A 57671-nucleotide genomic window follows, 5' to 3' on the forward strand; every position below is an offset into this window, starting at 1 on the left:
TACTCCTATGAGGAGCAATCAATTGAATTACAAAATGCAACCATATATCTTTAGAAAATCAAGAAAAAGAATAGAAATATTATTTTCTCAACTCTGTTATTAGTTTGATTTTCAAGGGTTTAAGACGAGAATACTATTTAAAATAGCTGCCTTAACAATAATTCAATACATCAATAAATTTGTTTTTGATAGAAATATTAACAGTATTAAAATTAGCATTATTTAAAATGCACAACGGGTAAATTTATTTTTTTTATAACATAAGCATTCACTTTATCATTTTTATAAATAAATAGTCTTTTCCTTTAAACTTAGGTACTCTATTAGTAATTTTATAAATAGGTTTTAAGAAGGAGACATATGAACATAAATCACATTCAATCCTATTTAACATAATATTAATTATAGTACAAATTAATTATCGTAAATTGGATAGCTATAATTCTCTATTATGTAAAATATCCCAGAAAGTCTTGAAAGCTCAATAAACATTAGTTTGGGGGTGTTTTAACATTCGTCAACAAGTGTTAATTATAATTCCATAAAATCTCGTATTTGGTATTATTCAATAATATTTTTTAAATACGTTATTCTAATAAACATTTGAACTATAATAATTTGTAGCTATAATTCGACATTATGTTAAATTGCCTCTTGCAAAAAACGCTCGATTGTTTTTTAAAAATAATTATGCTGTCGCAGTAATTTTTTTAAACACAATTTTCCAACGCTTACAGCCGCACAAAAGCTAATTTTTGGAATTCTTCAAAATTTGTAATATCAATTAAAATTGTGCTGTAATTTTTTTCCAATAACATTTTCGTCAACTTTCCACAAGAGCATAAATTTTATGAAATCGAGTTTTTACGAGATTCACGAACTCCTTTAAAATTTTAAAAATTAATTAAAAAAGTGAATAAAAATAAAATTCTATGCACTTGTTCTATCAAGAACTATTATTAAACTTCTTTTATTTTGTACTTCAAATATTATGTTAAATAGGCAACCACATTGTTACTATTAATCTTTCTTATTTTCTTTTTTTCCTTGATGAAAAAAGAAACAAAAAAATCAAGACTTACACATAATTTTGGAAACAATTACGGTTCGTTTCTCTATATTTTAGGATAGATTTGAACTTAAAAATATTATTTTTAGAAGTGTTTTATAATTGAGAAACTTAATAATAAGTATTGTTAGCTCCCTAAAATATTACGTTCCTCTCTCCTATTGTTTTGCCAAATATTCCTAATAAAAGTTTAAAAGAAGGTATACAAGCACCTAACCACGTACTAGAGTATTATAATACGCATAAATAAGCAGTTTATAATTTTAAAAATAACATTACATTGCATATATGAAAAAATACGATGTTATTATCCTTACAGATAAAAGATATGTAAATCCTGAAAAACTTGATAGCTATATTCAAAATATATTAGATGAAGATAATTATGTGAAAGTAGCACTTGAAAACCAAGGCTTAAAAGCAATTCGCCTCTCATGGGATGATGCCACTTTTGATTGGTCTACAACAAAGTATGTTTTATTTAGAAGCACATGGGATTACTTTGATCGGTTTCCTGAGTTTTCAACATGGTTAAATACTGTTAGCAATCAAACAACATTGTTAAACTCAGAAAAAATTATCCGTTGGAATATTGATAAGCATTATTTACAAGATTTACAGCAAAATGGGGTACATATTTGCGAATCCTACTTTATAGAAAAAGAGACTCAATTCACATTAGAAGAACTTTCACAAAAGTATAACTTAACAGAGTTTGTTTTAAAACCTTGTGTTTCTGGAGCAGCGAGACACACTTATAAAATTAATTCAAAAAATATTACTGAATACGAAACCGTATTTTCAGGTTTAATAACCAATGAAGCTATGATTATACAGCCTTTTCAGTATAAAATTGTTGAAAAGGGAGAAATTTCGTTGATGGTTATGAATGGTAAATTTACACATGCAGTTTTAAAAGTAGCAAAGCCAGGAGACTTTAGAGTACAAGATGATTTTGGAGGTTCAGTTTATAACTACATACCTACTAAAGAAGAAATCGCTTTTGCCGAAAATGCCGTTAAAGCTTGTGTAGAACTTCCTATTTATGCACGTGTTGATATTTTTACTGATAATAATGGTAAATTAGCTATTGCTGAATTAGAGCTAATTGAGCCAGAGCTTTGGTTTAGAAATTATCCTGCTGCTGCAGATGAACTAGCTAAAGGAATTAAACAATTAATCAACAAAAATGAAAAAGTTATTTAAAATACTAGGTATATTATTACTAATTGGAGCTATTGTATTAGCAATTTTTTATTTTAGAAATAACGAAAATTTACCTAAAGGAGAACAAGGACCTAAAGCAGATGCTTTAGCCACTAAAATGCTTAAAGCATTAAATTATGAAGCCTATAAAAACACACGATTTATAGAGTGGAGCTTTAGAGGGAAACATTTTTATAAGTGGAATAAGAAAGAAGATATTGTAGAAGTATCTTGGGATGTTAATAAAGTAACACTATACACTAAGGAACCAGAAAAAAGTATTGTTTTAGTTGATGGGAAAAAAGTAAAAAATAAAGAAATACTTCAAAAAGCCATAGACTACTTTAACAATGATAGTTTTTGGTTAATAGCTCCTTACAAAGTTTTTGAAAACGGAATTGAACGTAGAATTGTACAATATAAAGGCAAAGACGCTTTATTAGTTACTTATACCACAGGAGGCTCAACACCAGGTGATTCCTATTTATGGGTTTTAGATGAGAATGGTAAACCTACTAGCTATAAAATGTGGGTTTCTATAATTCCTACTGGCGGCATGGAGGCTACATGGAGTGATTGGGTAACAACTGAATCTGGAGCAATACTACCAACAAAACATGAAATGCCAGTTGGTACTCTAGATATGGGAGATGTAAAGGCTTATAATTAGAGTTACCATAACTTTTTTATAAACAATAAAAAAGAGCAGCAATTTTGCTGCTCTTTTGATTCTATATAAAATAAAAATTATTTACCGAAATAGAAAGTTGCTCCAATATTAATTCCAAAAGAAGAATAAGGAACTTTTTGTGATAATTGCTTTTCTCCAGCTGGATTTGCACCTAAAGGTAACTCATCAACATACTCTATATTCTTGTTAAATACAGCAGCTAAAGGATTATATTGAGCGTTAGGGTGATTAGCGAAAATAGCTTTTACTTGCTCTATAGATCTTGCTTCTCCATTAACATTTGCTGAAAATTCAGTAATTTCTGAAGTATCTCTAGTAACACTAATTCCCATGTATTCTAATTCTGCAAAAAGAGACACTTTATCACTTAAATCATACTTGTATCCAACAGCACCAATAAACCCTAAAGGTAAACGCCCTTTATAATCTTGTGTATAATCAACGTTAAGCATTTCTGTTTGAGATAATGCCATGTTTATTTTTCCATCAGATTCAGTTTTTCCTCCTACCTTAATTAAGGCTCCAAAACGTCCATAAATGTTATTAGTAAATTTATAAACTAACGAGGCAGATGCTCCATAAGCTTTACCTCTAGCTTCAATATTTATATATTGAGCTTGTGTAGGTAAATCAACTAAAAGAGAAGTTTGATCTGCCCCATTTAAGTATCCAACACCAATTTCAACACCAAAAGTGTCATTAAAAAAATACCCTCCTCTTAATTGAGTATGTAGTCCTTCACCATAACTACCGTAAGTGTTCTCTACTCCAGATGCAGTAGTTTCAGTACCAAAACGCACACCAGCACTAGAAATTGAATACCCTCCTGCTGCAGAAACATAAAACTGAGCACTTACACTCATTGTTGCTAAAATCATAGCAAGCATTAATATACTTTTTTTCATAATAAATTATTTGTTAACTTTAAATTAATAATTAGGTAAACAAACCTAATGAAAATATAGGATTAACAAAACTTTATAACTGTTAAATTATTAGTATTATTGTAGTAAAAAGCATTAAAAAAAACACTTCTTTTTTGAATAAAAATATTTTAAATACTGAGGTTCAGGATTGTATTAATCAGAACCTAACATCCAATATAGAACAATTAATTTTTAAAGGAAGTCCCTTTATAGATATTTCTGTACAAGAATTAGCCAATCAAATCGTAGCTAAACAAAAATCAGAAAAAAAATTACCTACTTGGTTTCAAACAAAAAACATTTATTATCCTCCTAAATTAAGCATTGAACAAACTTCTTCTGAAATAACAGCTGAGTACAAGTCTAAATTAATTGATGGGGATTCAATAATTGATATTACTGGAGGCTTTGGTGTTGATTGCCATGCTTTTTCAAAACAGTTTAAAAAGGTTGTGCACTGTGAACTAAATGAAGAACTTTCAGAAATTGTTTCGTACAATTATGAGCAAATGAAGGTTTCAAATATTAAAACTGTAGCTACAAACGGGTTAGAGTATCTAGAAAATACTTCTGAAAAATTCGATTGTATTTATATTGATCCTTCTCGAAGAAATGATACAAAAGGAAAGGTTTTTTTGTTGAGAGATTGCTCACCAAACGTACCTGAAAACTTAGATTTTTTATTTGAAAAAGCGAACACAATTCTTATTAAAAATTCACCTATTTTAGACATCACATCAACTATAAACGAACTAAAATTTGTAAAAGAAATTCATGTTATAGCAGTTAATAACGAAGTAAAAGAACTACTTTTCTTACTAAAAAAAGAGATTAAAGTGTTTGTCGAAGTAAAAACATGTAATGTGTTGAAAAACAAGAAGCAAAAATTTAATTTTCATCTAGGTAGTGGTTTTAAATTTGAATATCATCCACCGCTAAAATATCTTTATGAACCCAATGCTGCTATTTTAAAGTCTGGAGGATTTAATGAAGTAGCAAGCCAACAAAAAGTAGGCAAATTACATCAACATTCTCACCTCTATACTTCAGAAAATTTAATTGAAGATTTCCCTGGAAGAATTTTTAAAATTAAGAATGTATTTGCCTACAATAAAAAAAGAATAAAAAAGCAAATAACAGAATCTAAGGCAAACATTACAACACGTAATTTTCCGAAAACTGTGGCTCAGATTAGAAAAGAAACAAAATTTAAAGACGGAGGAAACACTTATTTGTTTTTTACTACAAACCTAAACAACGAATTAATAGTTATTGACTGCACAAAAAGTGATTAATATTTATACTATTATTTGTAATTTACCGTTTATCTAGTTGATAGAAGCCCCTATCGAAAAGTATGTTTTATTGTTTAGGGGCGATAAAACATACTAAAAGCCTTGATCTTAATATCAGGGCTTTTCTTTTTACTTGCTTTTTTGCATACATTTGTTTTTATCATGAAACAAACAGAAAGCTACCAATCAATTAAACTCTCTAATAACTCTTTAGAGAAGTTTGATGATACTCTTGTAGTAGAAGCCCCACTACAAATAAACATTAACAAAGAGCCATATACAGTAGTTATGAGAACTCCTGGGAACGATGAAGAATTAGTAAGAGGTTTGTTATATGCAGAAGATATATACAAAAAAAAAGATGGAGTAAAAGTAGATATAATCAAAACTGATAAAGACTTTTCTACAGTTATAAACATGGAAATTCTAAAAGAAAAATTAGGGAAAGGATACTTAAATAAACGCACTCTTTTATCGGTTTCTTCGTGCGGAATCTGTGGAAAAAAGGAATTAAAAGATTTAAAAGTTAAAGGAAAAACTTTAAAAAGTAACTCTAACGAAATAATTGAAGATATAGTTGAAGCTACATCATATATGTTTATGGAAATGAGTAATAAGCAAATTATTTTTAAATCTACAGGAGGCAGTCATGCTTGTGCTATTTTTAATAGCAATAAAAAACTATTAACCATTAAAGAAGATATTGGTCGTCATAATGCTGTAGATAAATGTGTTGGTGATTTAATCAGTCAAAACAAGCTAAAAGAAGCTAATTATATGTTAGTTAGTGGAAGAGTTTCTTATGAAATAGTATCTAAAGCTTTCTTAGCTAAAATTCCGATAATAATAGCAGTTTCTGCTTGTTCATCTTTGGCAGTAGATTTCGCAAAAGAATTTGGAATTTTCCTTATCGGTTTTAGTAGAAATAATAAAATGACAATCTATTCTACACCTCACGGATAATATTTTTTTCATAAGAAATAATTGTCTTCAGAGCCTATTATCCTCTTTAAAACTCACGAATTAAAAAAGATTTGTATTTTAGTGCTTTTAATAATTACTAACCAATCCATATACTTATGCCTTTTATAGAAGAAGATAAGTTTAAGTTAATGCAAGAAGACTTAGACAACGCTAAATTAAAAAGAGAAGAAGCAGAAAGCGAATTAAGTAGCACACAAGAAGAATTAGCTGCGGTAAAAAAGAGCTCGAAAACTCTGCCTATTTTCTTAGGGCTTCTGTTAGGTCTTGCTTTAGGGGCTGCATATTATTTTTACGCAAATGGAGGTAGTAGTGCTATTAATAACGTAGATATAGAAGCTGTAAAAAAGAAAGAAGCCTACAGAGTATTGGACAGCATCAATAGAGCTCAAGCTAGAGCCGCTAGAAGTGATGAAGAACCTGATAACAACAGCATATCGTCTGATATAAATACTGAAACAGTGGCAGATGAAGTAGCAGAAAACACTACAGGGGAAACAATCTATTCAGTACAAATAGGAATCCTTTCAGAAAATAAATATCCTTTATTGTCATCAGAAGTTATCCCATCAACAGTTACAACAAATGATGGTTATTTTAAATACTCTTTAGGTTTATATACTACTTTAGATGAAGCTAAAGGTTTACAAAAAGAATTAATTAAAATTGGATTCAATGATGCTTTCGTTGCTTCATACATAAACGGAGAACGCCAAAAAATACATAATTAAATAATATTTAATGCTTAACATTATTTTTAAAAGAGCACTCGTAGTAAGTTTACTAATGAGTGTTCATTTTTTTTACGCACAAATAAATACCATTCCTGAAAGAAAAACACAGTTTGGTTTTGGTCAAATTGATTTCTTATCAATTAAAATGCCTGAAGGAGAACAAAATATGGACTACACAGGGCTTCATTACAACCTCAAACTAAATGATTGGAGTTATGCAGGAGTTGGGTTATATGGAGCTGTAGGAGGTATTAGAGGAGGTTTTTTTACGTTAGGTGTAAATGCTGGAATTCAACAAAAAATAACCGATAAACTTTTTATTGATGCTGGAATTCATTTTGGTGGTGGTGGTGGTGCATCTGCCCCTGATGGCGGAGGAGCATTTATACTTCCTCATCTTAATTTAGGATATGATTTTAAACATTTTTCTGCAACTGCAGGATACAGTTATGTCGACTTTTTTGATGAAGGTACCATTAACAGTAGTCAATTTAATGTAGCCGTACAAATTCCTCTTTCTTTTAAGATAGCAAATTTTAAAGATAGAGAAAGTACTTTTTCTGTAGAAGATTTAAAAAACACTTCTTGGAATGCCTTAAGTAATCGAATTTCATTGTTAGTTCATCTGAATAACGCTAAGGTAACTAAAGGGTCTTATAAAGGAAATACAATACGTTTAGCAGGATTTGAATTAAATTCCTATCTTACAGATAACTTTTTCTTTTTTGTTAAAGCTGATGGTGCTTATCACGGAATTAAAGCTGGTTACATGGATATTTTCTTGGGTGGAGGTTATCATTTGTCAATGAATAAAAATCGCACAAACATTTTAGCTAAATTTGGAGTAGGTGCTGGTGGCGGTGGCGGCGTAGATAGCAAAGGAGGTTTTTTAATTTATCCAGACATCTCTTTAGAGCAAAAACTATTTGATAACGTGTATGCATCAATCAATAAAGGATACTTGATGAGTCCTGATTCTCATTTCGTTTCTTCAACTTTTGGTCTAGGATTAAAGTATTATGTGGATAGAGATGGAGTTTTATCAGATGAAAGAGAATTTTCAGAAGGAAAATTTAAAGGGTTTGATGCTATTATTAAACAAGATTTATATTTGAATGCTGCTAGAGATGGTGGGTTTGATCAAAACATGCATCAAATATCATTACAGTTAAACTTTTTCTTAAACAAGTATTTATATGCGGCAGGTCAAACTTCTTTTGCTAACTTTGGAGGTGCAGGAGCTTATGCAGAAGGAATTGTGGGATTAGGAGTTCAAACAAACGACTTCTTTAAAGGAGGAACCTCTCTTTTTGCACAAGTTTTAGGAGGTGCAGCTGGTGGCGGAGGTATTAGTACAGGACAAGGATTAATTATTAAACCTAGTGTTGGGATTAATCAAAAACTTACTAATAACCTAAATTTAAGATTAGGAGCTGGTTATGTAAAAGCAAGAGGAGGAAAATTAAGTAACACTCAATTAAATTTGGGAATTTCGTATCGTTTTTCCTTCTTAAGTGTTAAAAAGTTTTAAAAATTTAACTTTTCATTAAAGTTTGATGAATTATCTTCGCTATCTGAAATAAGAAAATTAATATCTTTACTTTTTATCCTTAAAAAAGTAAGTTACAATCTATATATAAACATGAATAAAAAGAGAATAATATCTCCCTTTAAAAAATTTTTAAAAACTGAAAGTGCTAGTGGAATTTTATTATTGGTAGCAACTTTAATAGCTCTTATTTGGGCAAACTCTCCTTTTAGAGACAGTTATAGTGCTTTATGGGAGTATAAAATAGGTTTTAAATCTGAACATCTTGAGTTATATAAACCTTTAATACTCTGGATTAACGATGGTTTAATGGCTGTATTCTTCTTTTTAATTGGGTTAGAGATTAAAAGAGAATTTTTAATAGGTGAATTAAATACTACAAAAAAACTAGCATTCCCTCTTTTTGGAGCAGTAGGCGGAATGTTATTCCCTGTTTTGTTTTTTATTCTTTTAAATGAAGACCCAGAAACGGCGCATGGTTGGGGGGTTCCAATGGCTACTGATATTGCCTTTTCTCTAGCTGTTTTAAATACTTTAGGAAGAAGAGTGCCTCTTAGTTTAAAAATTTTTTTAACTGCTTTTGCTATTGTTGATGATATAGGAGCTGTTTTAGTAATTGCATTATTTTATAGTGCTAGTATAGATATTACCTTAATATCTATTGCTATAGCTTTATTAGCTTTCCTTTATTTTATTGCACACAGAGGTTTTTACTCTCATTACATAACCTTTATGTTTGGTGCAGTTATTTGGGTTTTGTTTTTAAAAGCAGGAATACACCCAACTGTAGCAGGTATACTAATGGCCTTTGCTGTACCTATTAGACAAAAAGCACATACCACTGAGTTTTTGGCTAATTTGTCTCAGATAATGGATAATATTAAAAAAGCGAAGACTTTGCCTACACCAATATTGTCAAAAGAGCAAATTGATGAAATAGACAATTTAGATCACTGGATAGAAGACTATCAATCTCCCCTTCAACTTTTAGAACATAAATTACATGGTATAGTTGCATATGCAATTATTCCAATTTTTGCTTTAGCTAATGCAGGAGTATCAATACTAGATAGTGATGCACATTTAGACTCTTCCTTAATAATACATATAGCTTTATGTTTAGTTCTAGGAAATAGTATAGGTATTACTACAATTATTACCACTGTTAAAAAGCTTAAAATAATAGAGGTTCCTAAAGATATTAATACACGACATATTATAGGAGTATCCTTTTTAGCCGGAATTGGATTCACTATGGCAATATTCATTGCTAGTTTAGCTTTTGCTAAGAGCCCTGAGTTCTTAGGATCTGCTAAAATAGGTGTTTTATTAGGGTCTCTTGTTTCAGCAATAATTGGATATTTGATATTGAGATATAATAAAACTGATAATACTATTAATGAGGAAGAAGAATTAAGTACTAGTTAATAGTACTTAATTCTAACTTATGTTACTCCAAATTCCACTTGTTTTTTTAAGCTTTTCATAAGATTTTAGCAAGCTGGAATTTTTTGTTTTTGATAAATTAGGATCTTCTTGTAGTAAGTTTATAGCTGCTTTTCGAGCTATATGTAATATTGGACTATCTTTAACAACATCTGCTATTTTAAGATTTAAAACACCGCTTTGCTGTGTTCCCATAATATTTCCTGGACCACGAAGTTTTAAATCCACTTCCGCTATTTTAAACCCGTCTGTAGTTTCTACCATCGTTTGTAATCGAGTTTTTCCATCAGAAGACAATTTATAACTCGATAATAAAATACAATAACTCTGTTCAGCTCCACGCCCTACTCTACCTCGTAATTGATGCAACTGACTCAAGCCAAAGCGTTCTGCACTTTCAATTACCATTACAGAAGCATTAGGTACGTTCACTCCTACTTCAATCACTGTAGTAGCTACCATAATTTGAGTATCCCCTCTAGCAAAACGTTCCATTTCATAATCTTTATCTGCAGGTTTCATTTGCCCATGAACAATGCTTATTTGATATTTAGGAGAAGGGAACTCTCGAGAAATACTTTCGTATCCATCCATTAAATCTTTGTAGTCCATAGCTTCCGATTCTTGGATTAACGGATATACTACATAAGCTTGTCGTCCTTTAGTTATTTCATCTTTCAAGAATTTAAAAACCCCCAAACGGTTGCTATCATAACGATGTACAGTTTTAATCTCTTTACGACCAGGAGGAAGTTCATCAATCACTGAGATATCCAGATCTCCATAAACTGACATCGCTAATGTTCTTGGAATTGGTGTTGCTGTCATCACCAAAATATGTGGAGGAACAACAGCCCCTCCAACCTCCCCTGAAGGGAGGCTTTCTAAAGTTTCTTTTATATTTTCTAGAACATTATTAATGTTTCCAATAACTTCTTCATTGGTAAATCTAATTACCTTATATCCAAAATCAGTTAAAATTTCTGTACGTAAATTGTCTGCTTCTTCTTGTTCAGGAGTTTCATGATATTTCCCATCTACTTCAATGATGAGTTTTTTCCCTAAACAAATAAAGTCAACTATAAATTCATCAATAATATGCTGTCTTCTAAACTTATAGTCTAATTGTTTTGTTTTTAAACTTTCCCATAAAACTCGTTCAGCAGGTGTTACCTGCTTTTTACGTTGTTCTTGTAGTTCTTTTAAAAGTTTATATGTTGAAGGACGAGCTGTCATATATTTTTTACGAATTCCCTCTCCCTTCCCTTTGGGAAGGGCTGGGGTTGGGCTCTTTTCCCACAACTTTCTTCGTTGAGCCACCCCAAAACGATGCTGTTCATCAATAATAGCAATACCCAGATTTCTAAACTGTACTTTATCTTCTAAAATAGCATGCGTTCCTATAAGTATATGCAATGAACCATCTTCTAAACTTTCATGAATTTCTCTACGCTTTTTTGTTTTGGTAGACCCTGTTAATAATTCAACTTTAATATCAGTTTTCTCTAATAGCTCTATTATTCCGTTATAATGCTGTGTTGCAAGAATTTCGGTTGGAGCCATAATTGTGGCTTGATGTCCATTATCAATAGCTAACAACATAGTCAATAACGCTACAATCGTTTTTCCAGAGCCTACATCACCTTGTAATAATCGATTCATATGTGCTCCAGAGCCTACGTCTTTACGAATTTCTTTCAGTACTCGTTTTTGAGCCCCTGTTAAGTCAAAAGGCAAGTGATTATTATAAAATTTGGTAAACTCCTCTCCTACTTGCTCAAAAACAAATCCTTTTAGTTTTGATTTTCGAATAAGTTTCTTCTGTAATAATTGTAATTGAATAAAGAATAACTCCTCAAACTTCAACCTATATTGTGCTTTGGCTAATAATTCTTGATTTTTAGGAAAGTGAATATTTAATAACGAATCTTTTTTACCTAAAAACTGATGCTTTTCAATAAAATAATCAGGAAAAGTTTCTTCAATATTAGTATATGCTTGCTGAAACAAGTTTTGAATCATCGTACGCATGACCTTGTTACTTATTCCTTTAGTGCTTAGTTTTTCAGTAGAAGGGTATACTGGTTGCATAGCCATTTGTAGCTTGCTTTTGTATTCTTTTACCGTTTCCATTTCTGGATGCGGCATATTAGGAGTACCATTATACCAATTCAATTTTCCATAAATAACATACGGAACATTTAATTTTAAACTATCTTTTATCCATTTGGCACCTTTAAACCAAACTAATTCCATGGTACCTGTAGCGTCAGAAAAAGTAGCCACTAACCTACTACCTCTTTTTTGTTTTACGGTTTTTACGCCTGTAATCTTACCTACTATTTGTACTTCAGCGGAGTTTTGTTGCAACTGATTAATCGTATAAAACTGTGTTTTATCGATATATCTAAACGGAAAAAGGTGCAATAAATCGTTACAAGTTTTAATACCTAACTCGGTAAATAACAACTCTGCTCTAGCAACACTAATTCCTTTTATATATGTTACGGGGTTATTTAAATTCATTAAGAACGAAAATACAAAAAGCCATTAAAATCAACTATCTTTGCACTCTTAAATTCATCAAATGAGATTACATAGAAATTTAACGTACGCTGTTATTGATAGTTTACGTGATATATTTAACGAAGGTGTATATGCTGATAAAGCTGTAGAGAAAGCTTTAAAGAGAGATAAACGTTGGGGAGCACGCGATAGAAAGTTTGTTGCTGAAACGATATATGATATTGTTAGATGGCAACGCTTATATGCTGAAATTGCGAATGTAAAAGTACCATATGCACGTCCTGATTTATGGCGTTTGTTTGTTGTTTGGTGTGTGTTAAGAGGAATTAAATTACCTGATTGGAATCAAATAGAAGCTACTCCTACAAGAAGAATTAAAGGTAAATTTGATGAGTTATCTAAAATTAGAAAATTTAGAGAATCAATTCCTGATTGGATTGATGAAGTTGGAGTACAAGAATTGGGAGAAGAAGTTTGGACAAAAGAAATCGCTGCTTTAAATAAAAAAGCTGAAGTTATTTTACGCACAAATACTTTAAATGTAACAAAAGAGCATTTACAAAAAGATTTAAAAACAGAAGGAATTGATACTGAATTTATCAAAGGTTATGATGATGCCTTACGTTTGGTAGAACGTGCTAATGTATTTAAAACTGAAGCTTTTCATAAAGGTTTCTTTGAAGTGCAAGATGCATCTTCTCAGTTAGTTGCAGTTTATTTAGATGTTGAACCAGGTATGAAAGTAGTAGATACATGTGCTGGTGCTGGTGGTAAAACGTTACACTTAGCTTCTTTAATGAAAAATAAAGGACAAATTATAGCAATGGATATTTACGAAAGTAAATTAAAAAAACTAAAAGTTCGTGCTCGAAGAAACGGCGCTCATAATATTGATACTCGTGTAATAGACTCTACCAAAGTAATAAAGAAGTTACAAGGTAAAGCTGATAGAGTTTTAATCGATGCTCCATGTTCTGGTTTGGGAGTAATTAGAAGAAACCCAGACAGTAAGTGGAAATTGCAACCTGAGTTTTTAGATAAAATTCGTGGTACACAACAAGAAGTATTACAACAATACTCTAAAATGGTAAAACCAGGAGGTAAACTAGTGTACGCTACATGTTCTGTATTACCGTCTGAAAACCAACAACAAATAGAATTCTTTTTAGCTTCTGATGCTGGAAAAGATTTTAAGTTTGTTAAAGACGAAAAAGTATTATCACATAAATCTGGTTTCGACGGGTTTTATATGGCGCTTCTAGAAAGAAAATAAGTACCTAAAATATATTATATTAAAAAAGGCTCGGGATAATATCTCGAGCCTTTCCTTTCAATCAACTATTAAAAACTAACTAATCACTAAACATTACTTGTTAAGTAATTATATGCTTATATGACGATTCTTTTTCTTAATAGTTACACTCTTTTAATACCTTTAACATTATTTTATGAATGTTATTATTCTTAAAAACCTTTTATAACTATGTGAAAGTTATGTGAGGTTCTTATCTAGGTATTATAAGCCAATTTTTTAATTCGCTTTAATGAATTTTCCTAAATGCTGTTTTGTGCCTTTTTTTAGTGTATAATAATACAGACCGTTTTTCAAAAACTCAATATTTAAAGGTTTTTTAGTTGTTTTTGAGTTGATTTTAATTGTTAAGACCTCTTTTCCAGTTGCATTAAAAATTTGCAACCCATAATCAACTAGGTTTTCTTGTTCAAAGCCTTCTTTTGTGAAAAACTCAAACGTTATTACATCTTTAACAATAGGATTAGGGTATGCCGTAACTAAACTTTCAGTTAATACTTCACTTTCTTTAATTGCTTTACCAGATAGTCCTAAATTATCTAAATAAGCTCTATGACTAGAAGAAAAAACAGCGTTATTCGCTACATCCCAATTAATGGACCAGGTCATTAAACCTCTAAATTCTGGATATGTAGTACTTGTTGTATAGGTTCTATTAGGATATGAGACTCCTTTTATTAGATAATCTAATGCCTGTTGTACAACAGTTTCTGATGTATAACCACTACCAGCAGCTCTTGGTTCAGCAGGTAACCCTATCGCTACTTGATTTGCTCTTAAACCAGGGAAACTTAAGCCGGTTTGAGCAACTTTAAATCCAGTTATTAGCATTTCTGCCATAGCTACATGAAAATCTGCAGTAGCTGGCTGGTATATTTTACCGTCTCTTCCAAACATTGAACCTGTGTTGTAATGTTGCACGTGAATATAATCCATTTGATTTCGTAAGGCATGTATTACTGGTAAATAAGCTCCAAATACTCCAGAATAATTACCATATGCTCCTTGTACATAAGCCGTTTCTGGTGCCATACTTAAGGTAAATTTACTAGCTCCAACATTATTAATAACTGCTTTAGTACCTTCTATAAGATTAATGATTTTTGGTGTTGTAGGATTTCTAAAGTCTGTATCACCAGGGTCTAGAGATAGAGAGCTTCCTTCTAAGTCAATATCTAAACCATCAAATCCATAGGTGTTAATAATACTAGTCATTGAACTCACAAACTGATTCTTTTCGGTATTGTTATTTAACTCTACATGAGCGTTAGCTCCTCCTATTGATATTAACACCTTTTGCCCTCTTCCTTGTAAGATTCTTACATCATTTTTAAACTCCTCTATATTCCCATTATAAATTTCAAAAGGAGTAAATTTCATCTCTGATTTACTACCTGATTTAGGCTCTGCAAATGCCACACAAATAACATCCCAATCTTTTGAAACATCTCTTAGTTTAGGAATTGTAGAACCATTGTTAAAATTGTGCCAATAGCCTACTAAAATCTTATTTGAAATAGGTGGATTCACACCATCTGTTACAACCACTAAAGAAGATATAGTTGAGTTATTCTCATTATCATAAGCTTTTGCTGTTAGAGAATAACTTCCTGCTTGTGCATTTGTTATTGTATATGTATATGGAGCAGCAGTATCTTCTCCTAATTTAGTTGAACCATTATAAAACACTACTTTACTTATAGCTTCATCATCTGTTGCAGTTGCTTTTACTTCAATAGAGTTCCCTACAGCATATATAGCACCGTTTTGAGGAGATGTTATACTAATTTTAGGGTTGCTTCCTGTTACTTCACAACTACTTACCTTAGACCAAGCATCTTTCCAATAAGTTCCTGTTCCTGGTGCATATGCCCATGCTGCTGACGAAGAGCACCAACCAGCGATATTACATTTATATTTGTTTCCTTCATTCTGTACTTCTTGATTTTGATTATATGAAGTTCCTGCAATGTAATTAGGTACATTATTACAACCTTGACCATCACCACCTGTACTATCTTTTTCAATACTTATTTGCACTGCTACAGAAGTTGTTGATGCATTTTTATCATCAGTAGCTTTAGCTGTTAAAGAATAACTTCCTACTTGTGCATTTGATATAGTAAAGTTATAAGGGGTTGTTGTGTCTTCTCCTAGTTTTATACTCTCATTAAAAAACTCAACTTTATTTACACTTCCATCGTCATCAAAAGCATCGGCTGTTATTTCAATATTACTTCCTTCTTTAAAAGTACTATTACTAACAGGAGAGGTTATATTTATTGTTGGTGCAATATTATCTCCGCCTCCAGTTCCCGAACAATCTTTTACTTTTTTCCAAGGTTGACCATCTCCTGTATGCGTATCAGGTGCATTGTTTTTTGTCCACCACTTAGCTTGATAGTTAACATTTTTATACTTTACATTTTCTCCTCCATTATAAGTTGTTGTTGCCGACCAATCTGCAATACCGCTACAGTTGTCAATCGTATCTGCAGTAACCTTAACTGTTCTTACAGAAGAGGTACTACTTAATCCTTTATCGTCAGTAGCCTTCGCCGTTAAGGTATAAGTTCCTATTGAAGTATTAACTATACTATAACTATAAGGGTTTGTTAAATCTTCACCCAATTTAGTTGTTCCATTAAAAAACTCAACTTTACTTATAGTCCCATCTACATCACTTGCATTAGCAATTATCTCAATAGTTTGTCCTTCATCAAAAACAGTATTATCTACTGGTGAGACTAAAGTAACAGTAGGAGGTTTGTTTGAGTTCGCTTCGTTTACGACAATTGATATTATTGAAGACGTGGTTGAACCATTATCATTATCTGTTGCCTTAGCTGTTAATTTATGAGTTGTTACAGAAGCATCTTCCCACGTATACTCATAAGGAAAAGTAGTATCTTCTCCTAATTTAGTATTACCATTAAAAAACTCTACTTTACTAATAACTCCATCACTATCTGTAGCGTAAGCTTTGATGATAATAATATCACCTTCATTATAAATTGCATTATTGGAAGGAGCAGTAATATTAATTACAGGTAATTTATTTCCTCCTATATTACCATTGGCAAAAACTTCATTAATCTTGTTTACCAAGGGAGATTTTACATTAGACCATCGTTTTAGTTTCGTACCAAAAGACGTAGCTGTACCGCTTATTTCTAAATCTCCATAAACCGTCCAAATAATAGTACCACCAAGTTGATTATCATTAATAAACTGTGCTTTAATACCTATAGATTCTTCATCATCATAACTTAAAAAGAAATTTCCTTTTACTAAGTATGGTACTTTTGCTTCATTATCCCACTTTCTTGTCCATCCACTATTAGGAGCTAATGCCTTTTGTTTTATAAAAAAATAGTTTGGTGTACCATCATATACTTCTTGTTTCCAGTTTGTATAATCTGAGGCTGTTTGTATAGGACCATCTGGTTGAATAGTTACTGCTCTTTTTACTGTTTTTACATTCAAATCGGCAGTACCTTCAGTTATTACTCCTCTTCCGTAAAAAGGAGCACCAAAACATATTTTATTTTTCGGTACTCCTTTTTCTTCAAGTTTTTGCAGTGTTGATTGCCAATTAAAAAAAGACACCTCTGCATTTGAGTATGGATATATGGGTGCATTATGTCCTGACTTATTTGACCAACCACCATTCATATCGTAGGTCATCATATTAAAATAGTCCATATTATTAGACAACTTACTCCAATTAAATCCTTCCAGCTTTCTTGGGTCAGCAGACATCGCTGCTGTAATTAACTTATCTGGTCCAATAGCTGCTCTAATTTCTTGCACAAGTGTTTCGAAGTTTGCGAAGTCAGCTTGTGACCCAGTAAAATTCATACCAGAATAAGGCCCTGGATATTCCCAATCTAAATCTATACCGTCAAATCCAGTAGCTATAAGTTTTTTACAGTCTTCTATAAATCTCGCTCTTTTAATGGGGTCAGCAGCCATTTCTGGAAAATGCTTACACATACTCCATCCTCCAATAGATGCCATTACCTTAACACCTTTTGTATGTGCTAGCTCAAGTAAGCCAGGAGCACCATCTTCTTTGTGTAAAGGTATCGGTAATTGTCCGCTCAAGCCCCATGTAGGTTGTGTCCAAGAGCTTCCGTTTAGTGTTACTTGAAAACCTTGTGCTTCTGCTCTTTTCTTTGCGGCTTCATTTATATGTTGAATTGGGTCAATTTCTCCAAAGAGAATATGCATATCCCAACTACTATAAATATCTTTCATAAAAATATCGTTTGGGAGTTGCACAGTTCCTGCTTGATAAATTTGTTTATTTCTATGATCACCACTGTGTAGTGATCCGTCGTTGGCAACACCAAAAAAAGAGTAATTCAAAATTGTATATTTTGAGTAATCAATGTTTAAATGAGTTAGGGCCCCTGGCCCGGGGACTCCTGCCGATGTTGTCTTCCATGCATCCCAGTTTGTTATATATCCTATAACTTGTTTTTGATGGTTTGCTGTTGTTGCAGTTCCGCCTGTGTTTACTTGGGAGAACACAAATGATGTCATTAAGAAAAAAACTATTAATAGTTTTTTTCTTACAAATACGAAGGGTGTCATATGTCTTAGTTTTAAGTTATTCACCTAAAAAATAGATAGATAAAACTTAAAATACAAAAAAAATAGACTAACAACCATAAAACAGAAACTTAAAACACTTTTCCTTCTACTAGAGTTTAAACATATATCTTTAAGGGCATAAATTATTTATAAACCTTTACTTTTTTATATTTTATGTGTAGTTTTATACGATAACTAACTAAAAACTTTCTTTTATGACAGATTCAAACAAACCCACCACACTTTTTTGGATTATTGGTGTTGCAGCCTTAGTTTGGAATGGACTAGGCGTTATGTCTTATATTGGTCAAGCTTATATGACTGATGAAGTTAAAGCTGCTTTACCTGAAGCTGAAAGAGCTTTGTATGAAAATGTTCCTACTTGGGTTACTGCTACTTTTGCTATTGCTGTTTTTGCTGGATTACTAGGTAGTACTTTTTTACTAATGAGAAAAAAGTTAGCGAGACCTATGTTTTTAATTTCGCTAATTGCTATTATTATTCAAATGTCGTATAACTTGTTTATGAGTAGAGCAACTGAAGTATATGGCCCTGGAAGTGTTATAATGCCTATAATGGTAATTGTTATAGGTGTGTTTTTGTTGATGTATACTAAAAAAACAATAGCGAAAGGCTGGTTATCATAGTACTAAGATAATACAACAATTTAAAAGCTGTTTTGAAAAAGGCAGCTTTATTTTATTCAAATAGAACAAAAATAAATTCGGCAACACAAGCAGGTTTTTCTTGTCCCTTTATTTCTATTGTACAATCAAAAGTTAACTTTTTACCACTTTGAAAATCTTCTATTTGCTTAATAGAACTGATTAAACGTAATTCACTATTTACCGGTACAGGATTTGGGAAACGAACTTTGTTCAATCCGTAATTTAATCCCATAGTTACACTTTTTACTTCAAATTGTTTGGAAATTAGTTCCGATAACATAGAAACAGACATAAATCCATGTGCTATTGTTGTTTTTGTTGGAGAATATTTAGCTGCTTTTTCCTCATCGATATGAATCCACTGTTTATCGAGTGTCGCATTCGCAAAATCATTGATCATTTGTTGGGTTACAGTATACCAATCACCCACTGGTAATTGCTTTCCTTCTATACTAGAAAGTTCTTTTAAATTTTCAACAATTAATTTTTTCATATTTTTTATTTATTAAAAATGTCCTTTTTAATTCGTGGAAGTTCTAGTTTATATTGTACCGCAATTGTTCTTACAAGAATAATTATTCCAGCAGAAATAACAAATAGCAAATCTTCATTAATATTTAAAGGGTATAAAAGTAAGTATACAATTCCTCCTGCCAAACAAGCTGACGCATAGATTTCTCTATGAAAAATTAATGGAATCTCATTCGTTAATACATCTCTAATTACACCTCCCATTACTGCGGAAGACATTCCCATTACTAAAGCTACAAAAGGGTGTAAATTAAAATTTATTCCTTTTTCAACGCCTATAAGTGTAAATACGCTAATACCTATTGTATCAAACAAGAACATGGTACGTCGTAACGGAGCTATTTTACTTCTAAAGAAAAAAGTAACCACGACAGCTATTAATATCGTCCAGATATAATTAATATCTCCAATCCAATTTATAGGGTGCGCATTAATAAGTACATCTCTTGTCATCCCACCTCCTACAGCGGTAACAAAAGCTATAATAATGACTCCAAAAACATCAAACTTTTTTCTAATAGCAACCAATGCTCCACTAATGGCAAAGGCAAAAGTTCCGGCAATGTCTATGGCATAAATAATATCCATTTATATTGATATTTCAGAAAATTGTATTTGTAACGTTCTTTCAACTTCAGCTAAACGATTTCTTTCATTTTGAAGAATTAATGCTAATGAAACTCCTCTTTTCCCTGCTCTTGCTGTTCTTCCACTTCGGTGTGTATAATATTCTAACTGCTCTGGTAATTGATGGTGAATAACAAAAGCTAAGTTTTGAACATCGATTCCCCTCGCAGAAACATCTGTAGATACTAATACTTGTAGATTTTCATTTTTAAAAGCACGCATTACTTTATCACGCTCTTTTTGCTGCATATCGCCTTCTAAAGCTTCTACCGAAAACCCTTCTTCTTGTAATTCTTTTGTTAGTTTTTGAGCTCCTGCTTTAGTTCTTGAGAAAATAATACCTCTTTCAGTATGTCTTTTTTCTAAAAACTTAACAATAACATCTGTTTTTTCAGGAATCGTAGTTGTTACAAACTGATGCGTAATGTTGGTATTCACCAATACATTTTTATTTACTTCAACTTGCTTTGCTGAAGCATTCATGTATTTTTTTATAATACTTCGAATTTCATCTGGCATTGTTGCCGAAAACAACCATGTTTTACGAGTACCTGAAGTATATTTTAAAATACGATTTAATTCTAATTTAAACCCCATGCTTAGCATTTCATCAGCTTCATCCAATACTAAGGTCTTAATATTTTTTAAATCTACCTCTCCTCTTTCAATTAAATCAATCAAACGCCCTGGAGTTGCTACAATAATATGCGTGGTTCTTTTTAAATTGTTGATTTGACGTTCAATCTTTTCACCACCGTAAACAGCTTCTACAAAAATTTTATCATCAACATATTTTGTAAACTTAAATAGTTGTTTCTTTATCTGTTGTACTAATTCTCTTGTAGGTGATAAAATTAACGCTTGTACATTGTCTTTTGAAGCATCTATTTTATGCAAAATAGGTAGACCATAAGCAGCTGTTTTACCTGTTCCTGTTTGTGCTAATCCTATAAAATCTGAATTATTTTCAAGTAAATAAGGTATGGTTTCTTGTTGTACTTCAGTAGGAGTTGTTATTCCTAACTCTTTCAATCCCTTAACATATTCTTTTCTTACTCCTAATGCGGTAAATGTTGTCATTCTATAAATTTATAAGTGCAAAGATATTGTTTCTTTTACGGTAACAATAAGTTTGTTACTTCTTTCGTTATTCTTTTAGGTTTTTTGGTATTAGCATCTAACAAACAAAAAGTAGTTTGAGATTTTACTAATAAAGTTTCACCTCTGTATATTTCAAAATGACGAACAGATCTTATTCCTTCTGTTTTTCCTACCCAAGTTCTAAGTGTTACTTCATCTCCTAATACTGCTTGATTTTTATAATCTATTTCATGCTTAATAACAAACCACACATAATCAATATTCTTAACATTCTTAGAAAGTTCTTTCCAATGAGCATCTGAAATGTTTTGCATCCATTGTACATATACCACATTGTTTACATGGTTATATTCGTCTATTTCTTCTGGAGTTACAAGATGTTTTTGTTCAAATAAATTCATACCACAAACTTACAGGATTGATGTTAATTATTACTTAAATATAACCTGCTTTTTGTTTTCGATGAATAATTCACACTAATTTAGTCAGCATGAATAAAATCGCTAACGACTTAGGTACTAAAAGTATTAGTCAACTTATTTTAAAACAAGCTATTCCTGCTTCTATCGGAATTTTAGTGATGTCGATTAATATGATTGTTGATACTATTTTTGTTGGTAGATGGATTGGTGTACTCGCTATTGCTGCAATTACTGTAGTATTACCCATTGCTTTTTTAATTTCATCTATTGGTATGGGAGTTGGAATTGGAGGAAGCTCTATTATTTCTAGAGCGTTAGGAGCTAATAAAGAAAATAAAGCTTTTGAGGTTTTTGGAAATCAAATTTCATTAACTATTGTGTTATCTATTCTATTTGTGTTTGTAGGAACATTTTTCAGTACTCCTATTTTACAACTTTTTGGTGCGAATGGAAACATTATATCACCTGCAACTGAGTATTTTGACGTAATTGTTTGGGGAGTTCCATTTTTAGCTTTTGCAATGATGGGAAACCCTGTTGTAAGAGCTGTAGGAAAACCTAATTATGCGATGCTTACGATGTTATTCCCTGCAATTGCTAATATTTTATTAGATATTATTTTCATTAAGTTTATGAATTTAGGAATGTATGGAGCTGGTTTAGCAACCTCTATTTCGTATGCTGTAAGTGGATTATTCATTTTATGGTTTTTTATTTCAAAAAAAACTGAATTAAAAATAATCCCGAAGTATTTTAAATTGAATTTTTCTATTGTAAAAGAGATTGTCTCTTTAGGAGGAGTAACTATAGTAAGACAAGGAACCATAAGTATTTTAACTATTGTATTAAATTATTCTCTCTTTAAATATGGAGGTGAAATTTCAATTGCAATCTATGGTATTATTAATAGGGTTATGTTGTTTGCTTTATTTCCTGTTTTAGGAGTTACGCAAGGTTTTTTACCCATTGCAGGATATAATTATGGAGCCAATAATACAGAAAGAGTAAAGGAAACTATAAATAAATCTATCCTTTTTGGTACTGGTATTGCTGTTTTAATTTTTATTATGATAATGTTATTTCCTAATGAATTGGTTGGTGTTTTTACAGAAGATGAAAAGTTATTAAACCTTACTCCTAATGCATTAATAGTAGCTTTCTTGGCAACACCAGTAATAACCACTCAATTAATTGGATCAGCCTATTTTCAAGCTGCAGGTAAAGCTTTACCTGCGCTATTGTTAACACTCTTAAAACAAGGAATCTTTTTAATCCCTTTAGTGTATATACTTCCTAAATTCTATGGTGTAAATGGTGTTTGGATGTCTTTTCCTATAGCTGATGTTTTATCTACTGTACTTACCTATGCTTATTTAAAAAGAGAAGTTAGATTACACCTAAATTAATCTAAAATACTTTCTCCATTTAAGTTCGTGGTTAACACATCACTCATGTAATTAAAAAACGGACGTAAAGCTTTAAAAGCATCATCTACTTTTGTTAAAAAGTCTGGTGCTAACACTTCTTTATCAGAAAAACGCTGAATAGCTATATAACCTTTTTTACGAATCAAATCGATATCTGGATGCTGTTTATCAAACCCTTTAGGAGCAGTTTTAAGCTCATCTCCTTCTAGTTTACCTCCAAAATGTTGTACGTAGCTCTTTTCTTTTAAAATTTCTCTAATTTCAGAAGCATCTACTTCAAATTCCTTTCGAATACGTAAAAGATCTTCTTTATTTGGTTCCCAAAATCCGCCAGCAACAAAACTATCCCCAGGAGAAATATGCAAATAATAGCCACCTCTTAGTTCTGGCTTTTTTCTATGAAAAGAGCCTCCAAAATGGGTTTTATAAGGTATTTTATCTTTTGAAAAACGTACATCTCTATAAATTCTAAACAACTTAAATTTATCAATCTCATCATGCTTCTTTAAATTATCTTGAATGGTTTTGTATACAGCTTTTGCGTTATTTTGAGCTTCTGTGAATCGAGGTTTGTGTTCTGTAAACCATTCACGATTGTTGTTTTCTTTTAAGTCTTTTAAAAATTGAAATGTTTGTTTTTCTATCTGCATAGTAAATAAGCGGTTTAGAATTTCTAAGGTACAAAAAAACTCCACTAATTTTTAGTGGAGTTTTTGCTTTATTTTTCAAAAAAGTTACACGTTAAATCTAAAATGCATGATATCACCATCTTTAACTATGTACTCTTTTCCTTCTACTCTCATTTTACCAGCTTCTTTTACTTTAGCCTCACTACCAAATGCTACATAATCATCATAACTAATTGTTTCAGCACGAATAAATCCTTTTTCAAAGTCTGTATGAATAACCCCTGCTGCTTGTGGTGCAGTTGCTCCTACAGGAACTGTCCAAGCTCTCACTTCTTTAACTCCAGCTGTAAAATAGGTTTGTAAATCTAATAATTTATAAGCTGAACGAACTAAACGAGAAACTCCTGCTTCTTCTAGTCCTATATCTGCTAAGAACATTTGACGTTCTTCATAATCATCTAACTCTGTAATATCTGCCTCAGTTCCTACTGCCAATACAATAACTTCAGCGTTTTCATGTACTACAGCTTCTTTTACCTTATCTACATAAGTATTTCCTGAAACCGCTGAATTTTCATCAACATTACAAACGTATAGAACTGGTTTTGCAGTAATGAACTGTAGTGGTTTTACAAATTCCTCTTCTTTTTCTGTAAATTCAATAGAGCGAACAGATTTTCCTTCTAATAATGTTTCTTCAACTTTTAATAGAATTTCTAATTCTACTTGCGCCTCCTTATTACCTGTTTTAGCTGTTCTTTTTACACGCTCCAAACGTTTTTGAACGGTCTCTAAATCTTTTAACTGAAGTTCTATATCGATAGTTTCCTTATCTCTTATAGGATCAACAGAACCATCTACGTGTACTATATTGTCATTATCAAAACAACGTAATACATGTAAAATAGCATCTGTTTCGCGAATATTTGCCAAGAATTGGTTACCTAAACCTTCTCCTTTACTAGCTCCTTTTACCAAACCAGCAATATCTACAATTTCTACAGTTGCAGGTAAAACTCTTTCAGGATTTACTAATTCTTCTAGCTTTTCTAAACGAGTATCTGGCACGTTTACTACTCCTAAATTAGGTTCAATGGTACAAAACGGAAAGTTTGCACTCTGCGCTTTTGCGTTAGATAAACAGTTAAATAAGGTTGATTTCCCTACGTTTGGTAATCCTACAATTCCAGCTTTCATTCTATTGTTTTATTGAAATTTTGCGAGTGCAAATATAGTGCTTTGCTTTCTAAATTTTCTAATTATTTAAGATTCATTTAAGTTAGTTTATAGCTCTTTAATTTATGATTTTAACATTTTTTTAAGACTTAGGTTGATTTTTTACTATTTTTAAGAAATTAACTTAAAAAATATTTTCACATGAAAAAACGTACCCTTCTTATTATTTACCTATTTTTTGGTGGACTTTACTTGTTAAATGCTCAAACATTAATTAGAGGAACAGTAAAAGATATAAATAACGAACCTTTGCCAGGAGCTAACATTGTAGAAAAAGGAGCCTCTAATGGTACATCTACAGATTTTAACGGCGAATTCTCTCTTACTATTAATACAGATGGAACTTTAATAGTTAGTTTTTCAGGTTTTGAAACACAAGAAATTCCTATTAATGGAAAAACTAATTTTAATATTGTTTTAAAAGAAGGTTTAGAATTAGATGAAGTTGTTATTGTAGGATCTAGAAACCCTAAAAGAACTGCTATTGACACACCAGTACCTGTTGATATAATTGATGTAGGAGATTTAGCAACAAAAAATGGTAAAGTAGAAGTAAATGATATATTACAGTATGCAGCTCCGTCATTTAATGCTACTAAGCAATCAGGATCAGATGGTGCTGACCATATAGTACCCGCTTCCTTACGAGGTTTAGGTCCAGACCAAACTTTGGTACTTATCAACGGTAAAAGACGCCATCAATCATCATTAGTTAATATTTTTGGAACACGTGGACGCGGAAATTCAGGAACTGATTTAAATGCAATTCCTGCTGCTGCGATTAAAAGAATTGAAGTTCTAAGAGATGGAGCGTCTGCTCAGTATGGTTCTGACGCTATTGCAGGAGTTATTAATATTGTTTTAAAAGATAATACCGACGGCGTTTCAGGAAGTATTGGTTATGGAGTTTATAGCACAGCAATAGGAAGTGGATGGGCTGAAGCTACAGGAGAAACTTTATACAATGTTGAAGGAAATAACAGATTAGATGGAGAAGACAAAAGTTTTGATGGTGGAACTTTTAAACTAGATTTAAACTACGGAGCTAAATTGAATGATAAAGGAGGTTTTGTAAACTTTACTACCGAATTGTTGTCAAAAGAAAGAACATTGAGACCTAGTTTTTCTTGGCGAAAAGGATATGGTAGCGCTGCTATAGATGGATTCAATTTTATGGTAAATGCTAGTTTACCTATAAATGACAACACTGAAGTATATGCTTTTGGAGGTAGAAATTATAGAGATACTGATGCGTATGCTTTTTCAAGAGATAGTTTTGATGAAGGCGATAATAGAAGTGTTCCTAGCATACACCCTAATGGATTTACCCCTAGAATTACTTCAAATATCACTGATATATCTGTATCGGCAGGAATTAAACATAAATTAGAAAATGGTTGGGAAATTGATTTTAATAATACGTATGGAGAAAATAAATTCCATTATTTTATAAAAGATTCAAACAATGCTTCATTAAAAGACGCTTCTCCTACCGATTTTAATGCAGGAGGTCATAGTTTATCACAAAATACTACTGGATTAGACTTTTCTAAATATTTAGAAAACTTACTAAGCGGAGTTAATCTAGCTTTTGGATTAGAGTATAGAACAGAAAATTTTATCATTTTTTCAGGTGAAGAAGCTTCTTATGGACTGTATGATGACAACGGAATTTTATTAACAAACCCTGCAGTTCAACCTGTTGCTGTAGATAGCAACGGTGATGAACTTTCAGGTGGTTCACAAGGTTTTCCTGGATACGGACCAGACAATGAAGTAGATCGCTCTAGAAGCAATGTAGGAGTTTATTTTGATTCTGAATTTAACTTTACAGAAAAATTCTTAGTAGGAGCAGCCGTTCGTTTTGAAGATTACAGTGACTTTGGTAGTACATTTAATTTTAAATTAGCTTCAAGGTTTAAAGCTAGTGACAACTTAACCTTAAGAGGATCTATCTCCTCAGGATTTAGAGCGCCATCTTTAGCTCAATTATATTATAACCTGAAATTTACGAACATTGTTAATGGTGAATCACTTCCTTCATTATTATCTGCTAATAATAGTACAGTAACTAGAGCTTTCGGAATAGAGCAATTAAAAGAAGAAACAGCATTCAATGCTAGTTTAGGATTTACTTATAAAATTGGTGGATTCACTGCAACGATAGATGCGTATTCTATAACAGTTGATGATCGCATTATTTTAACAGATAACTTTGATGCTTCTGGATTGAATTTAGGCGTTGATGCAGCACAATTCTTTGCTAATGGTGTTGATACAAAAACGCAAGGATTAGATATTGTTTTAAACTATAAAAAGTCTTTTGAAGACCATAGAATAGATGTAGGATTGATAGGAAACTTTAACGATACTAAAATTGAAAAGATAAAGAACGGAAACTTAAACAAATTTACTTTCTTTAGTCCTTTTTCTGAAGCTTATTTAAAAGCAGCAGCTCCAGATCACAAATTCGGTTTAAACCTTGGATATGGATATAAAAAACTAGATGTTTCTTTAAACTTCACAAAATTTAGCGAAGTTCAGTTGCAAGATTTTCAATGGGTAGATACACCAGCAACAACACAAGCAGAAGCTGATGCCTTATATCCTGTGGCTACTGATGTTTATAAAAGTAAAATTACCACCGATTTAAGTCTAAGCTATGCTTTTACCGATAAAATAACGTTCACAATTGGAGGAAATAACATTTTTAACGTGTACCCTACTCCACAATTTGATGGATGGACTGATCAGGGAGGGTTAGCTGATTCTGTTCAAATGGGATCAGACGGTGCTTACTTTTTTACTAGACTAGGATTTAAACTTTAATACACTTTTTATAAAAACAAAAATCCTGAGAATATTCTCAGGATTTTTTTATTTCATATCTCCAAAAATTTGGAACTTTTTAATCGTTATGCATAAAACGTTGTTTAGCTAATAACTCTTCTTCTGTCTCTACATTATCTTCATCAGGAACACAACAATCAACAGGGCAAACAGCAGCACATTGTGGCTCTTCATGAAAACCTTTACATTCAGTACACTTATCAACAACTATGTAGTAAATTTCATCCGAAATTGGCTCTTGATCTTCATCTGCATTGGCAGATTTACCATTCGGTAAAACCACATTTCCTGTTAAATCAGTTCCATCAGCATACTTCCAGTCATCCGCACCTTCATAAATAGCTGTGTTTGGGCATTCAGGTTCGCAAGCCCCGCAGTTTATACATTCATCAGTTATTATAATTGCCATAATTAATCTCTTTCAGTTTTGTAACTTTGCATTTGCAAAAATAGTTCCAATTTAATTTAGAACCAAATAAATGGATAGTATAAAAAGTAGAATTAACGCTTTTCATAAACTAGGAGAATTTTTAAGTCAATTTTCTCAAGAAAAAATAGAGAACAAAGAACATATAGAACATAATGAGTTATTTTTTGATGGATTTAAACATCAATTAAAAATAGCAGGAGAAAATAACACTTGGTTTACTAGAGAAAACCTATTGTTTTCTATTAAAAACTGGACAAAAGCACTTACTTCAGAAAACTTAACTAAATGGATAGCTAACGAAAATTTAGGTAACAACGAGCCTAAATTAGTTGCTGTTATCATGGCTGGAAACATTCCGCTAGTAGGCTTTCATGACTTTTTATCGGTTCTAATTTCTGGGCACTCGGTATTAGTTAAACAATCGTCTAACGATAAACATTTATTGCCTTTTTTAGCAAAATATTTAGAATATGTTGAGCCTGAATTAAAAGGGAAAATCACGTTTACTGAAGAAAAACTAACAGGGTTTGATGCGGTAATAGCTACTGGTAGTAATAATACAGCACGTTATTTTGAATACTACTTTAAGGATAAACCTAGCATTATAAGAAAAAACAGAAATTCTGTTGCTGTTTTAACAGGAAGCGAATCAGAAGAACAATTACAAAACTTAAGTGAAGATGTTTTTCGCTACTTCGGATTAGGTTGTCGTTCTGTTTCTAAAGTATTTATTCCGAAGAACTATAATTTTGATGCTTTTTTCAACGGAATGTATCAACAACATGAAATTATTAACAATACCAAATACGCTAACAATTACGATTACAACAAAGCGGTGTATTTAATGAGTGAATTTGATATTCTAGAAAACGGTTTTTTAATGATTAAGGAAGATAAAAGCTACGCCTCTCCTATTGCCTCTGTTTTTTATGAGTACTATGATAATATTGATGATTTAAAAATTAAACTGTGGGAAGATAGAGAACAAATTCAGTGTATTGTAGCCAATAACTTTATTGAAAATGAAGTAGCTTTCGGACAAACACAACATCCAAAGTTATGGGACTATGCTGATGGCGTAAATACACTAGATTTTTTATCTAAAATATAAAAGAGTCTCTATATAAATTTGCACCTTTGTGTAGCAAAACACAACAACACAAATGAAAAAACATAACTTTAGTGCAGGGCCTTGTATTTTACCCGAAGAGGTACTAAAAAAAGCATCAGAAGCCGTTATCAATTTCAATAATGATAACCTGTCATTAATCGAAATATCGCACAGAAGTAAACCTTTTGTTGATGTAATTGAAAACGCAAGAAGTTTAGTTTTAGAATTATTAGGATTAGAAAACAAAGGTTATAAAGCATTGTTTTTACAAGGGGGAGCCAGTATGCAGTTTTTAATGGTTGCGTATAATTTGCTAAATAAAAAAGCAGCCTACTTAAATACAGGAACTTGGAGTGATAAAGCCATAAAAGAAGCTAAATTATTTGGTGAATTGGTAGAGGTTGCTTCTTCAAAAGATCAAAACTTCAACTACATTCCTCAATCATATAAAGTTCCAACAGATGTAGATTATTTCCATTGTACTAGTAATAACACTATTTACGGAACGCAAATGAAGAGTTTCCCTAAAACTTCAGTTCCTATGGTATGTGATATGAGTTCTGATATTTTTTCACGTCAACTAGATTTCTCAAAGTTTGATTTGATTTATGCGGGAGCTCAAAAAAACATGGGACCAGCGGGAACTACGCTTGTTGTAGTAAAAGAAGATATTTTAGGGAAAGTAGAACGTCAAATACCTTCAATGTTAAACTATCAGATAATCATTGATAAAGAAAGTATGTTTAATACACCTCCTGTATTTGCAGTATATACTTCTATGTTAACATTAGAATGGTTAAAAGATTTAGGAGGTATCGAATTCATTGAAAAGGTGAATAAAAAGAAATCAGCTTTATTATATAGTGAAATAGATAGAAACCCTTTATTTAAAGGAGTTGCAGCTACAGAAGACCGAAGTCATATGAACGCTACATTTACTTTAATGGATGAAAACTTACAAGCCAAGTTTGATAAAATGTGGCAAGAAGCTAACATTAATGGATTGAGTGGTCATAGAAGTGTTGGTGGTTACCGTGCAAGTATGTATAACGCTTTACCCCTATACAGTGTTCAAGCTTTAGTAGATGTAATGCAAGAATTAGAAAGAATAAGTTAGATACAACGTCATTATTTACAATGACATTTATATATAATATTTAAGAACGATGAAGATATTAGTGAACGAAGGAATTTCCGTTGGTGGAATGCAGGCTTTAGAAAACAAAGGTTTTGAAGTTATAAACACAAAAGTTGCTCAAGAACAATTAGAGAACTATATAAACGATCATACTATTGATGCTATTGTTGTAGGAAATACTACACAAATACGTCAAGAATTAATCGATGCATGTCCAAGTATAAAGCTTATTGCTTGTCCTGGAACAGAAATGGACAATATCGATGTAGAGTATGCTATTAATAATGGAGTTCATTTAGTAAATAGTGAAGATGCTTCGGCAACTTCAATTGCTGAATTGGTATTTGCTCATTTATTTGGGATGGTTCGTTTTTTACACCAATCAAACCGTGAAATGCCTTTAGAAGGAGATATGCGTTTTAATGCCTTAAAAAAGCAGTATTCACAAGGAACTGAGTTAAGAGGTAAAACATTAGGAATTATTGGATTTGATACGGTAGGACAAGAAGTAGCAAAAACCGCTCTGGCTCTAGGTATGGAAGTAATTGCAACCGATGTTGAAATAGACAATGCAACTATCACAATTCCTTTTTTCGATGGACAATTAGTAGATTTCTTTATTGAAACAGAAACTGTAGATAATTTATTATCAAAATCAGATTTTATAACGCTACACTTACCTCCGCAAGATGGATACGTTATAGAAACTTCTTTGTTTGATAAAATGAAAGATGGAGTAGGAATCATTAATACGTCTCACGGTAGTGTTTTAAATGAAGTTGATTTAGTTAAAGCTATAGAAAACGGAAAGGTTAAATATGCTGGTTTAGATGTTTTTGAAAGCCAACCAAGACCTGAAATCCAATTATTAATGAATCCTGAAATATCGATGACACCTCATATTGGAGCTTCAACAATTGAAGCACAAAATAGAACTGGGGTCGAATTAGCTAATAAAATCATCGAATTACTAAGCGAATAATATATGGCTATTGTAAAACCATTTAAAGCTGTTAGAGCTACACGTGATAAAGTTGCTTTAGTATCTTCTAAATCTTATGAAATTTATACACCTGCGGAAATCGGAGCTAAACTTGATTTTAATCCGTATACTTTTTTACATGTAATCAACCCAGGTTATAAATATCACAAACAAGATATAACAGGAGAACAGCGTTTTAAATTGGTACATAATCGCTACTTAGAATTCAAAGAAAATGAGGTTTTTAAACAAGATGAAGCTCCTGCTTATTATGTTTATCAAAAAAGAACACCTAATGATAACTTCTGCGGAATAATTGCAGCTACTTCTGTTGAAGATTATAATAATGAAGTAATTAAAAAGCACGAAGACACTCTAAAAGAACGTGAATTATTATTTGAAAATTACCTAAAAAACACAGGCTTTAATGCAGAACCTGTACTACTCACCTACCCTGATAATGATGTGATTAATTCAATCATAGAAAAATATCAGAAAAAAAGAGCTGAGTACGAGTTTTCAACATCGGATAAAGACTTACATTTTTTATGGGTTATACACGATAAAAATGATGTGGAACAGATAGCAAAAGCTTTTAAAGAGGTTAATACGCTATATATTGCTGATGGACATCATCGCTCAACATCTTCTTGTTTATTAGCTCAAGGTTTAGCTAAAAGCAACCCTGAACATACAGGAAAAGAAGATTATAACTTTTTTATGAGTTATCTGTTACCAGAGAGTCAGCTAAAAATTTACGAGTTTAATAGGTTCATCAAAGACTTAAATGGATTAACTCCTGAAGGACTTTTAATGGAGTTAGATACTTATTTTAGAATTGAAAACCGTGGACAAGAATTATACAGACCTAAAGAGAAGCATCATTTTAGTATGTATTTGAATGGAGAATTTTACGCATTATACTTACGTAAGTCAGCTTATGAATTTACCGATTGTTTGAGTGAATTAGATGCTTATATTTTATATACAACTGTTTTAGAGCCCATTTTAGGAATAAATGATATTAGAAATGCTTCTAAAATTGTATATTCTCAAGATAAATCTGACGGATTGGAACTAAAAACAAAGGTAGATAGCGGAGAGTTTAAAGTTTCTTTTGGAATGTTACCTACTAATATTCAAGAACTAAAAACCATTGTTGATGCTGGTTTAATGATGCCACCAAAAACTACGTACATAGAACCAAAATTAAGAAGTGCTTTAACTATTTATGAGTTTTAGTTCAATGTTTGACACACAATTATTATGATTACAGGAATTAAGGAAAATCTTCAAAAAATAAAATCAACACTACCAGAAAGCGTAACATTAGTTGCTGTTTCTAAAACCAAACCTATCACTGATTTACAAGAAGCCTATGATGCTGGTCAACGGGTATTTGGTGAAAATAAAATTCAAGAAATGGTAGCTAAATACGATGAATTACCTAAAGACATAAAATGGCATATGATTGGTCATTTACAACGTAATAAGGTAAAGTACATGGCTCATTTTGTTGATTTAATTCATGGGGTCGACAGCTTTAAAACACTAAAAGAAATAAATAAACAGGCTAAAAAGCACCATAGAGTTATTAATTGTTTGTTACAAGCTCGAATTGCTAAAGAAGACACCAAGTTTGGGTTACCATTTACTAATATTGAAGATATTTTAGCTTCAGATGAATTCAAAGAGTTAGAAAATGTAAAAATTGTAGGCCTAATGGGGATGGCTACCTTTACAGACAACCAAGAACAATTGCAAGATGAATTTTCATCATTAGCTAGTTTCTTCAATAAGAATCAGGAAAAATACTCAGACTTATCAATCCTTTCAATGGGAATGAGTGGGGATTATAAATTAGCCATTAAAAATGGTAGTACTATGGTACGAATAGGAAGCTCTATTTTTGGAGTTAGAAATTATATTGCTTAGATTTACATAAGTCAGCTTAAAAAAGGGAGAGATTTGTACGCTATTTTAGACATTGAAACTACTGGAGGAAAATATAACGAAGAAGGAATTACAGAAATTGCTATCTATAAATATGATGGACATCAAATTGTAGATCAATTCATTAGTTTAGTAAATCCAGAAAAGGAAATTCAAGAATTTGTTGTAAAACTTACTGGTATTAATAACAAAATGTTGCGAAATGCACCTAAATTTTATGAAATAGCGAAAAGAATTGTTGAAATAACTCAAGATTGTTTTATTGTAGCACACAATGCTAATTTTGATTACCGTATTCTTCGTACCGAATTTGACCGATTAGGGTATGCATACAAACGAAATACACTTTGTACAGTTAGTTTAAGCAAAAAACTAATTCCTGAGTCACCATCTCATAGCCTTGGTAAATTATGTAAATTTTTAGGAATTCCAATGTCTGATCGCCATAGAGCAACGGGCGATGCATTAGCCACTATACAACTATTCAAACTGTTAATAGATAAAGATGTTGAGAAAAAAATTATTCAACAATCTATAAAGTATTTTGATAATAGACACGAAAAATTTCGTTTTCAAAGAATATTAGATAGTTTACCTGAGAAGGAAGGTGTTTTTTATGTACATAATAATGAGGGAACTATCATTTTTATTGGTAGAGGTAAAAATGTTAAACAAGAAACAAACAAGCTCTTTTTAAAAGAAACCAGAAAAGCTTTAAAAGTAATAAAAAGAGTAACCAAAGTTTCTTATGAAGAAACAGGAAATATGCTTTTTACGCGTTTAAAATACCATTTAGAGCTTGAAAAATTAAGACCTAAATATAACATCATAAGAAAAAGAAAAATTACAGATAAGAATTTTAATCACGATGATATGCTTATTATTGATAAAGGCAGAACACCTGAAGAGCATGCTGTAATTTTAATTGAAAAAAACGAAGTTGTAGGATATACCTATACCAATCTTGCTTTTCAAGAAAACCAAATACCTATTTTAAAATCTATGCTAACTCCTATTGAAAACAAAGAGTTGGCTAAAACAATAATTAAAAACTATTTACTAAAAAATAAAGTGTCTAAAATAGTACGATTACAAGTTGAAAATAATTTATAATATTGCTGTAAAACGTTAAAAATCTGATCTTTTGGATAAAAAAACACTTAATTGGAAAAATAAATTACATGAAGTAATCTATGAAGCAGATACCCCTGCTGGTAAACTATTTGATATCGTTTTATTATTTTCAATTTTAGCAAGTATTATATTAGTAATGCTTGAAAGTGTAGAAAGCTTTGATAATAAGCATCATGATTTCTTATATATTTCTGAATGGATCATTACTTTCTTTTTTTCCATTGAATACATCCTTCGAATTATTTCAATAAAAAAGCCAACAAAATATATTTTCAGTTTTTACGGTATTATAGACTTACTGTCTACTATCCCTATGTACTTAACCTTCTTTTTTGTTGGTACCCATAGTAGTTTAATAGCCTTGAGAGCATTACGCCTATTAAGAGTTTTTAGAATTTTAAAAGTATCTAGATATATTGGTGAGTCAAATCAATTAATAAAAGCATTAAACGCTAGTAAAGCTAAAATTGGAGTATTCCTTTATTTCGTATTAATTATCTGTATAATTTTAGGCTCAATAATGTATTTTATTGAAGGTGCAGATAATGGTTTTACGAGTATTCCTAGAAGTATTTATTGGTCAATAGTAACACTTACCACCGTTGGTTATGGAGATATTGCTCCTCAAACCGCTTTAGGGCAGTTTATTGCGAGTATTACCGTAATTATTGGGTATGCTATTATTGCAATTCCTACAGGAATAGTAAGTTCTGAAATGACTAAAAAGAAAGTACACCTAAATACACAATCCTGCCCAAATTGCTCATATGAAGGACATAAAGATGAAGCAGAATTTTGTTATCATTGCGGAACAAAACTGAACTAAATGTCACAAAAAAATACGTTGATTACAATTGTTGGAGCTACGGCTATTGGTAAAACAGCACTTAGTATTAAATTAGCACAACACTTTAAATGTGATATTATTTCGTGTGATTCTCGTCAATTTTATAAAGAGATGACTATAGGAACTGCTGTCCCTGACTCTGAAGAGCTAGCAGCTGCACCGCATCACTTTATCCAAAATAGAAGTGTTTTTGAAGATTATTCAGTAGGGCAATTTGAAAAAGACGCATTGGCTAAACTAGAAGAATTGTTCACCAAAAAACCTATCCAAATCATGGTAGGTGGAAGTGGTTTGTATGTAGATGCTGTTTTAAAAGGATTGGACTATTTTCCTGATGTAGCCCCACAAATAAGAATTGATTTAACTACCGAATTAGAGAATAAAGGAATAGAATATCTTCAAAAAAAAATAAAAGAACTTGATATTGAAGCTTACAATACGATTGCTATTGACAACCCACATCGATTAATCCGTGCCTTAGAGATTTGTATAGGAACAGGAAAAGCATATAGTTCTTTTAAAAACAAACCAAAAACTCCTCGTAACTTTCAATCCATCAAAATAGGGTTAACGGCAGATAGAGAAATTATGTACGACCGTATTAATCGTCGCGTAGATATTATGATTGAAAAAGGTTTGATAGAAGAAGCTGAAAAGCTACATCCTCATAAAAACCTAAACGCACTACAAACGGTAGGATACAGAGAATTATTTGAATATTTTGAAGGTAACTTTACTAAAGAATTTGCTATTGAGGAAATTAAGAAGAACTCAAGAAGGTTTGCCAAACGACAAGGAACATGGTTTCGTAAAGATTCAAACATTTTATGGTTTGATTTTCAAGAAGATGTTCAAAATATTATAAAAACTATTGAAAATAAACTTTAACGCTTTTTAAGAACACTAAAAAAATCACTTTTTTATATTTGTCAAAAAACAGAAATACATGAAACTAAAAATCACTTTTATACTTGCTTTATTTTTTATTGGATTTTCAAATGCTCAAACCAAGGTTGGAACGGTAAACAGCGAGTTAATCATTGGTAAAATGCCACAAATGAAAGGAGTTTTACAACGAGTAGAAAACTACGGTAAAAAACTAGACTCTAGTTTTCAAATAAAAGCTACAGAATACAAAACTAAAGTAGATTCTTTTAAGGCTGAAGAAAAGCTAATGACGGAAGAGGATAAGAAAACTAGAATTCAAGAATTAAGAACCCTTGAACAAGAAATGGGAAAATTTCGTCAAAATGGAACTACTATGATGCAAGTACAAAGAGAGCAGAGTTTACGACCTTTATATAAAAAGCTAAGAGAAGTAATTGCTGAAGTGGCTAAAGCAAACGGATATACTCAAATTTTAACTACGACTGGAAACGAATTTGGATACATCGATGAACGTTTTGATATCACTCAACTGGTATTAGACAAACTAGGAATTAAAGAGTAATACTTTTTATGTATCAAAAACAAAAAGACTTACAATTACAATACGAAGGATTTTTAAAAACACCTTTTCTATGGCATGGAAAAGGTGTTTTTGATTTAGAACAATACCCCACTTTAATTACTCAAACAACCTCTTTTAAACAAGAAATCACACAAAAACTACGTTTAGGTAAATTGGTAGAACGCTTTGTTTCTTTTGAGTTAAATCAAGACGGTTCAGTATTAATTCTTGCTGAAAACATTCAAATTCAACGAGAAAAGATAACTGTTGGTGAGTTAGATTGTTTACTCTTTAAAAACAAAAACCCAATTCATTTAGAAATTGTATATAAATTCTACTTATATGATGTTTCTGTTGGTAATGCTGAAATTGAACATTGGATTGGACCAAATAGACGAGACTCTCTTATTCAAAAGCTAACCAAGCTTCAAGAAAAACAATTACCTCTACTCTACTCCCATTATACTAAAAGTTACCTAGATGAATTAAAATTAAATGTTGATGAAATAGTACAACAAGTATATTTTAAAGCACAATTATTTGTTCCTTTAAGAAACTTTGGTAAAAACTTCAAGCAGATTAATAATGAGTGTATTTATGGTTTTTATATCTATCTGAAAGAATTACCACAATTTTCCGACTGTAAATTCTACATTCCCAATAAACATAACTGGTTAGTAAATCCACATTCAAATATTGACTGGTTAACTTTTGAAACCTTTCAAAATAAACTTTCACAATATTTAAATGAAGAAAACGCTCCTCTTTGTTGGCTAAAAAAACCAAACGGCGAACTTTTTAAGTTTTTTGTAGTTTGGTGGAATAATTAGTGTATTTCAAATCCCTAATTAAATTTACTGACTAAAAAACTATGAAATTTTTCAAATTCTCTTTTTTACTCCTATTCACTTTAATCACATTTACATCTTGTTTTGAAGTTGAAGAAGACATACCCTCCTGTATTGATGTCGACATAGCTTTTGAAGATGATAATTATAAATTAAAAGCTAAAATCTATACAAGTAACTATATAGAAATTGAAATGATAAATGAATGTGATTTAGATATAAGAGTAACTGGAATAAAAGTTGAAGGTCAACATTATGAAGACTTTCATATTAGTGGTTTATCAATAGGTACAAGTATTACAAAAAACACTTACTTTGATGTTATTTTTACTCCAACACAATTAGGTGCTAGAAAAGGAATCATTGTAATAAGGCACGAGGTGGGAGAATTGGTAATTAACTTACCAGGTGAAGGAACATAGTTTTTAACTTTTAATAAAATAGAACGCTTAGAAATGATTTTCTAAGCGTTCTATTTTATTGTAAATTAAGACTATTCGCTATCTTCTTTTTCTTCTGTTTTATTTATATACTCTATATCTCTAGTATTTTTTTGTACAGAAATTGCTGCATAAACACTTAAAGAAAAAGACATTGCATAAAATCCTTTTTCACTTAATAATAAGTTTGCATTCCATAATCCAACTACGAGTAAAACGATGGAAGCAATAGTTGTAAACCAACTAATACTATAATAAATCTCTGTTACTTTTATTCCTTCTAACCTATCTCTAACAGATTTTTGAACAGATATTACTGAGAATAACGCGAATAATAAAACCGTAAAATAATAACCTTTTTCATTAAGTTCCATTTCTACATTCCATAAACCAATACAATAAGAAGAAATACCTATTAATAATGCTACCCATGATGCACCAATGTAGGCTGAAGTTGGCTTTTGGTTGTATCCTTTTAATGTTTTCTTTTTTTCTTTCTTTGTTTTCTTGTTTTGATCTAATGACCATTCTGATTGATTATTCATAACTTTTAGTTTTTAATTATGCTTCAAAAATGCTTCATTTTGAATGATTAATAAAAACATTATCAATAAAAAACTAACGATATAATTTATATTTTAAATTTAATAATAACTATATTTACTACTAAAAATACAATTATACATAACGATTAAATGAATCAACTTCACAGTATAATCTCTTCTTTTTCTATAGAAGAACAGCAACGTTTTATGTTATTTTTAGAAAAAAGGAACAAAAGAGTAGATACCAAAAACATTCAATTGTTTAAAATAGCTCAAAAAGGAGAAACTTCTACAAAGCTTATTTGCGAAGAATTATACGGTGCTCAAAAAAAAGAAGCTTTTTATACGCTTAAGCAACGTTTGTATGAATCGTTAATTGATTTTATAGCCAATAATAAAATCCAAGGAGAAAATTCAGTAGATATGCTTTTGATTAAGTATATTTTAGCTGCTAGAGATTTTTTACTTCATAAAAACAACAAAGCAGCTTATAAAATTTTAGATAAAGCAGAAGTAATTGCAAAGGAATATCAACTCTTTCCTATTTTAAATGAAATATATCATACCAAAATTCAGTATGCACATACTATTCCTACTATCAATTTTAATGAAACCGTTGTTTACTTCAAAGAAAATCAAAGGAATCTTTTTTTAGAAGAAGAACTAAACATTATATATGCAAAAGTTAGGCATACATTAAAAACAAGTACACATAAACATAGTGTAGATTTTCAATCACTAATTAATATGCTCTTTAAAGAGCATCAAATTAACATAAAACAAGATTTATCTTTTAAATCTCTTTATCAACTGATTTCTATCGTTAATATTTCAGCTTTTATACATAAAGATTATTTAAGAACTGAGGTCTTTTTAACCGATACTTATCGTCTACTGAATGAAAAAAAAGGAAAAGAAAAACAGGTTTTCTATCATATTAGGGTTTTGTATTTAATTGCTAATACTCTTTTTAGAAATAAAAAATTCAAAGAATCATTAGAGTATTTAAATAGTATGCATTCTTATATGTTACAGAATAAAAAAAAGTATTTTAATAGTTTTTATTTGAATTACATATTGCTCTCAGCATTAAATTATAACTACACTAACAATCAAAAGACAGCTATTAAACTCCTAGAAACAGTTTTAAAAAAGAAACACTCTGATGTAAAAACTATGCTAGAAATAAAATTAAGTTTAATTACTTTTTATTTTCAGAGCAATGAGTTTAAGAAAGCTTTACAACTATACACTAAATTGAATCACTCAGATCAATGGTATATCGATAAAGCTGGAATTGAATGGACTGTAAAAAAGAGTTTAATTGAAATTCTATTACATTTAGAATTACAAAATATAGATTTATTTGAATCTAGATTATTAAGTTTTAAACGAAAACATATTCAGTTTTTATTAGATATTAATCAAGAAAGAGTAATCACGTTTTTAAAATTAGTTGAGCAGTATTATAAAAACCCAGACATAGTAACTACTTCTGATTTTTTCAATTTAGTAGAGAATTCATTTGTTTTTATTGGAGCTAAACAAGAAGATATTTTTGTAATGAGTTTCTATGCTTGGTTAAAAAGTAAAATGACTAAACAACCTATTTATGACGTTACTACAGCTTTAATAAAAGAAGTACAACTTCAAAGGCCACACCAAAAAATTTAATTTTTTAATATTAGAGAACAACTCTTTCTTTAAGAATATAAAGTTAAACTTCTTATACTTTTTGTGGTTTACTGGTTACTTTAAGTTTAGATATTCGTTTTCTTGATGTAATAAAATAAACTCCTGATAATAATACAATAGATGCTATTACCGATTGTGTTGTTAAGGTTTCATCTAAAAAATACCACCCTAAAAATAAGGCTACAACTGGATTTACATACGCTGATGTTGATACTTTTTCTGTTGGAACAATTTTTAATAAATAATTAAAAGATGTAAAAGCAACAATACTTCCAAAGACAATTAATAAAAACATAGCTGCTTGCGCTTTAAAGGACCAATCTATCGGAGAAGACCAAGTTTCTTTTAATAACAATGAGCCTATAAAGAGAAAAAATCCTGCAAAAAGCATTTGATAACCTGTACTTACAAAAAAGTTTTTAGGAAGCGTAGCTTTGGCCACAAAAACACTACCGTAACTCCAACTTAATACGCATGAAAAAATCATAAAGATTCCTATTAGCATATCTTTTGAAGTAGTTATTTCATTTTGACTTACCAACAAGTACATTCCTATGATTCCCAAAATAACTCCAATAATTGATTGTCGTTGCATCTTTTTTCCATCAATTAAACGTAGTAGTAATAAAACGAATAAAGGCTGTGTTGCAGCTAATAAAGCCCCAAAACCACTATCAACAAACTTTAATGCCCAAACAAACATTCCATTTCCATATACTAAAAAAAGGAAACCTGCTATCGCAGAGTTTAAAAGTTGTTTCTTAGTTACTTTAATCGATCTTTTTAAAAGCTTAGCAATTAACATAATTAACACTCCTGATATAGAGAATCGAATAGCTGCTAATAATAGAGGAGAAACCTCGGTAACAACAATTTTATTTAGCAAATAGGTTGATCCCCAAATGATATAAATGGCAATAAAAGCAGCTATAATTAGTGGTTTAGATTCTTTCATTTTATCTGTATTCTAATAAGCTAAAAGTACGATAAAACCTTTTTGCTTGTTCTTGAAAAAGAAAAAAATCGGTTAAAATATTCTTAACCGATTTTTCTAAAAAAGTTATTATTGATAATTATAATTTAGCTAATATTTTTTCAGCTACTAATTCTGATGATGCTGGGTTTTGTCCGGTGATTAAATTTCCATCTTCAATTACGTACTCTTCCCAATCTCCTGATTTGCTATAAATACCACCATTATTTTTTAATTCATCTTCTACTAAAAACGGTACAATTGAAGTTAATTGCACTGCATCTTCTTCTGTATTAGAAAAACCAGTTACTTTTTTACCTTTCACCAAAGACTCTTTATTAAATTTAGCGTCTTTTAATACAATAGGCGCATGACAAACAGCTCCTACTGGCTTATTATTTGTATAAAAAGCTTCTATTAAAGCAACAGAATCTTTGTTTTCAGCTAAATCCCATAAAGGTCCATGTCCTCCAGGGTAAAAAATTGCATCATAATCACCTTCTTTAACTTCACTCAATTTCATTGTGTTTGCTAATACAGCTTGAAGTTCTTCATCTTTATTAAAACGATGTGTAGCTGGTGTTTGAAAATCTGGTTCGTTACTTTTTGGATCAATTGGTGGTTGTCCTCCTTTTGGAGATGCTAAAGTTACTTCCACTCCTTTATCCTTTAACAAATAATAAGGTGCGGCAAATTCTTCAATCCAAAATCCTGTTTTTTCTCCTGTATTTCCTAGTTCTTCATGACTAGTAAGTACAAATACTACTTTTTTCATATTATTTCTATTTTTAAGTTACCTCAAAATTAGTATATGAAAGGTGAAAAAAAATTGATGTATGGTAATAAAGACCTTTATAAAGCTTCTTTTCGTATTCTACTTAAACTTTCTGTTGTTATTCCTAGGTACGATGCTAAATGGTAATTTTTAATTTGCTGCTCTATATTTGGGTAGGTTTGTAAAAATAAATGATACCTTTCTTTAGCTGATAATACTAAGTTATTTAAAATTCTTTTTTGAAATCGTACTGTTGAACGTTCTAACTTTTTTCTAAAAAAATGTTCTATTTTGGGTACTTTTTCATAGGTATTATCCAAATCCTTCTTAGCCACTTTTAACACAGTAGCATTTGTAATACACTCAATAGAAAGTACAGATTCTGATTCAGAAAAATAACCTATGTAATCACTAATCCACCAGTCGTTAATAGCAAATTGTATCGTATGCTCTTTTCCTTTAGTATCCAAAAAAAACGTTCGTAAACAACCTTTTACTACATAGTATTGGTAGTATACTTTTTCATTCGTTTGTAATATGGTATCGCCTTTTTTATACGTTACCTCCGAAAAAATACTCTCAACTACTTTTAACTCTTCATTTTCTAGCTGAAGATTTTTAAATACATTACTAACAGATGTAATCATTATAAAAACATTATAGCAACCCTTCTAAATAGTGTTGCTCAATTTGATAAGCTTCTTTTAAATCTGAAATTTTAGCTTCAATACGTTTTTTATCTACTTTTTTAGATGATTTAGCACCAATTAGCATTACATTTTTACGCGTGTGCTCATTGCTTATAAACTCAAAAACCTTGGTAGTATAATTGTTTTTCTCTAAAATTAAAGCACGAATGGTATCGGTAACCATTTCAAACTGACGTTCCTTAAAAATTCCATATTTTAATAAGGGACTCTCCTGCTCTTTTCCTTTTACTTGCTGGCGGATTTGTTTATGACAACACGGAGCGCAAACAATCAATTCTGCTTTTGAAACCAAACCTTTGTAAATAGCATCATCGGTCGCCGTATCACAAGCGTGTAGAGCAATTAAAATATCAATTTTATTGTTATCATACTCTTGTATAGGTTGAGCTACAAAAAGTAATCCTTTAAATTCACATTTTTTAGCAATATCATTACAGTAATCAACTAAATCTTGTCGTAACTCAATACCTGTTACACTGGCAGTATATCCTTTTTGATTGACCAAGTAATCGTACAAAGCAAAAGTTAAATAGCCTTTTCCTGAGCCCATATCTACAATATTGATATGCTTAGGTAATTTAACTGATTGTATTTGAGCTTCAATAATTTCTAAATACTTATTAATTTGGCGGTATTTATCCGCCATTTTAGGAATTACTTTTCCTTCTTTATCCGTTACTCCTAAATGATATAAATATTCGCTATTTTCAGCTCTTTTTTCTTTAGGCTTATCGTGGGTTTCAGGTAATTTATTCTTAAAACTAGGCTGTGTAGTTTTATAACTTATTTTTTTCTTTTTAGAAATAAACACCAACAAATCATTTTCTAGCGTAAACAATGTTGTCGCTCTAAACTTTTCTGAAAGTAAATCGGTAAGCTCTTCAATACTTTCTTCAAACGAATAGTTTTTTGTTTGATCATTTGTTTTATATCGATATAAAAACTGAAAACAAACGTCTCCTTTCAACGTTATCTGGCGAACGTATACATTCGATAATTCATCACTTTTACGAATTGGTTTACTTAAAGTTAATTTTACAAAATTATTTTTTTGTATGCTGTTTTGAAACTCGATAAACAATTGATGTAAGGCTTCTTTCATACTACAAAAATAGACAATCAATTATTAATAATCCTTTCATTTCTTATCATCTGTAACATTTTTTATTCTAAGACGTCTACAAGAAAACTAAGCTTCATGAAACACCTAAAAATTAGCACTTTATTATTACTCTTAATAATATCATTTTTATTACTTAACTGTGCAAAAAACAGCAAACCGGAAACTAAAAAAGATAGTAATACATACGTTATAAAAAACGTCAATGTGATACCGATGACAGAAAATAATAACGTTATTGAAAACGCAACAGTAGTAATTCACAATAACAAAATAAAGTCTATAAATGATTCTATTCCTTCTGAAGCAACAATTATTCATGGGAAAGATAAATGGCTTATTCCAGGGCTAATTGATATGCACGTACATACGCTGAACAATGGTAGTTTTTCTCAAGGATATGCAACTAGAGGTTCTACAATAAACTTTAACACACAGAACTTAATGACTCCATACATAGCAAACGGAGTTACTACAGTATTTGAATTAAGTGGAAGGCTTGGGCACTTCGCACAAAGAGATAAAATAATGGAAAAAAGTGTTATTGGCCCACGTATGGCAATAGCCGCTGTAATTGATGGAGAAGGAAATGAAATTAAAGCCACAACTCCTTTAGAAGGACGACAATCGGTTAGAAATGCCAAAGGTTTAGGATATAGATTTATAAAGGTTTATACCTGGTTAAACGAAGAAACCTTTAAAGCTGTTATTGATGAAGCTGAAAAACAGGATATAAAAGTTGTTGGGCACATTCCTACAGCTTTTGAAGGAAAACCTGCTGAAGATTTATTTATACCACATTTCGGACTCATAGCACATGCCGAAGAATTATCGAAACAGACGAATGATTATAGTTATGAAAAAGCGCAAGAATTTGCTCGTTTAGCCAAAGAAAATAATACTTGGTTAATTCCGAACTTATCAAACATGGACTGGATTTCAAAACAGGCTGAATCATTAGAAAGTATTCAAAACTTACCAAGTTTAAAGTATGTACATCCTCTTATGAAAAGTAAGTGGTTAAACTCGAATCGTTATTATGGAGCTTCTCCCAAATTAATTGAATTCTACAATAAACAAAAAGATTTTCATGCACAGATTGTAAAAGCTTTTAAAGAAGAAGGTGTGCCTATGCTTGCAGGAACAGATGCCGGTATTTCTGGAATCGTTTGGGGCTTTTCTCTTCATGATGAATTAGAGTTATTAGTAGATGCTGGATTAACAAATGAGGAAGCCTTAGCTTCTGCAACAAGTTTACCTGCTGAATGGCTAGAAATCGGTGATAAGATAGGGACTATTGAAACAGGGAAATTTGCTGATTTAATTTTACTAGATAAAAATCCTTTAACAGATATTAATAACACTCGTACTATATCTGGTGTGTTTGTTGATGGAAAATGGCTTGATAAAACTAAAATCGATACTATACTTGAAAAGGTAGCTAATTGGAATGATGCCAACAAAGAAAAATTTCAATGGAAAAACAGGAAGGAGTTATAGTTCTATAAGTAATGATATATAATATTACAAACCAGATATAGTTCTTATACCTGGTTTGTAATATACTAACCAACTTAATCAATTTCTACTTTTTAAAACTTTTTCAATATCAGTAATCGTAAAACCTTTAGCTTTTAGTAAGATTAAATAGTGATATAATAAATCGGCAGCCTCGTTTTTAAATAATTCATCATTGTTGTCTTTCGCTTCAATAACTACTTCTACAGCCTCCTCTCCTACTTTTTGAGCCACTTTGTTAATTCCTCTTTTGTAGAGTTTATTAGTATAAGACGTTTCAACATTATTATCTATTCTGTCAGAAATGATACTTTCTAATGAATACAAAAAACCTTTAGGTGTTTCCTCACCAAAGCAAGAAGTTGTTCCTTTATGACAAGTAGGTCCTTCGGGAGTAGCTTTAATCAACAAAGTATCATTATCACAATCTACCTGAATATCTTTTACCCATAAAAAGTTTCCTGATTCCTCACCTTTTGTCCAAAGTCTATTTTTACTTCGGCTATAAAAAGTAACTTTTCCTTCTTTTTGTGTTTTGGTAAAGGCTTCTTTATTCATATAACCCAACATTAACACCTGCAAAGTAGTATTGTTTTGAATAACAACAGGAATTAACCCGTTTCCTTTTGAAAAATCTATATTCATCGTATAGCTATGTTTTGTTTTTTTAATTCGTTTTTTAGTACGGGTACTGGTATTTCACCAAAGTGAAAAATGCTAGCCGCTAATCCTGCACTTGCTTGGGTTTTGGTAAACACTTCTGTAAAGTGCGCTACTTTTCCAGCTCCACCAGAAGCAATCACAGGAATATTTACAGTTTTGCTTACTGCATTGGTTACTTCAATATCAAATCCGTTTTTAGTACCATCACTATTCATAGAGGTTAATAAAATTTCACCAGCTCCTAATTTTTCTACCTCTTTTGCCCAACTCACAGTTTCTAATTCGGTTTCAAAAGTGCCTCCTTTCGTAAATACTTTCCAATTACCATTTACATTTTTAGTATCAATGGCAACCACAACAAACTGACTTCCGAATCGGTTTTTTAAATCGGTTATTAATTGCAGATTTTTAACTGCAGAAGAATTAATACTTACTTTATCTGCCCCTGCTTGGATTAAAGCTACGGCATCTTCTACAGTACTGATTCCGCCTCCAACAGTAAATGGAATATTAACCTCTCGTGCAATTGTTTTTACCAATTCAACCAAAGTTTTTCTATTTTCTAAAGTAGCTGTAATATCTAAAAATACTAATTCATCCGCTCCTTGTTTTACATATTGTTTTGCTAATTCTACTGGATCTCCAGCATCTTTAATATCTATAAAATTGACCCCTTTAACCGTTCTTCCATTTTTTATATCCAAACATGGAATAATTCTTTTCTTTAACATGTCTTAGTTTATAAATTCTTGTAATTCTTTTAAACTTATATTTCCTTCATAAATGGCTTTACCTACAATGGCTCCTTCACAACCAATTTCTTTTAATCGATGTAAATCATTGATATTAGCTACCCCTCCACTCGCTATTAATTTGACTGAGGTTTTACTCAAAATTTCTAAATATAAATCTAAAGAAGCTCCTTGTAACATCCCGTCTTTAGCTACATCGGTACAAATAGTGTTTACAATACCTATTTCTTGATATTCACTTATAAATTCAACAACATCAACTTCTGAGGTTTGTAACCAACCATTAGTCGCAATTTTTCTATCTTTACAATCAGCTCCCAAAATTATTTTACCCTTTCCATATTTAGTAAGCCATCCAATAAATGTATCTGGATTTTTTACAGCTATGCTTCCTCCTGTTATTTGGTTTGCACCACTTTCAAATGCAATTCGAGCATCTTCACCTGACTTTAGACCTCCTCCAAAATCAATTTTTAAATTCGTTTTCGTTGCTATTTGTTCTAATACTTTGTGATTTATAATTCGACTAGATTTTGCGCCATCTAAATCAACAACATGTAAGTATTCTATTCCGTTTGCCTCAAATTCTTTAGCTACTTCTAACGGACTTTCATTATATATTTTTTTGGTATCATAATCGCCCTTAGTCAAGCGAACACATTTTCCTTCTATAATATCTATTGCGGGTATAATTCTCATTTTAATTTCTTTTTATAACTCTAAAAAATTCTTCAATAACTGCTCTCCAACATCTGCTGATTTTTCTGGATGAAATTGCATCGCATAAAAATTATCTTTCTGCATAACGGTACTGAACGGAAAAATATAATCGCAGATTGCCAGTGTGTTTTTAGATACTTCTGCATAATATCCATGAACATAGTATACATCGTCTTCTAAAGCTATGTTTGTAAACAGTTCAGATGATTTTAATTCAGAAAAGTTATTCCATCCCATATGTGGGACTTTTTCTTTTGGAGGAAACTGTTTTGTACACGTATCAAAAATACCTAAACATTCGGTATCTCCTTCTTCTGAGTATGTGCACATTAACTGTAACCCTAGACAAATTCCTAGTACAGGTTGTTTTAGGGAAACAATTAACTCATCAAGATTTCTTTCTTTTAAGTATTGCATTGCTGAACTTGCTTCTCCAACCCCAGGAAATATTACTTTATCTGCCAATTGTATTTCTTCTGGATTATCAGTTATAATACTTTCGTACCCCAAGCGAGTTAGCGCATTTTGTACCGATCGTATATTTCCAGCATTATATTTTATAATAGCTATCATGTTTTAATTATGAGTAAAGAATTTTTAATTCGTAATTGATTATAGAACTCCTTTTGTTGATGGTAAAATCATCTTATCTACATCTCTTTTTACAGCCACTTTTATAGCTTTGGCAAAAGCTTTAAAAATGGCTTCTATTTTGTGATGTTCATTTGTTCCTTCTGCTTTGATATTCAAATTACATTTAGCACCGTCGGTAAACGATTTAAAAAAGTGGAAAAACATTTCTGTTGGTATTTTTCCTATCATTTCTCGTTTAAAATCAGCTTCCCAAACCAACCAGTTTCTTCCACCAAAGTCAATAGCTACTTGAGCTAAGCAATCATCCATTGGTAAACAGAATCCATAACGTTCAATCCCTAGTTTATTACCAAGTGCTTTATAAAACACTTCTCCTAATGCTATCGCTGTATCTTCAATAGTATGATGCTCATCTACTTCTAAATCCCCTTTTACTTGTATATTCAGATCCATTTGACCATGACGTGCTATTTGATCTAACATATGATCGAAAAAAGCAATACCCGTATCAATCGTACTTTTCCCTGTTCCATCTAAATTTACTTCTATTTTTATTTGAGTTTCATTGGTATTTCTTTCAATAGAAGCAGAACGTTCTTCCAACTTTAAAAACTCATAAATCGTGTTCCAATTGTTACTCTCTAAAGCTATAAAACCATCTAGTTCCTCTCTTTTTACAGTAATTTCATCAGTTCCTAAATTCGTTTCATCATTGATGTAAATTCCTTGAGCTCCCAAGTTTTTAGCAAGTTCTATATCGGTTAAACGGTCACCAATCACAAAAGAGTTTTTCAAATCGTACTCTTTAGAAAAATATTTTGTCAATAAACCTGTTTTTGGTTTTCTCGTAGGTTGGTTGTCTTTAGCAAAAGTTCTGTCAATGATTTCTTCTACGAACTCAATACCTTCTTCTTTTAAGGTATTCATCACAAAGTTATGTACTGGCCAAAATGTATTTTCTGGATATACTTCCGTTCCTAATCCATCTTGGTTCGTGACTAACACTAATTCAAAGTCGAGTTCTTTGGCTATTTTACTCAATCCTTGAAAAACCTTTGGGTAGAATTGTAATTTCTCAAACGAATCTGTTTGTTCATCTGCTGGTTCTTTAATTAAGGTACCATCTCTATCTATAAATAATATTTTTTTCATCGTTTTTTAAATTTAAAATGAATTTTCAACTTCATCAGGTGTAACACTCAATTCCTCTAATGCTGCCATTAATTTTTTGTTTTCTTTCTCACTTCCTACCGTAATTCGTATGCAATTATTTACCAAACTATTCCTGTTTCTAGTTATAATTTTTTGAGCTACTAACGAGTTATACAATTTATTAGCGTTTGTAACCTCAATTAGTATAAAATTAGCTTCAGAAAGATATATCTTTTTTACTAATTCAATTTCTTGCAGCTGTTTTTCTAGTTTTTCCTTTTCATTGAGAATGATATTTTTCTCAATCTCAAACTGTGCTAAGTTATCTAGCTTATTAAGCACAGCTTCTTGATTTAAAGCACTGATATTGTAGGGTGGCTTCACTTTGTTGTATATATCAATGATTTCTTTACCAGCATACGCTACTCCAACTCTAACACCTGCTAATCCCCAAGCCTTACTGAAGGTTTGACTTATAATTAAATTAGGGTAATTTTTTAATTGATTTATAAAAGATTCTTTAGAGCTAAAATCAATATAAGCTTCATCAATAATTACAATTCCTTTAAATTTACTAAGAATAAACTCAATTGTTTCATCTTCAAAACAGTTACCTGTTGGGTTATTTGGTGAACAAATGAATATTATTTTTAAATTTTCATCTTCTAAGTAAGGTTCTAAAGCACCTATATTTATCTGAAAATCTTGATTTAAAGCTAATTCAATCAATTCAATATCATTAATAGCTGCGGAAACATTATACATTCCATAAGAGGGTGTAAAAGTTAAGGCTTTGTCTTTCCCCGGATTACAAAATATTCTAAATGCTAAATCGATTACTTCATCACTTCCATTTCCTATAAAAATTTGATTCTCATTTACATCTTTAACCTCAGACAATCGTTTTTTAATTGCTATTTGTTGCGGATCTGGATAGCGATTCAAAACACCAAATGGATTCTCATTGGCATCTAGATACACTTCAGCAACACCTTTAAATTCATCTCTAGCAGAAGAATAAGCTTTTAATTGTTGAATGTTTGTGCGTACTATCTTATTTAAGTTTATTTTTTTCATTGTTAACTATTTTGAGGTGTTACTCAATAAGGTTAAGGTTTCTCACATACGTTCGAAATGACGCTTAGTTATTTAATGAGCTTAATCTAACTGTAATGGCATTTTTGTGCGCTTGTAAGCCTTCTGCTTCTGCCATTAATTCTATAGCTTCACCTATATTTTCTATTCCTTCTTTAGATACTTCTTGAAAAGTAATTTTCTTTACAAAACTGTCTAACGAAACTCCGCTATAGTTTTTTGCATAACCGTTAGTTGGCAAGGTGTGATTAGTACCACTAGCATAATCACCTGCACTTTCACAACTGTAATTCCCTAAGAATACTGAACCAGCATTTACAATTCCTTCGATATATTCAGAAGCTTTTTCTGATGCTATAATTAAGTGCTCTGGAGCATATTCATTACTAAAACCTATACATTCTTCTTTAGAATTTAAAACAACTGCAAAACTGTTCCCTATTGCTTTTTTAGCTAATTCTTTTCTAGGCAATTCTTCTATTTGTTTGTTTAGTTCTGTTATAACATTTTGAGCAACTTTTTCAGAAGTAGTGGCTAAAATAGCTTGACTATCTGCTCCGTGTTCTGCTTGTGATAATAAATCGGAAGCTACAAAAACAGGGTTTGATGTTTCATCTGCAATTACAAGTACTTCACTCGGACCTGCAGGCATATCAATAGCTACCCCTTGTTGTTGTACCAGTTCTTTTGCTTTGGTTACAAACTGATTTCCTGGTCCTAATATTTTATATACTTGAGGAACGGTTTCTGTTCCGTTCGCCATCGCTCCAATAGCTTGAGCTCCTCCAATTTTAAAAATTTTAGTTACTCCTACCAAAGAAGCAGTGTATAAAATAGCTGGGTTAATTTTACCTTCCTTACTTGTTGGCGTACATAGTACTATTTCTTTACAACCAGCAATTTTTGCTGGAATACCTAACATTAAAATCGTAGAAAATAACGGTGCAGAACCTCCTGGAATATACAAACCTATTTTTTCTACTGCTACACTTTTTCTCCAACAAGTAACACCTTTTGTAGTTGTTATTTTTTTAGGTGCTTCCTTTTGAGAGTTGTGAAATGTTTCAATATTAGATTTTGCTAACTGTATGGCTAATTTTAATTCTTCTGAAACTAAGTTTTGTGCTTCTTCTAACTCTTTTTTAGAAACTTCTAACTCGGTTAACAACACTCCATCAAATAATTGTGTATATTTTTTTAAGGCTTTATCTTTATTAAGCTTCACATCATTTAATATTGTTTGTACCGTTTCTTGTAAACTGTTTTCGCTTAAAGTAGCTCTTTTACACAATGAATTCCAAGTTTCTATTGTTGGATTTTTTATAATTTTCATCTGTTTATTTTTATTGTTTTAACTATCATCCTTCTTCTGTAATCGGCACAGATATGGGAATTAAATCCTTGGCTATCGCCCTGTGATTAAATAACCATTTTTTCTATTGGACACACCAAAATACCTTCAGCTCCATTGCTTTTTAGTTCATCTATAATTTCCCAAAATTGATTTTTATTTAATACTGAGTGTACAGAACTCCACCCCTCTTCAGCTAAAGGAAGTACTGTTGGGCTACGCATTCCTGGTAAAATATCAATGATTTTGTCTAGTTTTTCATTCGGAGCATTTAGTAACACGTATCTTGATTGTCTTGCTTTTAATACTGATTGAAGCCTAAATTGTAATTTGTTAAGTATTGCTTGTTGTTTTTCTTGAATCTTAGGTGAAACTGCCAATACAGCTTCCGATTTTAATAGAACTTCTACTTCTTTTAAGTTGTTTTTAAATAAAGTTGAACCACTAGATACAATATCACAGATTCCGTCTGCTAAACCAATATTTGGGGCTATTTCTACAGAACCGTTAATAATATGTAATTGTGATTTTATGTTATTTTCTTCTAGAAATTTTAAAACTGTGTTTGGATATGAAGTTGCTATTTTTTTATTCTGAAAGTAGTTTATTCCTTTATATTCTTCATTTTTTGGGACTGCTAAGGATACTTTACATTTTGAAAAACCTAATTTTTCAATAAATTGAATTTCTTCCCCTTTTTCAATTAGTAAGTTCTCACCAATGATAGCTGCATCCACAACTCCATCTTTTAGATATTGTGGAATATCTCCATTTCTTAGATAAAAAACCTCTAATGGAAAATTGTTTGCTGAAGCTTTTAATTGATCTTTACCATTATCGATAGAAATTCCACAGTCTTTAAGAATTTGTAGAGACTCTTGGTTGAGTCTTCCTGATTTTTGTATGGCTATTTTTAATTTACTCATTTTAGTTTTGAATGGGTTTGAGTAAATCGTTTTGAGAAGATTTTTTCCTGGCGCCTTGGAAATAAAAAACCCGTTTGATTTACTCAAACGGGTTTAAAATATATTTTGTTTTTATTCAATACATTTTCAGTTCGCTTGAGTGCAAATATGAAAATGATGATGATGTAATTGAATAAAACTCATGTCTTTTATTTTGTTACTGCAAATATTTGTTATTTATTTTTAATTATGCAAGTTATTTTTAATAAAAATAAAAAACCACCTAAAACTAGGTGGTTCTTCTTATATTTTCTTTTAGAAATATTCTATTATCTAAAATCAATTTTACGCATACGTAAGCTTTCAGGAGTTACTTCTAAATACTCATCAGCTCTGATATACTCCATACATTCTTCTAAAGAAAAATCGATTTTTGGAGCAATTTTAACACTATCATCGTTTCCTGATGAACGTACATTTGTTAATTTTTTCCCTTTAATTAGGTTAACAGCCATATCATCTGACTTTGAATTTTCTCCAACTACCTGACCTTTGTAAATCTCTTGGTTAGGATCAATAAAGAAACGTCCTCTATCTTGTAAACGGTCAATTGCATAAGCAGTTGCTTTACCTGTTTCAGAAGAAATAATAGCTCCTTTTAATTCCTCAGCAAACTCTCCTTTATATGGCCCGTATTCGCTAAATCTGTGATTTATAATTGCTTGACCTGCAGTCGCTGTTAATATTTTATTACGTAAACCAATTAATCCTCTAGATGGAATAGTAAATTCTAAGTGTTGTAAGTCACCTTTTGGTTCCATTACTAATAAATCTCCTTTACGTAAAGAAACTAAGTTAATAGCTTTAGAAGATACATCTTCAGGAACATCAATAGATAATGTTTCGTATGGTTCACTCTTAACTCCATCAATATCTTTTAAAATTACTTGCGGACGTCCAACTTGTAATTCATATCCTTCACGACGCATTGTTTCTATCAATACTGATAAGTGTAATACTCCACGTCCGAAAACGTTAAATTTATCTTCAGTATCCGTTTCATCAACACGTAACGCTAAATTCTTCTCCATCTCCTTAAATAAACGATCACGTAAGTGACGAGAAGTAACAAATTTACCTTCTTTACCAAAGAATGGAGAATTATTAATTGTAAATAACATACTCATAGTAGGTTGATCTACTTCAATTCTTGGTAATGCTTCTGGGTTTTCTAAATCGGCAATAGTATCACCAATTTCAAAATCATCAATACCAGTAATAGCACAAATATCTCCACTACGTACTTTATCAGTCTCTGCTTTACCCATTCCTTCAAAAACGTGTAATTCTTTGATACGTACTTTTTTCGTAGATCCATCAGCTTTACAAAGCATGTATTCTTGGTTCTTTTCTAAGTCTCCACGGTATACACGTCCAATGGCAATTCTTCCTTTAAAAGAAGAATAATCTAACGATGTAATTTGCATTTGAGGAGAACCTTCACGGTAAGGTGCTTCAGGAATTGTTTCGATAACAGCATCTAATAAATCGATGATATCTTCCTTTGGGTCTTGCCAATCAGTGCTCATCCATCCATTTTTAGCCGAACCATAAATAGTTGTAAAGTCTAATTGATCTTCATTTGCTTCTAAAGCAAACATTAAATCGAATACTTTTTCATGTACTAAATCTGGTGTACAGTTTTCCTTATCAACCTTATTTACTACTACGATAGGAGTTAATCCTAATTCTATTGCTTTTCCTAATACGAAACGTGTTTGAGGCATTGGTCCTTCAAAAGCATCAACCAATAATAAAACTCCATCTGCCATTTTTAATACACGTTCTACTTCACCACCAAAATCGGCGTGCCCAGGAGTATCAATTACATTAATTTTAACTCCTTTATAGTTTACTGATACGTTTTTAGATAAAATGGTAATACCACGTTCACGCTCTAAGTCGTTATTATCTAATAATAAATCAGTACGTTCTTTACGCTCATCTAAAATTTTAGCTTGATCTATAATTTTGTCTACCAAGGTTGTCTTTCCGTGGTCAACGTGTGCTATAATAGCAATATTTCTTATTGATTGCATTCGTGCTTATTTTGAAGCTGCAAAAGTAGTGTTTTATTGTTTACGATTTACGAAATTTTATTTATGAATTCGTAATGTTTCATTTAAAGCATTATAAAAACATCATTTTATGTGATTTTCTCATCCTTTAAATGAACTTCGGGAGTCTTAACTTTCTATCTTGTTTGGATAAAGAACTTAATTTATTGAAAGCTAACTAAAAATTATTCAGGTTTACTTTCTTCTAATTCCTCATCATCTGCTCTAAAAGCACTTGGTAAAATATCAGGAATTAATTTTATAAGTAAAGGCAAAAGTAATGCTCCTCCTGGCAGCATAAACACTGTAAAGGCAGGAATTGCTTTACAAATATCAAGTGTTTGTTCTTTTACTTTTGCCTTTTCTTCGTCTGTTAATGATGTAGTTAGAGATTTTCTCACAAGAAAAAGAAGCTCCCTACTTTCTTGGAGCTCTTTAGCTAATCTTTTTTTATTTTTATAGATAGCTTCTTTTATTTCATCAACTGTATTCATTAAAGCTTTCTACGTGCTTTTTCAGTTTTAAGTAAGTTTAATTCTCTTGAAGTTTGTCCTGCAACTGAAGTGTTTTCTTCTGCTCTACGAATTAGGTATGGCATCACATCACGAACAGGTCCAAAAGGAACATATTTCGCTACATTATATCCTTCTTTAGCTAAGTTGAAACTAATATGATCACTCATACCATATAATTGACCAAACCACATGCGTTTATCATCTTTAGCAATATTATGTTCTTTAGCTAAGTCCATCAATAAATATGAACTTTCTTCATTATGAGTTCCGGCAAAAATTGCCATATTCTTATGATTCATCATATAACGAACAGCTTTGTTATAATTGTCGTCAGTTGCTTGTTTATCTACACAAATAGGAGATTCATAACCATTTTCTTTGGCTCTTTCTCGCTCTTTTTCCATATAAGCACCACGAACAACTTTCATTCCGATATGATATCCTTTTTGATGTGCTCTTTTGTGTAAATTTCGAAGATACTCCATACGATCATGACGGTACATTTGTAATGTATTGAAAACGATGGCTTTTTCTTTATTGTAGATTTCCATTAATTCTTCAATTAAATCATCAGCCGCATCTTGCATCCAACTTTCTTCTGCATCTATTAATAACGGAACATCTTTTATTTTTGCTGCTTTACACACAATGTGAAAACGTTCTACAACTCTATCCCACTCTACTTTTTCTTCTGAAGTTAATTCTTTTCCTTCTGTTAATTTTTGATATAAAGCAAAACGACCAAAACCAGTTGGTTTAAAAACAGCATAAGGAATGGATTGCTTTTCTTCAGCAAAATTAATCGTTTTTAACGTCATTTTTAAAGCGTCATCAAACTGCGCTTCATCTTCTTTACCTTCTACTGAATAATCTAAAATACTATGTACGTTACCTTGCTCGTACATTTTTTCGATATTTGGTAAGCAATCATCTTCACTTACTCCTCCACAAAAATGATCAAAAACTGTTGAACGGATTAATCCTTCAACTGGTAAATGTGCTTTTAAAGCAAAGTTTGTTACCGCTGTACCTATTCGAACCATCGGTTGGCTCTGAATCATTTTAAACAAAAAATATGCACGTTCTAACTCTGAGTCAGATTTTAATTTAAAAGCAGTTTCTGTATTATCAAAAAATCTCATTATCGAGGTAATATTATATCTTTATTTTTTGAGACAAATATAATTGAGTAGACTGATATATTTTAATTTTTTCTATTTAATTTCGCCTTATATTTTTTTGTTATCATGACCACAATTAACGCAGCAACATACCCTATTCATTTTGAAGAAAAAGGCTATAATGAATTAACTTCTTTAATTTCTAGTAAAAACTACTCTTCAGTTTTTATTTTAGTGGATGACAATACTTTAAATTGTTGTTACCCTCTATTCATGCAGTTATTTACTACAGATAAACCAATAGAGGTTATTCAAATTGATGCTGGTGAGATTCATAAAAACATGGAAACTTGTATGGGGGTATGGAATGTAATGACTGAATTGGGTGCTGACAGGAAAAGTTTATTAATTACTTTAGGTGGTGGTGTAATTACTGATTTGGGTGGTTTTGTTGCTTCTACATTTAAGCGTGGAATTGACTTTGTAAATATTCCTACTACTTTGTTGAGTATGGTAGATGCTTCTGTTGGTGGTAAAACAGGTGTTGATTTAGGTGTTTTAAAAAATCAAATTGGTGTATTTGCAAACCCAGAATTAATTATTATTGATCCTGAATATTTACATACAGTTACCGCTAGAGAAATTCGTTCTGGTACTGCGGAAATCATTAAATATGGAATGACACACGACATTCAATTATTTAACGAAATTAAAGATAACGATAAACTTAATATTATTGACTTGATTCATCGTTCGATAGAAATTAAAAATGAAGTTGTTTTAGATGATCCTAAAGAACAAGGTATTCGTAAGGTTTTAAATTGGGGGCATACTATTGGTCATGGTGTAGAATCATATTTTTTAGAAGCCCCTGAAAAAGAAACTTTAACACATGGTGAGGCGATTGCTATTGGAATGGTTTGTGAAGCTTACTTATCTTCAAAAGTTTTAAACTTCCCAGAAGATAAAGTGTCTGAAATAAAAGAAGCTATTATTAAAATATATGGTAAAGTTACGTTATCTGAAGAAGATTTTCAACCAATTCTTGAATTGATGAAACATGATAAAAAGAATGTTGGTGGAGAAATTAACTTTGTTCTCCTGAACGATTATGAAGATTATAAAATTAACGCTAAGGCTTCTGATGAGTTAATCAAAGAGAGTTTACAGTTTTATAATTCATAAAGAGTTT

General features: G+C 31.1%; 51 protein-coding genes and 1 pseudogene. 26 read left to right on the forward strand and 26 right to left on the reverse strand.

Annotation, left to right across the window (positions count from 1 at the left end; all coding sequences use genetic code 11):
* The 3 genes and pseudogenes from MK851_RS05105 to MK851_RS05115 all read left to right on the forward strand — a co-directional run.
* Window positions 1-226, forward strand: a pseudogene (locus MK851_RS05105) (IS982 family transposase); the annotation flags it as partial.
* Between the two features lie 1131 nt (window positions 227-1357).
* Window positions 1358-2275, forward strand: a complete 918-nt coding sequence (locus MK851_RS05110; protein WP_320242020.1) for a hypothetical protein — start codon at window positions 1358-1360, stop codon at window positions 2273-2275.
* Window positions 2259-2945 carry a hypothetical protein gene (locus tag MK851_RS05115; RefSeq protein ID WP_303508077.1) on the forward strand — a complete coding sequence of 229 codons (687 nt, stop codon included), beginning with the start codon at window positions 2259-2261 and terminating at the stop codon, window positions 2943-2945. The genes MK851_RS05110 and MK851_RS05115 overlap by 17 nt, the downstream gene beginning before the upstream one ends.
* A gap of 77 nt (window positions 2946-3022) precedes the next feature.
* Here the strand turns inward: MK851_RS05115 and MK851_RS05120 are convergent, their stop codons facing one another.
* Window positions 3023-3871 carry an outer membrane beta-barrel protein gene (locus tag MK851_RS05120; RefSeq protein WP_303508078.1) on the reverse strand — a complete coding sequence of 283 codons (849 nt, stop codon included), beginning with the start codon at window positions 3869-3871 and terminating at the stop codon, window positions 3023-3025.
* 134 nt (window positions 3872-4005) lie between these two features.
* On the opposite strand from MK851_RS05120, the gene MK851_RS05125 reads away from it, so the two are divergent.
* The 5 genes from MK851_RS05125 to nhaA all read left to right on the forward strand — a co-directional run bounded on the left by MK851_RS05125 (window position 4006) and on the right by nhaA (window position 9879).
* A complete protein-coding gene (locus MK851_RS05125; RefSeq protein ID WP_320242024.1) occupies window positions 4006-5187 on the forward strand; it encodes a THUMP-like domain-containing protein in 1182 nt (393 codons plus the stop codon).
* 162 nt (window positions 5188-5349) lie between these two features.
* Window positions 5350-6150: a formate dehydrogenase accessory sulfurtransferase FdhD gene (fdhD, locus tag MK851_RS05130; protein WP_303508080.1), complete on the forward strand. Its 801-nt coding sequence runs from the start codon at window positions 5350-5352 to the stop codon at window positions 6148-6150.
* A gap of 116 nt (window positions 6151-6266) precedes the next feature.
* A complete protein-coding gene (locus MK851_RS05135; RefSeq protein ID WP_303508081.1) occupies window positions 6267-6899 on the forward strand; it encodes a hypothetical protein in 633 nt (210 codons plus the stop codon).
* A 10-nt stretch (window positions 6900-6909) separates the two neighbouring features.
* Window positions 6910-8433 carry a hypothetical protein gene (locus MK851_RS05140; protein WP_303508082.1) on the forward strand — a complete coding sequence of 508 codons (1524 nt, stop codon included), beginning with the start codon at window positions 6910-6912 and terminating at the stop codon, window positions 8431-8433.
* A gap of 111 nt (window positions 8434-8544) precedes the next feature.
* Window positions 8545-9879 carry a Na+/H+ antiporter NhaA gene (nhaA, locus tag MK851_RS05145; protein WP_320242027.1) on the forward strand — a complete coding sequence of 445 codons (1335 nt, stop codon included), beginning with the start codon at window positions 8545-8547 and terminating at the stop codon, window positions 9877-9879.
* Window positions 9880-9891: 12 nt separating this feature from the next.
* On the opposite strand, the gene MK851_RS05150 is transcribed toward nhaA, so the two are convergent.
* On the reverse strand, window positions 9892-12423 hold the full coding sequence (locus MK851_RS05150; protein ID WP_320242029.1) for a DUF559 domain-containing protein: 2532 nt from the start codon (window positions 12421-12423) through the stop codon (window positions 9892-9894).
* A 61-nt stretch (window positions 12424-12484) separates the two neighbouring features.
* Between MK851_RS05150 and MK851_RS05155 the strand changes: the two genes are divergently transcribed.
* A complete protein-coding gene (locus MK851_RS05155; RefSeq protein ID WP_320242031.1) occupies window positions 12485-13696 on the forward strand; it encodes an RsmB/NOP family class I SAM-dependent RNA methyltransferase in 1212 nt (403 codons plus the stop codon).
* Between the two features lie 258 nt (window positions 13697-13954).
* On the opposite strand, the gene MK851_RS05160 is transcribed toward MK851_RS05155, so the two are convergent.
* Window positions 13955-18283, reverse strand: coding sequence for a glycosyl hydrolase family 18 protein (locus tag MK851_RS05160; protein WP_320242033.1), 4329 nt, complete (start codon window positions 18281-18283; stop codon window positions 13955-13957).
* A 266-nt stretch (window positions 18284-18549) separates the two neighbouring features.
* On the opposite strand from MK851_RS05160, the gene MK851_RS05165 reads away from it, so the two are divergent.
* Complete coding sequence (locus MK851_RS05165; protein ID WP_303508087.1) at window positions 18550-18981, forward strand: hypothetical protein; 432 nt, start codon at window positions 18550-18552, stop codon at window positions 18979-18981.
* A 52-nt stretch (window positions 18982-19033) separates the two neighbouring features.
* Here the strand turns inward: MK851_RS05165 and MK851_RS05170 are convergent, their stop codons facing one another.
* The 4 genes from MK851_RS05170 to MK851_RS05185 are packed head-to-tail and all read right to left on the reverse strand — an operon-like array spanning window position 19034 to window position 21662.
* Complete coding sequence (locus MK851_RS05170; RefSeq protein WP_320242036.1) at window positions 19034-19495, reverse strand: MaoC family dehydratase; 462 nt, start codon at window positions 19493-19495, stop codon at window positions 19034-19036.
* 5 nt (window positions 19496-19500) lie between these two features.
* On the reverse strand, window positions 19501-20121 hold the full coding sequence (locus tag MK851_RS05175) for a trimeric intracellular cation channel family protein (protein ID WP_303508089.1): 621 nt from the start codon (window positions 20119-20121) through the stop codon (window positions 19501-19503).
* Window positions 20122-21240 (reverse strand): DEAD/DEAH box helicase, encoded by a 1119-nt coding sequence (locus MK851_RS05180; RefSeq protein ID WP_320242038.1) that lies wholly within the window; start codon window positions 21238-21240, stop codon window positions 20122-20124.
* Between the two features lie 35 nt (window positions 21241-21275).
* Window positions 21276-21662, reverse strand: coding sequence for an acyl-CoA thioesterase (locus MK851_RS05185; RefSeq protein WP_303508091.1), 387 nt, complete (start codon window positions 21660-21662; stop codon window positions 21276-21278).
* Between the two features lie 89 nt (window positions 21663-21751).
* On the opposite strand from MK851_RS05185, the gene MK851_RS05190 reads away from it, so the two are divergent.
* Window positions 21752-23089: an MATE family efflux transporter gene (locus MK851_RS05190; RefSeq protein WP_320242040.1), complete on the forward strand. Its 1338-nt coding sequence runs from the start codon at window positions 21752-21754 to the stop codon at window positions 23087-23089.
* On the opposite strand, the gene MK851_RS05195 is transcribed toward MK851_RS05190, so the two are convergent.
* Together MK851_RS05195 and ychF are read right to left on the reverse strand one after the other, a co-directional pair.
* On the reverse strand, window positions 23086-23760 hold the full coding sequence (locus MK851_RS05195) for a DUF2461 domain-containing protein (RefSeq protein ID WP_320242042.1): 675 nt from the start codon (window positions 23758-23760) through the stop codon (window positions 23086-23088). The genes MK851_RS05190 and MK851_RS05195 overlap by 4 nt on opposite strands.
* An 84-nt stretch (window positions 23761-23844) precedes the next feature.
* The gene (ychF, locus tag MK851_RS05200) at window positions 23845-24936 is read right to left on the reverse strand and encodes a redox-regulated ATPase YchF (RefSeq protein WP_320242044.1); all 1092 of its coding nucleotides are present in this window, start codon (window positions 24934-24936) and stop codon (window positions 23845-23847) included.
* Window positions 24937-25116: 180 nt separating this feature from the next.
* Between ychF and MK851_RS05205 the strand changes: the two genes are divergently transcribed.
* Window positions 25117-27804: a TonB-dependent receptor gene (locus tag MK851_RS05205; RefSeq protein WP_320242045.1), complete on the forward strand. Its 2688-nt coding sequence runs from the start codon at window positions 25117-25119 to the stop codon at window positions 27802-27804.
* Window positions 27805-27883: 79 nt separating this feature from the next.
* Here the strand turns inward: MK851_RS05205 and MK851_RS05210 are convergent, their stop codons facing one another.
* Complete coding sequence (locus MK851_RS05210) at window positions 27884-28234, reverse strand: 4Fe-4S dicluster domain-containing protein (protein WP_115901653.1); 351 nt, start codon at window positions 28232-28234, stop codon at window positions 27884-27886.
* A gap of 70 nt (window positions 28235-28304) precedes the next feature.
* Here MK851_RS05210 and MK851_RS05215 point away from each other — a divergent pair, with 70 nt between their 5' ends.
* The 11 genes from MK851_RS05215 to MK851_RS05265 are packed head-to-tail and all read left to right on the forward strand — an operon-like array spanning window position 28305 to window position 38140.
* Window positions 28305-29366, forward strand: a complete 1062-nt coding sequence (locus MK851_RS05215) for an acyl-CoA reductase (RefSeq protein ID WP_320242049.1) — start codon at window positions 28305-28307, stop codon at window positions 29364-29366.
* Window positions 29367-29418: 52 nt separating this feature from the next.
* A complete protein-coding gene (gene serC / locus MK851_RS05220; protein ID WP_320242051.1) occupies window positions 29419-30483 on the forward strand; it encodes a 3-phosphoserine/phosphohydroxythreonine transaminase in 1065 nt (354 codons plus the stop codon).
* Window positions 30484-30532: 49 nt separating this feature from the next.
* Window positions 30533-31486, forward strand: coding sequence for an NAD(P)-dependent oxidoreductase (locus MK851_RS05225; RefSeq protein ID WP_320242053.1), 954 nt, complete (start codon window positions 30533-30535; stop codon window positions 31484-31486).
* A 3-nt stretch (window positions 31487-31489) separates the two neighbouring features.
* Window positions 31490-32728, forward strand: a complete 1239-nt coding sequence (locus MK851_RS05230) for a DUF1015 domain-containing protein (RefSeq protein WP_320242055.1) — start codon at window positions 31490-31492, stop codon at window positions 32726-32728.
* A gap of 24 nt (window positions 32729-32752) precedes the next feature.
* Window positions 32753-33421, forward strand: coding sequence for a YggS family pyridoxal phosphate-dependent enzyme (locus tag MK851_RS05235; protein ID WP_320242057.1), 669 nt, complete (start codon window positions 32753-32755; stop codon window positions 33419-33421).
* Between the two features lie 33 nt (window positions 33422-33454).
* A complete protein-coding gene (locus MK851_RS05240) occupies window positions 33455-34552 on the forward strand; it encodes an exonuclease domain-containing protein (protein WP_320242059.1) in 1098 nt (365 codons plus the stop codon).
* A 31-nt stretch (window positions 34553-34583) separates the two neighbouring features.
* Window positions 34584-35399, forward strand: coding sequence for an ion transporter (locus MK851_RS05245; protein WP_303508101.1), 816 nt, complete (start codon window positions 34584-34586; stop codon window positions 35397-35399).
* Window positions 35400-36308, forward strand: a complete 909-nt coding sequence (gene miaA, locus MK851_RS05250) for a tRNA (adenosine(37)-N6)-dimethylallyltransferase MiaA (protein ID WP_320242062.1) — start codon at window positions 35400-35402, stop codon at window positions 36306-36308.
* Between the two features lie 58 nt (window positions 36309-36366).
* Window positions 36367-36870 carry an OmpH family outer membrane protein gene (locus MK851_RS05255; protein WP_303508103.1) on the forward strand — a complete coding sequence of 168 codons (504 nt, stop codon included), beginning with the start codon at window positions 36367-36369 and terminating at the stop codon, window positions 36868-36870.
* Window positions 36871-36878: 8 nt separating this feature from the next.
* Window positions 36879-37700 carry a DUF1853 family protein gene (locus tag MK851_RS05260; protein ID WP_320242065.1) on the forward strand — a complete coding sequence of 274 codons (822 nt, stop codon included), beginning with the start codon at window positions 36879-36881 and terminating at the stop codon, window positions 37698-37700.
* 41 nt (window positions 37701-37741) lie between these two features.
* Window positions 37742-38140: a hypothetical protein gene (locus MK851_RS05265; protein ID WP_303508105.1), complete on the forward strand. Its 399-nt coding sequence runs from the start codon at window positions 37742-37744 to the stop codon at window positions 38138-38140.
* Between the two features lie 71 nt (window positions 38141-38211).
* Here the strand turns inward: MK851_RS05265 and yiaA are convergent, their stop codons facing one another.
* Window positions 38212-38703, reverse strand: coding sequence for an inner membrane protein YiaA (yiaA, locus tag MK851_RS05270; RefSeq protein ID WP_303508106.1), 492 nt, complete (start codon window positions 38701-38703; stop codon window positions 38212-38214).
* 150 nt (window positions 38704-38853) lie between these two features.
* Here yiaA and MK851_RS05275 point away from each other — a divergent pair, with 150 nt between their 5' ends.
* Window positions 38854-40377 (forward strand): hypothetical protein, encoded by a 1524-nt coding sequence (locus MK851_RS05275; protein WP_320242067.1) that lies wholly within the window; start codon window positions 38854-38856, stop codon window positions 40375-40377.
* Between the two features lie 52 nt (window positions 40378-40429).
* Here MK851_RS05275 and MK851_RS05280 read toward each other — a convergent pair whose 3' ends face one another.
* From MK851_RS05280 to MK851_RS05295, 4 genes are all read right to left on the reverse strand, one after another.
* Window positions 40430-41353 (reverse strand): EamA family transporter, encoded by a 924-nt coding sequence (locus MK851_RS05280; RefSeq protein WP_320242068.1) that lies wholly within the window; start codon window positions 41351-41353, stop codon window positions 40430-40432.
* A 118-nt stretch (window positions 41354-41471) separates the two neighbouring features.
* Window positions 41472-42146, reverse strand: coding sequence for a type 1 glutamine amidotransferase domain-containing protein (locus tag MK851_RS05285; protein ID WP_320242069.1), 675 nt, complete (start codon window positions 42144-42146; stop codon window positions 41472-41474).
* Window positions 42147-42223: 77 nt separating this feature from the next.
* Window positions 42224-42793 carry a Crp/Fnr family transcriptional regulator gene (locus MK851_RS05290; protein ID WP_303508110.1) on the reverse strand — a complete coding sequence of 190 codons (570 nt, stop codon included), beginning with the start codon at window positions 42791-42793 and terminating at the stop codon, window positions 42224-42226.
* Between the two features lie 10 nt (window positions 42794-42803).
* On the reverse strand, window positions 42804-43958 hold the full coding sequence (locus tag MK851_RS05295) for an SAM-dependent methyltransferase (protein ID WP_320242070.1): 1155 nt from the start codon (window positions 43956-43958) through the stop codon (window positions 42804-42806).
* Between the two features lie 234 nt (window positions 43959-44192).
* On the opposite strand from MK851_RS05295, the gene MK851_RS05300 reads away from it, so the two are divergent.
* Window positions 44193-45476 (forward strand): amidohydrolase family protein, encoded by a 1284-nt coding sequence (locus MK851_RS05300; RefSeq protein ID WP_320242072.1) that lies wholly within the window; start codon window positions 44193-44195, stop codon window positions 45474-45476.
* Window positions 45477-45554: 78 nt separating this feature from the next.
* On the opposite strand, the gene hisIE is transcribed toward MK851_RS05300, so the two are convergent.
* From hisIE to MK851_RS05355, 11 genes are all read right to left on the reverse strand, one after another.
* A complete protein-coding gene (gene hisIE, locus MK851_RS05305) occupies window positions 45555-46139 on the reverse strand; it encodes a bifunctional phosphoribosyl-AMP cyclohydrolase/phosphoribosyl-ATP diphosphatase HisIE (RefSeq protein WP_320242074.1) in 585 nt (194 codons plus the stop codon).
* Window positions 46136-46888 carry an imidazole glycerol phosphate synthase subunit HisF gene (hisF, locus tag MK851_RS05310; RefSeq protein WP_320242075.1) on the reverse strand — a complete coding sequence of 251 codons (753 nt, stop codon included), beginning with the start codon at window positions 46886-46888 and terminating at the stop codon, window positions 46136-46138. Before hisF ends, hisIE begins: the two co-directional genes overlap by 4 nt.
* A gap of 3 nt (window positions 46889-46891) precedes the next feature.
* A complete protein-coding gene (gene hisA / locus MK851_RS05315; protein ID WP_320242077.1) occupies window positions 46892-47608 on the reverse strand; it encodes a 1-(5-phosphoribosyl)-5-[(5-phosphoribosylamino)methylideneamino]imidazole-4-carboxamide isomerase in 717 nt (238 codons plus the stop codon).
* A 12-nt stretch (window positions 47609-47620) separates the two neighbouring features.
* Entirely contained in the window at window positions 47621-48202 is a 582-nt protein-coding gene (gene hisH / locus MK851_RS05320; RefSeq protein WP_320242078.1) for an imidazole glycerol phosphate synthase subunit HisH, read from the reverse strand.
* Window positions 48203-48241: 39 nt separating this feature from the next.
* Window positions 48242-49375: a bifunctional histidinol-phosphatase/imidazoleglycerol-phosphate dehydratase HisB gene (hisB, locus tag MK851_RS05325; RefSeq protein ID WP_320242081.1), complete on the reverse strand. Its 1134-nt coding sequence runs from the start codon at window positions 49373-49375 to the stop codon at window positions 48242-48244.
* A 12-nt stretch (window positions 49376-49387) separates the two neighbouring features.
* On the reverse strand, window positions 49388-50452 hold the full coding sequence (gene hisC / locus MK851_RS05330; protein ID WP_320242083.1) for a histidinol-phosphate transaminase: 1065 nt from the start codon (window positions 50450-50452) through the stop codon (window positions 49388-49390).
* Between the two features lie 64 nt (window positions 50453-50516).
* Window positions 50517-51803: a histidinol dehydrogenase gene (hisD, locus tag MK851_RS05335; RefSeq protein ID WP_320242085.1), complete on the reverse strand. Its 1287-nt coding sequence runs from the start codon at window positions 51801-51803 to the stop codon at window positions 50517-50519.
* An 86-nt stretch (window positions 51804-51889) separates the two neighbouring features.
* On the reverse strand, window positions 51890-52747 hold the full coding sequence (gene hisG / locus MK851_RS05340) for an ATP phosphoribosyltransferase (protein WP_320242087.1): 858 nt from the start codon (window positions 52745-52747) through the stop codon (window positions 51890-51892).
* A 308-nt stretch (window positions 52748-53055) separates the two neighbouring features.
* Complete coding sequence (gene typA, locus MK851_RS05345) at window positions 53056-54825, reverse strand: translational GTPase TypA (protein ID WP_320242089.1); 1770 nt, start codon at window positions 54823-54825, stop codon at window positions 53056-53058.
* A 203-nt stretch (window positions 54826-55028) separates the two neighbouring features.
* Complete coding sequence (locus MK851_RS05350) at window positions 55029-55337, reverse strand: LETM1 domain-containing protein (protein ID WP_303508122.1); 309 nt, start codon at window positions 55335-55337, stop codon at window positions 55029-55031.
* A complete protein-coding gene (locus tag MK851_RS05355) occupies window positions 55337-56503 on the reverse strand; it encodes a proline dehydrogenase family protein (RefSeq protein ID WP_320242271.1) in 1167 nt (388 codons plus the stop codon). Before MK851_RS05355 ends, MK851_RS05350 begins: the two co-directional genes overlap by 1 nt.
* A 102-nt stretch (window positions 56504-56605) precedes the next feature.
* Here MK851_RS05355 and aroB point away from each other — a divergent pair, with 102 nt between their 5' ends.
* A complete protein-coding gene (gene aroB, locus MK851_RS05360) occupies window positions 56606-57664 on the forward strand; it encodes a 3-dehydroquinate synthase (protein WP_320242092.1) in 1059 nt (352 codons plus the stop codon).
* Window positions 57665-57671: the final 7 nt, after the last annotated feature.

Source organism: Tenacibaculum sp. 1B UA (assembly GCF_033978845.1).
Taxonomy (GTDB): domain Bacteria; phylum Bacteroidota; class Bacteroidia; order Flavobacteriales; family Flavobacteriaceae; genus Polaribacter.

Bases quoted from the DNA above. Each gene is read 5' to 3' on its own strand.
- MK851_RS05110 (WP_320242020.1), top strand. From the start codon at position 1,358: ATGAAAAAATACGATGTTATTATCCTTACAGATAAAAGATATGTAAAT.
- MK851_RS05115 (WP_303508077.1), top strand. From the start codon at position 2,259: ATGAAAAAGTTATTTAAAATACTAGGTATATTATTACTAATTGGAGCT.
- MK851_RS05120 (WP_303508078.1), bottom strand. From the start codon at position 3,871: ATGAAAAAAAGTATATTAATGCTTGCTATGATTTTAGCAACAATGAGT.
- fdhD (WP_303508080.1), top strand. From the start codon at position 5,350: ATGAAACAAACAGAAAGCTACCAATCAATTAAACTCTCTAATAACTCT.
- MK851_RS05135 (WP_303508081.1), top strand. From the start codon at position 6,267: ATGCCTTTTATAGAAGAAGATAAGTTTAAGTTAATGCAAGAAGACTTA.
- MK851_RS05140 (WP_303508082.1), top strand. From the start codon at position 6,910: ATGCTTAACATTATTTTTAAAAGAGCACTCGTAGTAAGTTTACTAATG.
- nhaA (WP_320242027.1), top strand. From the start codon at position 8,545: ATGAATAAAAAGAGAATAATATCTCCCTTTAAAAAATTTTTAAAAACT.
- MK851_RS05150 (WP_320242029.1), bottom strand. From the start codon at position 12,423: ATGAATTTAAATAACCCCGTAACATATATAAAAGGAATTAGTGTTGCT.
- MK851_RS05155 (WP_320242031.1), top strand. From the start codon at position 12,485: ATGAGATTACATAGAAATTTAACGTACGCTGTTATTGATAGTTTACGT.
- MK851_RS05160 (WP_320242033.1), bottom strand. From the start codon at position 18,283: ATGACATCATTTGTGTTCTCCCAAGTAAACACAGGCGGAACTGCAACA.
- MK851_RS05165 (WP_303508087.1), top strand. From the start codon at position 18,550: ATGACAGATTCAAACAAACCCACCACACTTTTTTGGATTATTGGTGTT.
- MK851_RS05170 (WP_320242036.1), bottom strand. From the start codon at position 19,495: ATGAAAAAATTAATTGTTGAAAATTTAAAAGAACTTTCTAGTATAGAA.
- MK851_RS05175 (WP_303508089.1), bottom strand. From the start codon at position 20,121: ATGGATATTATTTATGCCATAGACATTGCCGGAACTTTTGCCTTTGCC.
- MK851_RS05180 (WP_320242038.1), bottom strand. From the start codon at position 21,240: ATGACAACATTTACCGCATTAGGAGTAAGAAAAGAATATGTTAAGGGA.
- MK851_RS05185 (WP_303508091.1), bottom strand. From the start codon at position 21,662: ATGAATTTATTTGAACAAAAACATCTTGTAACTCCAGAAGAAATAGAC.
- MK851_RS05190 (WP_320242040.1), top strand. From the start codon at position 21,752: ATGAATAAAATCGCTAACGACTTAGGTACTAAAAGTATTAGTCAACTT.
- MK851_RS05195 (WP_320242042.1), bottom strand. From the start codon at position 23,760: ATGCAGATAGAAAAACAAACATTTCAATTTTTAAAAGACTTAAAAGAA.
- ychF (WP_320242044.1), bottom strand. From the start codon at position 24,936: ATGAAAGCTGGAATTGTAGGATTACCAAACGTAGGGAAATCAACCTTA.
- MK851_RS05205 (WP_320242045.1), top strand. From the start codon at position 25,117: ATGAAAAAACGTACCCTTCTTATTATTTACCTATTTTTTGGTGGACTT.
- MK851_RS05210 (WP_115901653.1), bottom strand. From the start codon at position 28,234: ATGGCAATTATAATAACTGATGAATGTATAAACTGCGGGGCTTGCGAA.
- MK851_RS05215 (WP_320242049.1), top strand. From the start codon at position 28,305: ATGGATAGTATAAAAAGTAGAATTAACGCTTTTCATAAACTAGGAGAA.
- serC (WP_320242051.1), top strand. From the start codon at position 29,419: ATGAAAAAACATAACTTTAGTGCAGGGCCTTGTATTTTACCCGAAGAG.
- MK851_RS05225 (WP_320242053.1), top strand. From the start codon at position 30,533: ATGAAGATATTAGTGAACGAAGGAATTTCCGTTGGTGGAATGCAGGCT.
- MK851_RS05230 (WP_320242055.1), top strand. From the start codon at position 31,490: ATGGCTATTGTAAAACCATTTAAAGCTGTTAGAGCTACACGTGATAAA.
- MK851_RS05235 (WP_320242057.1), top strand. From the start codon at position 32,753: ATGATTACAGGAATTAAGGAAAATCTTCAAAAAATAAAATCAACACTA.
- miaA (WP_320242062.1), top strand. From the start codon at position 35,400: ATGTCACAAAAAAATACGTTGATTACAATTGTTGGAGCTACGGCTATT.
- MK851_RS05255 (WP_303508103.1), top strand. From the start codon at position 36,367: ATGAAACTAAAAATCACTTTTATACTTGCTTTATTTTTTATTGGATTT.
- MK851_RS05260 (WP_320242065.1), top strand. From the start codon at position 36,879: ATGTATCAAAAACAAAAAGACTTACAATTACAATACGAAGGATTTTTA.
- MK851_RS05265 (WP_303508105.1), top strand. From the start codon at position 37,742: ATGAAATTTTTCAAATTCTCTTTTTTACTCCTATTCACTTTAATCACA.
- yiaA (WP_303508106.1), bottom strand. From the start codon at position 38,703: ATGAATAATCAATCAGAATGGTCATTAGATCAAAACAAGAAAACAAAG.
- MK851_RS05275 (WP_320242067.1), top strand. From the start codon at position 38,854: ATGAATCAACTTCACAGTATAATCTCTTCTTTTTCTATAGAAGAACAG.
- MK851_RS05280 (WP_320242068.1), bottom strand. From the start codon at position 41,353: ATGAAAGAATCTAAACCACTAATTATAGCTGCTTTTATTGCCATTTAT.
- MK851_RS05285 (WP_320242069.1), bottom strand. From the start codon at position 42,146: ATGAAAAAAGTAGTATTTGTACTTACTAGTCATGAAGAACTAGGAAAT.
- MK851_RS05290 (WP_303508110.1), bottom strand. From the start codon at position 42,793: ATGATTACATCTGTTAGTAATGTATTTAAAAATCTTCAGCTAGAAAAT.
- MK851_RS05295 (WP_320242070.1), bottom strand. From the start codon at position 43,958: ATGAAAGAAGCCTTACATCAATTGTTTATCGAGTTTCAAAACAGCATA.
- MK851_RS05300 (WP_320242072.1), top strand. From the start codon at position 44,193: ATGACAGAAAATAATAACGTTATTGAAAACGCAACAGTAGTAATTCAC.
- hisIE (WP_320242074.1), bottom strand. From the start codon at position 46,139: ATGAATATAGATTTTTCAAAAGGAAACGGGTTAATTCCTGTTGTTATT.
- hisF (WP_320242075.1), bottom strand. From the start codon at position 46,888: ATGTTAAAGAAAAGAATTATTCCATGTTTGGATATAAAAAATGGAAGA.
- hisA (WP_320242077.1), bottom strand. From the start codon at position 47,608: ATGAGAATTATACCCGCAATAGATATTATAGAAGGAAAATGTGTTCGC.
- hisH (WP_320242078.1), bottom strand. From the start codon at position 48,202: ATGATAGCTATTATAAAATATAATGCTGGAAATATACGATCGGTACAA.
- hisB (WP_320242081.1), bottom strand. From the start codon at position 49,375: ATGAAAAAAATATTATTTATAGATAGAGATGGTACCTTAATTAAAGAA.
- hisC (WP_320242083.1), bottom strand. From the start codon at position 50,452: ATGAAAAAAATAAACTTAAATAAGATAGTACGCACAAACATTCAACAA.
- hisD (WP_320242085.1), bottom strand. From the start codon at position 51,803: ATGAAAATTATAAAAAATCCAACAATAGAAACTTGGAATTCATTGTGT.
- hisG (WP_320242087.1), bottom strand. From the start codon at position 52,747: ATGAGTAAATTAAAAATAGCCATACAAAAATCAGGAAGACTCAACCAA.
- typA (WP_320242089.1), bottom strand. From the start codon at position 54,825: ATGCAATCAATAAGAAATATTGCTATTATAGCACACGTTGACCACGGA.
- MK851_RS05350 (WP_303508122.1), bottom strand. From the start codon at position 55,337: ATGAATACAGTTGATGAAATAAAAGAAGCTATCTATAAAAATAAAAAA.
- aroB (WP_320242092.1), top strand. From the start codon at position 56,606: ATGACCACAATTAACGCAGCAACATACCCTATTCATTTTGAAGAAAAA.